The organism is Ruegeria sp. AM9, from assembly GCF_056540565.1.
Genome location: NZ_JBQFWY010000009.1, coordinates 53422 through 109743 on the forward strand (window position 1 = coordinate 53422; position 56322 = coordinate 109743).

The following is a 56322-nucleotide window of genomic DNA, read 5'->3' on the forward strand; positions in this document are numbered from 1 at the left end:
CTGCTGATGACCATCGCCGACACCATCCTGCGCCTGAACAAGGAACGCGGCTATACTTTCGTGGTCATCGAGCACGACATGGATTTCATCGGCAAAATCTGCGACCCGGTCATCTGCATGGCCGAGGGCAAGGTTCTGGCCGAGGGTACTCTGGACGAGATCAAGGCCAACGAGCACGTGATCGAGGCGTATCTGGGCACCGGCCTGAAGAACAAAGACAAGCTGGAGGCCGGAGCGTGAGCGACAATCCTTATCAGGACGACAAGGGCAACAAGGACGCCTCGATTACCAATCCGCATGGTGCGGGCACCATGGTTCCGGCCCACCAGACCAGCGGTGAAACGCACTATGTCGGCGGCGGCCCGTTCCTGATCGGCGACACCATGACCGGTGGTTATGGCAAGGGGCCGGATATCCTGCACGACTGCACCATCGCCGTCGACAAGGGTGAAATTGCGGTGATCGTCGGCCCCAACGGTGCCGGTAAATCCACGGCGATGAAGGCCGTGTTTGGAATGCTGGACGTCCGTGCCGGGGCGGTGCGGCTGGATGGCGAGGATATCACCAAACTCTCGCCGCAGGACCGGGTGATCAGGGGGATGGGCTTTGTGCCGCAGACCTCGAACATCTTCACCTCGATGACGGTGGAGGAGAACCTAGAAATGGGCGCCTTCATCCGCCGCGACGACATCAGCCAGACGATGGAGCAGGTCTATGACCTCTTCCCCATCCTGCGCGACAAGCGCAACCAACCGGCCGGAGAGCTGTCGGGCGGTCAACGCCAACAGGTCGCCGTAGGCCGCGCGCTGATGACCCAGCCCAAGGTGCTGATGCTGGACGAACCCACCGCTGGTGTCTCGCCCATCGTGATGGATGAACTGTTCGACCGGATCATCGAAGTCTCGCGCACCGGCCTACCGATCCTGATGGTTGAACAGAACGCCCGTCAGGCGCTGGAGATTGCGGACAAGGGATATGTGCTGGTTCAGGGGCGCAACGCCTATACCGGCACGGGCAAGGAACTGCTGGCCGATCCGGAAGTGCGCAAGAGTTTCTTGGGGGGGTAGCGTGAGAATACCTGAAGTATTGATCTTGGCCTCAATTTGCAGCGCTGCTGAAGCCGAAACATGCTTTCTCAGAGAAGCCTGTGAAAACGAAGGGGAATGCGTGGGCTCCATGCTCAATATCGAGTTTATCGGCAAACCGCCCGACCAGATTCGAAGTAACTTCGGGGAGTTCATCATTGACGGCACCGCTGCGGCTGGTGAAGCGACTTCCGAAGTACGTCTTTCGAACGGAACAGAGTACGTGGTCACTTCTGGAAACTCCTTGATGATTGCATCGCAAGAAGATGAAAATAGCCGCTCGATCATGTTCTTGGCACGAACACCACCATCAAAGCTGACGGCTACGCTCACCGTTGTTCCGCAGCGATATGTCGAATATTCAAAGACTTTCAATGCACGTCGTGTATTTGAAGGCGATTGCGAGCAGGAGTTTTAATGGACTTCCTCAACGCCATTGTGGCGCTCTCCAACTTCGTCCTTGTTCCCGCAATCGCCTATGGCAGCCAGTTGGCGCTGGGCGCTCTGGGGGTGACGCTGATCTATGGCATCCTGCGGTTCTCGAACTTTGCCCACGGCGACACGATGGCCTTTGGCGCGATGATCGCTGTGCTGGTCACGTGGGGCCTGCAGGCCGCCGGGGTCAGTTTTGGTCCGTTGCCAACCGCTCTGCTGGCCCTGCCCTTTGCCATTCTGGGCTGCATCGTTCTGGTGCTGGTCACCGACCGGCTGGTCTATAGGTTCTACCGGGAACAAAAGGCCAAACCCGTCATTCTTGTGATCGTCTCGATGGGTGTGATGTTCATCATGAATGGTCTGGTGCGGTTCATCATCGGACCGGATGACCAAAGGTTCTCGGACGGTGCAAGGTTCATCGTTTCGGCGCGGGATTTCCGCGAGATGACCGGGCTGCGTGAGGGGCTGGCGATCAAGACCTCACAGGGCATTACCGTCATCGTGGCCGTTGTCGCCGTGGCGCTGCTGTTCTGGTTCCTGAACAGGACCCGCACCGGCAAGTCGATGCGCGCCTATTCGGATAACGAGGATCTGGCGCTGTTGTCGGGGATCAACCCCGAACGCGTGGTGATGATCACATGGATCATCGTCGCCGCGCTGGCGACCACGGCGGGCGTGCTGTACGGGCTGGACAAAAGCTTCAAGCCTTTCGTCTATTTCCAGTTGCTGCTGCCGATCTTCGCCTCGGCCATCGTGGGTGGCCTCGGCAGCCCTCTGGGTGCCATCGCCGGCGGCTTCATCATCGCCTTTTCCGAGGTGACGATCACCTATGCCTGGAAAAAGGTGCTGACCTATCTGGCGCCGGAAAGCCTGGAGCCGTCGGGGTTGGTGCAGTTCCTGTCCACCGACTACAAGTTCGCGGTCAGCTTTGTGATCCTGCTGATCGTGCTGCTGTTCAAACCTACGGGTCTGTTTAAGGGGAAAGCGGTATGACCGAGCCTGTCAAAAACACGCTGCTTTTCGCCGTGGTCGGCGGCCTGATTCTGCTGACCGGGTTCACGCAAAGCTGGAACGCCGCGATCCTGATCATGAATATGGGGCTGATCTCGGCCGTCATGGCGTTGGGGGTGAACCTGCAATGGGGCTTTGCCGGGCTGTTCAACGTCGGCGTCATGGGCTTTGTCGCGCTGGGCGGGCTTGCGGTCGTTTTGGTTTCCACCCCGACGACACCTGGAGCGTGGTCTGCGGGCGGATACGGCATCGTTCTGGCCCTGCTGCTGGGTGCCGCGACCGTTGTGGCCACCGTACTGGTGGCGCAAAAGATGCCGAAAGGCCGGGTACGAACTCTGTCGATCATCGCCATTCTGATAGCGGGGTTCTTTATCTACCGCGCCGTGCTTGATCCCAACACCGCGGCGGTCGAGGCAATTGAACCTGCGGTCGCAGGCAACCTCGGCGGCCTGAACCTGCCGGTGCTGCTGGCCTGGCCCGCCGGAGGTCTGCTGGCTGCCGGTGCCGCCTGGTTGATCGGTAAGACCGCTTTGGGTTTGCGCTCGGACTATCTGGCGATTGCAACGCTGGGTATTGCCGAGATCATCATCGCGATCTTGAAGAACGAGGATTGGTTGGCCCGTGGCGTCAAGAACGTCTACGGAATCCCGCGTCCTGCCCCGGTGGTGGGCTATGAGGTCGATCTGCAAAACGATCCCGGCTTTGTTGCACGGGCTGATTGGCTGGGGCTGGATCCGGTAACGGCGTCGACCCTGTCGGTCAAGCTGGGCTATTCGTTGCTATTTCTGATCGTGTTGCTGGTGTTGCTTTGGATGGCGCAGAAAGCTCTGAACAGCCCGTGGGGCCGCATGATGCGTGCCATTCGCGACAACGAGGTCGCAGCCGAGGCGATGGGCAAAGACGTCACCCGCCGCCATTTGCAGATCTTCGTTCTGGGCTCGGCCATCTGCGGCATCGCGGGTGCCATGATGACCACTCTGGACGGTCAGCTGACCCCCAGCGCCTATCAGCCGCTGCGGTTTACCTTCCTTGTCTGGGTGATGGTGATCGTCGGTGGTTCGGGCAACAATTTCGGAGCGGTTCTGGGCGCCTTCGTCATCTGGTTCCTCTGGGTTCAGGTCGAACCTATCGGCCTGTGGCTTATGAACCTGATCACTTCGGGTATGCCTGATGGCAGTGCGCTCAAGGCACACCTGATTGAAAGCGCCGCGCATATGCGCCTGCTGACCATGGGGCTGATCCTGCTGATTGTTCTCAGATTCAGCCCAAGGGGCCTGATTCCCGAGAAATAGATCGCACCTGTGGGAAAAATCGAAACCGTGCCGCATAATCGGCGCGGTTTCTTGATTCATGAACCGAACATGAATAGACGAAATCATCGCTGAGCACGTTCCGGGCCTGCGCCGGATCGCCTTCACGTTTAATTAGTCAATCGAGGCTGAAACTACAGGCCACCTCTCGAGAGTAAGAAGACGACACATGAAAACTTCGTTTATCCCCAAGATCCTCATGCTGCCGGTAGTCGCCAGTCTGGCCGCATGTATCCCATCACCCGAAGATCTGGAGACTGAGCCGGTCAAGGTTCAAACTCCGAAGGGCGTGGTCACCTGTCAGCTGTACCGTCATGACCGGGTCACCTGGGACCGCGCCATCGATTTCCCGGCCACCAAGATGTCGGTGCCCGAGGCGGACGCTTATTGCCGACAAGAAGGCCAGCGTCGTCTGAAGTAACGGGATCGGCGCCGCGCGGCAGACATACCGCACGGCGCCGCGCGCTTATCGGCCCCGAAACAGCCCGCCCAGAATACCCCGCACGATGCGGCGCCCGGTGGTGCCTTTGAGTTCCTTGATGACGGCCTCACCCATGGCGGTGGCAAAGGTATCCTTCTTCCGCGTCACCCGGGAAGAAGACCGCCCGACGCGGCCACCGGAATACCGGCGGGCCGTAGCGAATTCGCGCTCGGCAGTTGTTTGGGTTTCTTCCTTCTCTTCCGCCTTGGCAGCGGCCTCGGCCGCCACCTCCGCACGAGCCTGAAGGATTTCGAACGCCGACCTGCGATCTTTCAGCGTGCCGTATTTCGTCTGCATCGGAGAAGCTGCCAGAACCGCCTGACGCTCGGCCTCGGTGATTGGCCCGAGCTGCGATCCGGGCGGGCGGATCAAGGTCCGTTCAACAATCCCCGGCACCCCCTTTTTCTGCAGCATCGAGGTCACCGCCTCGCCCACGCCGACCTCGCGGATTGCCGTCTCGGTGTCGAAGGCCGGGTTCTCACGATATGTTTCGGCAGCCAGGCGCAGGTTCTTGCGATCCCGGGCCGTGAACGCGCGCAACGCGTGCTGAACACGGTTTCCAAGCTGCCCCAGAATATCCTCGGGTATGTCTGCCGGGTTTTGTGAAATGAAATAGACACCAACCCCCTTGGACCGGATCAGCCGCGCGACTTGTTCAACTTTGTCGACCAGAACCTTAGGCGCGTCTTCGAACAGCAGATGCGCCTCGTCAAAGAAGAAGACCAGCTTGGGCTTGTCCGGATCTCCGACCTCGGGCAGTTCTTCAAACAGCTCGCTCAGTAGCCACAACAGGAAGGTCGCATATAGGCGCGGAGATCCCATCAGCTTGTCCGAGGCCAGAATGTTCACCATCCCCTGCCCGTTCTCGTCCGTGCGCGTCAGATCCGCAAGCTCTAGCGCGGGTTCGCCAAACAGGTTGGTGCCGCCCTGATTTTCCAATACCAGCAAACGCCGTTGAATGGCCCCGATCGACGCTGTCGAGACGTTGCCGTAACGCAGGGACAATTGCGTCCGGTTTTCGCCGATCCAGACAAGCAGGGCTTGCAGGTCCTTGAGATCCAGCAACGGCATTCCCTCTTCATCCGCTACGCGGAACGCGATGTTCAGGATGCCTTCCTGCGCCTCGCTCAGGTCCATGAGGCGCGACAGCAGCAGCGGGCCCATCTCGGTCACGGTCGTGCGCACCGGATGGCCTTGCTGACCGAACAAGTCCCAGAACGTCACCGGGCACGCGGCATAGGCGTAATCCTGAAACCCGATGCGCGTGGCGCGATCCCGAAACGCCTGATGCAACTTGTGGGTTTCGCTCCCCGCCATGGCCAGACCGGACAAATCCCCTTTGACGTCGGAAAGGAACACCGGAACGCCCGCTGCGGAAAACCCCTCGGCCAGAATTTGCAATGTTACGGTTTTGCCCGTGCCCGTCGCACCGGCGATCAACCCGTGCCGGTTGGCATATTTCAGCGTCAGGGATTGAGGCTGGCTGTAATCGTCACCCGCGCCGCCCAGAAAGATGTTTTTTTCCATGTATGTAAGGCCTTAATTTCCACCGATCTGCCCCCAGCATACAAAGTTAACCTTTGACTGCGATAGTCAATTCGCCGCCCTCGTCGCGATTGGTGCAAGGCGGCAAACTTCCTCCCTGTCGACTGACCGCGCCTTCGGGCGCGGTTTTTTTAAAGGAAAGCTGTCTCTGCCATTAAAATTTCAGGTTTGCAGTTGACCGCTGCGCCCGCCTTTCGTAACGTCTGCGCATAACTAAGTCGGCCAGTCCGACGGGGAGAACATTTTATGAAAGGGAGCCGCTCCACCGGCTCCCTTTTTCGTAGACCGGAAATGCCGCGGAATGGCGAAAAACCGATCATATCCGACCGTTTACACAGCTTAGAGCCTGACACCATGATCCAAGGGTGGTAAGACGCACAAAAAGCTCAATCACTCTGCCGAGGCATTCATGATCAAGAAACTTCTCTCTTTCAACGTAATGGCCGCCGTGCTGTGCTGCGGGGCTGTTTACGCACAGGAAACGACGCAGGAAAACCAACCCGCAGCCGAAACGCCGCAGACAAGTACGGGGACCGAACTGGACCTCGGTGAAAGCGGCCCTCGTGTTGGCGAACAATACGTCAGGGAGAAGGCCGGAGACTGGTCTGTCACCTGCATCAACACAGACACAGACAATGACCCCTGCGCCCTGCGGCAGACTCTGCTGGGTCCGCAGCGGCAGCCCATCGCGGAAATCACCATTGAAAAGCTTGCCGAGGGCACCACGGTCGTTGCAGGCGCAACTGTCATCGTGCCTCTGGAAATTCTTCTGCAGGCACAGCTGGCCTTCTCGATCGATGGAGCACCAGGCAAACGCTATGACTATCAAACCTGCACCCCGGTCGGCTGTATCGCCCAACTGGGTTTCACCCAAGGCGACGTGGATGCGATGAAAGCTGGCAGCAAGGCAAAGCTGTCCATGGTCTCGGTCCATGCGCCCAATCAACTGGTGGAACTGGAAATGTCCCTGTCGGGCTTCACGGCCGGGTTTGACGGGCTGAACGCGAACCAGAACTAAGCCAAGACAAAAAACGCCGCCGTTCTGTTACGGCGGCGTTTCTATTGCTTTGCTCCGGCCTTATGCCTTCTTCAATGCAAGTACCGCGTTGAGCCCCCCAAAGGCAAACGCATTACTCAGCGCCACCTCGACCTTTGCCTCGCGGGCGGTATTGGGCACCACGTCCAGCGCGCATTCCGGGTCGTGCTCTTCGTAGCCGATGGTCGGAGCGATCACGCCATCGCGCAATGCCATGATACAGGCCAGCAGCTCGACCGCGCCGGTTCCACCGATCAGGTGACCGTGCATGGATTTCGTGGATGAAATCATCAGATCATCCGCGTGCGGGCCGAACACATCCGCAACCGCCGCGCATTCGGTTTTGTCATTCGCGGCCGTGCCGGTGCCATGCGCGTTAATATAGCTCACCTGATCCGCATTCAGACGCGCATCCGCCAAAGCACCCGCCATCGCCCGTGCCGCGCCCTGTTTGCTGGGCATCACGATATCTGACGCGTCCGAGGACATGGCAAATCCTACGATCTCGCACAGGATATCGGCCCCCCGAGCACGGGCGTGTTCATATTCCTCAAAGACAAAGATACCGGCACCTTCGCCCTGAACCATGCCGTTACGGTTTGCGCTGAACGGGCGGCAGGCGTCCCGGGACATGACCCGAAGCCCCTCCCAGGCCTTCACGCCGCCAAAACACAGCATCGATTCAGACCCGCCGGTGATCATTGCAGGGGCTGCCCCGCTGCGCACCATCTGGAACGCCAGCGCCATCGCGTGGTTTGACGACGCACAGGCAGTCGAGACGGTAAAGCTCGGGCCTTTGAGGTTGTGCTCCATCGACACGTGGCTGGCCGCGGCATTGTTCATCAACTTGGGTACAACGAACGGGTGAACCCGATTCTTGCCGTCTTCGTAGACCGACCGGTAATTGTCATCCCAGGTCGAAACGCCACCTCCGGCGGTGCCCAGAACAACACCGGACCGGGCGGCAAGCTCACCGTTGAATTTGATCCCGGATTGATCGATCGCCTCTTTCGCGGCCGTAAGGGTGAATTGAGTGAACCGATCATACAGGCTCATCTGTTGGCGGTTGAACCGCCCTTCGGCCTCGAACCCTCGGACCTGACCGCCGATCTTGATGGAAAGACGCTCGACGTCGCGGAATTCAAGCTCTGAGATGCCACAACGTCCTTCGCGCATGGCTTCCAGCGTATCGGATACGGAATGGCCCAGCGAGTTGATCGTCCCGGCGCCGGTAATGACAACGCGTTTCATGAGGCTTTGTCAGACCTTTTCCGACACGAGCTTTTCGATACCGGCAATGATGGCCGCCACATTCGAGATATCAAAGTCGCTGGCCTCGGGTTCGTTGGCGTTGAACGGGACTGAGATGTCGAACTCTTCCTCGATGGCAAAGATGCTCTCGACCAGACCCAGACTGTCGATTCCCAGATCCTCAAGCGTGCTTTCGGGTGTGACGTCCGAAGGCTCCAGCACGGCCTGCTCAGCAATGATTGCGATGACGCGGTCGGTGATGCTCATGTCGGTCCTCTGATTATCCCGTTGCGGATGATTTAATCACTCGGAGGCTGTTTGAAAACAGCCTTTTTCAACGCCTCGACGTCACGCGCCATTCGGGGCAGACGACGTTGTGCTTTGTAGATATCGGTATGGGTTTCCATCTTGATGCCCGGATAGCCCATGATCACGCGACCTGCAGGCACGTTGGACAGAATCTTGGTGCCGCCCCCCGCAATCACGCCGTTGCCGATAAAGATGTTGTCGACCACACCGGTCTGGCCGCCCAGAACCACGTTGTTACCAATCTCGACCGAACCGGACACCCCGGTTTGACCGCACAGCAGACAATCCTGCCCAACGCGGGTGTTGTGGCCGACATGCACGAGGTTATCCAATTTTGAGCCATTGCCGATGCGGGTATTGCGGATTGTACCATTGTCGACGGTGCAATTGGCGCCAACCTCAACGTCATCACCGATCTCTACTGCGCCCAAAGAATGAATACGCAGCCAGCTTTGCGCCCGTGCGTCGCCCTGATCACCCATCGTCTTGCGCGCGTTTTCGGCGCCGGACACTTCGGGAGTGACGAAACTGAACCCGTCACCGCCGATCCGCGCGCCGGGTTGGGCAATGAAACGGTCCCCGATTTGCGCCCGCGCCCCGATGCTGACCATCTCGCGCAGCATTGCTTGGTCACCCAGAACCGCATCCATCCCGATTACACAATGGGGGCCAATAACGGCAGCTTTGCCAATTTTCACCCGCGCGCCGACAACGGCCAGCGGTCCGATCGAGGCACCCTCACCGATTTCAGCCGTCGGATCGATCACAGCCGAGGGGTGAATCCCCGGCTCAACCCCCTGCCCGCGATCCAGCATCGCGGTCACCCCCGCCATCGCCATACGTGGACGAGGCACAAAAATCACTGCTTTCAGACCCAACGCCTGCCAGTCGGCCCCTTCCCACAAGACAGCAGCCTGTGCGGCCCCACCGCTCAGCGCCTCGGCATATTTCGGAGACATCGCCATCGCCAGATCGGACGCCCCGGCATCCGCCGGTTCGGCGGCGCGTTCGATAATCAGGCTGGTGTCACCCTGGCTTTCCGCCCCAAGGGCGTCAGCGATTTGCTGGATGGTGTAGTGCATGTCGGGCTTCCCGGTTTAAGGACCTGCCCCGCTGATTACCCCTGAACGTCCGGCAGGGCCACCCCTGCTTTCTGCAGAGCCTCCCAGATTTTACGGTCACGCTCGTAAACATCCCGACGATACTGAACCTTGCCCTTCGGTCCGATAAAGGCCGTACGATAGATGATATGGACCGGAACGTGTTCCTCAAGCCGCACTGTGGTTTCCTTACCGGTGTTCAGCACCCGGTGGAAAAACGCCTTTGGATTTTCTTCCTGTTTGGCCAGCAGCGCATAGGCGAACTCAAATGGTTGCGCCAGGCGGATACAGCCATGCGAGAACGCCCGCACCTCACGCGCGAACAGACTTTTCTGAGGCGTATCATGCAGATAGATATTGTACTTGTTGGGGAACATGAACTTCACCAACCCCAGAGCATTGCTTGTTCCGGGCGCCTGACGCATCGCAAACGGAAAGTTGCGCGCATTGAACTGGGTGAAATCCACCGCACCGCGATTGACCTGACGGCCGCTGCGGTCGGTAATCTGGATGTGCCCGACCGCGTGCGGGTTGGACTTGAGCTTGGGCAGGTATTCCTTGGTGATGATCGAGCGCGGAACATACCAACTGGGGTTGATGACCATATGCTCCATCTCGTCCGAGAATTCGGGGCTGCGGCGGTCATGAGTGTTCTTGCCGATCACGGCGCGGGTCTCAAAAGTGATCGAACCGTCATCCACGATCTTGGCCGAGAAATCGGTCTGGTTGACCAGAATATGACGCTCGCCCCGTTCGCGCGGCAACCAGCGTTCGCGCTCAAGTGCGACATAGACGGCCTTGAGCCGATCCGAGGCGCTGCGGTTAAGCTCGGTGATCGTGCCCTGCCCGGCAACGCCGTCGGCCGCAAGGCCATGATCGGTCTGAAACGCCTGCACCGCTCCCAACAGGGCGTCATCGAATTCCGGGCTGGCCGTTGGTCGCATATAACCCATTGAAACCAAACGGTTGCGCAGCTTGATCACATCAGGCCCCGTGTCACCGTATTCCAGCTTGGACACCGGAACCGTTGGTCCCCAGCCCCCTTGATGGACGAGGCTTTCCAGCGCCAGTTTCTGTTTCATCAACGCCCGGTATTGCGCCGATTGCGGGGCAAGCTGATCGAAATAGCTGCCGTTCTCCGCCGCAATAAGGCCCTGAAGGTGTTCCTTGGCCGGGGTCCGTTCGACCTTGCGCACTAGGCCATCGTCGATCGCAGAAGGCCGCAACGCGCCGGATTGGAGGTTTCGGGCGTATTCTACAAAAGCGCGGGTCAACTGGATCTCGACCGCGCCAAGATCGCGTGTCGTGCGGGCGTTCTGCATCTGATCCAAGAGCGCCTGAGCGCTGAAAGAGCCCTGCGGCAGCCCATGCATGTCGGTGCCCGACAAAGCTCGGATCAACCGCGCCCGCCGCGCCATGTATTCAGGTGATTCCCCCACCCAAACCGGTGCAAATCCGTTTTCGCGATAGAATTCCGCAATCCCTGACCCCGAGGGGGCAAATTCTGCGACAGCCATCTGATAAGCCGTTGCCGGCCGGGTTTCTGCGCCTGCGATCGATGCTGAAGCCAGAAAACATGCCGTTAAAATAAAACCAGTACGCGTCCGAAAACCTGAGAACATGGGATGGCCTTGATTATTCTTTATTTTGCGCCGCTGGGATGCGTGCCGATCAACTATGATTGCGCCCCGGGCAGCTTGTCTATTCACAAATGTATCATCGCGGCGCATCTGTCAGAGCGTGATGCGTGTTTGCATCGCCCGGCGGAATTGCGCCGCCAAATGCCTCTGGATTATACATAATTGTGCCACCTGCGCAAAAAACTGCCGAAAATTCCCCCTTGAAAAGGTGATTTTGAAAGACTTCTTGGCTGTTTTTCGCGGCTGTGTCATAAATCCTGCATCTGGGATGGGAAAAAATTAAGAACGCGCGCGTAACATCGTGTGCAGGCAGGAACAGTACGGGACGAAACTGAAATGACGATGAGCAGTACATCGGGCTTGACCCGGCGTGCCCTTCTGGGCGCATTCGCGGCTACGGCAGTTGTGGCAGCACCGACTTATTCCAATGCAGCAGGGTTTCTTCGCGGTGGTGGCGACATCCGACGCATCCGCATGTATTCCGGTCGCACCGGTGAACGCATCGACATGATCTATTGGGTCGATGGCAAGTACATCAAAGATGCCGTGAAAGAGATCAACCATTTCATGCGCGACTGGCGGACCGACCAGGTCAAGGACATGGACCTGCGCACCATCGACATCATGGCGGCCTCACACAACCTTCTGGATGTGAACGAACCGTACATGCTGCTTTCGGGTTACCGCTCACCGCAGACCAACGCGATGCTGCGGTCGCGCTCGCGCCGGGTTGCCAAGAACTCGCTGCATATGAAAGGCCAGGCCGCCGACTTGCGCCTGTCGTCGCGTTCGGTCTCGCAGATGGCCAGGGCCGCGATGTCCTGCCGCGCAGGTGGCGTGGGCAAATACTCCCGCTCGAATTTCGTGCATATGGATTGCGGTGAAGTCCGCAGCTGGGGCGGCTAAACACCCCACACAGTTTCGAAACGACGAGCGCCCTTGGGCGCTCTTTGTTTTTTGGACACCGGAAAAGGCGGGAATTTCTGAAAACAGCCTTCACGGCAGGCGCTGCACAGAACTTAATGAAATTGGGAAGATGGCGCACCTGAGAGGATTTTCTACCAATTCTCGTTTCAAATTTCTATTTTATTACAATTACTTACATCAACAGTAAAAAACATGTGTCACTCTTTGTGTCACCTTTCTCTAGACTTGTGGACCTAAAGCCAAGTCTTCAGACATCTTCGAAGTGAACGAAGTGTTTTTGGCTCTGCGCTTGCTTTAAATTACAAAATAATATTCATTATCTTGAATTTGATAGCGTTAACCGTCCACAACTGTTCCGGATATACCACGGCTTCATTGTGGATACTTTGCATACTAATCGCATCCCTAAACTACTCTGAGTTGATGGGAAAATCTTGGGATATGAAAGCCGCTTGTCGGCAGGAGGGGCTAGTCCTAAACTTTGCGTACAGATTGAATGCAGAAGATTGATACTCGCACATGGCCAAAGGATTCTGGCGCGATAAGCATAGCGCAAAATTGATTATCGAATTGGCTTGCAAAGCCCGCACTTTAAATGACGATGGCTCAATGACGATGCCAATGAGCGGATCATTTGAACAATGGGTATCGGCTTTGGGAACCGCCATTTTAGATAAACGATCAACAGGCTTCAAAAGGAAACAGGCCATCCGTACAGCGCTGCGGACTAAGCAAGAAATTGACGTTGAGCAGTTTGAAAAGCTCTATCGAAAAGCCTGTAGTGAGGCGAAACAGCAAGAGCAGCCGTTCACCGTTTTCTTTCCCGTTTGGGGGCGTACAGAGCTTCTGAGGGGGCGTCGGAAAATTGAGGATGTCTGGCTAAACTTCACCCCGTCGAAAGCGTCTCGCACCTATCAAATAGCGGCCAATGAAAGGAGCGAACAGCGAACCCATAAACAATTTGCAGACGCCTTCCGAACCGTGTTCAGCGATGTATCTGACAATAACCTCGTAACAGCATCCGTCAAAGCATCAGCCGCCGTAGAGGCGTATGAGTTGGGCCACGATGCGCTTACAACCTATCTAGGGGTCGTTTGTTTTGTTGATACTTTTGGTGTGGATTGGGCGTCCTACAGCGGCCTGCGTAGGCCAATTGGTCGTGTGCTACTGCAACCTCAATCCACAATTCACTTCCCAAATGGCAAGCTTGCTTACCAAGGTTATTTTTATGACCACTGGATTCCCAAAAGCTTCCGAGAACATTCTCCACTTGGGGACTACGCCGGTAAAGTGGCAAACGAAGCAGATCGTTTGCTTCGAGCCGCGAAGAAATCGAATTGGGTTGATGAAGTCATGCTTGCCTACCGGAAGTTCTTCGCCGCATTCAGCCAACATGATGCGCAGCAAGCGCTAATGCTTGGATGGCAACTCTTCGAACAGATTTCTGGTGGCAGGCATGCGAATTCAGATACCAAAATCAGAAGGGCGGCAAACATGTTTGAGGCCCGTGACGAAATGATTCTTGTTGGAAATCATCTTCGTGAGCGCCGAAACCTCTTGGCGCACGGAGAGGATGCCTCCATACACGATGATCAGGATGTTGCCTTCCAGCTTGAGAGTTTCATCTCCCCCCTTTTTAGGATGTATGTCACAAACCCCTACAAATTTGAGCGTCCCGAGACCCTTTGGAAGTTCTGTGACGTTCCTCATGACAAGAAAAAACGTGAGGATCAGCGGTATCTATTAGACATTGCAGACAAGTTTCACGGAGACCAGTAACGCATGGGTAGAAAAATTTCGCAGAAAATACTCTCGGTTCGGAATTAGTATGTTGGTAGCGTCTGTTTCTCCGTGGGGCTACGCTAGCAATAACTGTGTCCTAGTGCGGAATCTTCTTATTCTGGGTTCTTTTCGGCATCCAAAATACCTTCCTTTTGATCACTAATGATCCGGTATACTGACGCTCTACCAATTCCAAGGCGCTGGGCAATTTCTGAAGGCCCAACCCCTTCGGAACGAAGTCGCATCACTTGACCCGACTTAGCTCGTGCAGTGGGCTTTCGACCTTTGTATTTCCCATCGGCTTTGGCTTTTGCGATGCCTTCCCGCTGACGCTCCAGCATTATCCCACGCTCGAACTCAGCAATGCCGCCAAGAACGGTCAACATCAGCCTGCCTGTTGGCGTAGAGGTATCAATACCAAGGTTTACGATCTTCAACGCCGCACCTTTGCTTTCAAGTTCATTTAGGATGGACAGCAGATGGGTAAATGCCGCATCAAGTCCATCCAAGAAAAGAAGCCAACTAGAGTTGTTTGATACCGCCTTCCTGCTTTCGGAAAAGCTGTACTCTCTTCCGGTCGGAGAAAGGCTCGGATTCGTAAAGGGCTTGATCGACTCTGCTAGAGACGGAAATCAAATACTCCGCAATATCTTGACCAACAAATACCTTTTGTGTGCAGGCAACTCCGACATGATCAAAAAGTTGTCCCGCCCAAATCTAGTTTTTCACTGCCATATGAAGATGAGAAACATAGAAACCGGAAAGATCGTGCCAGCGCTGGGCGACTATGACCTACCACTGTATTGGAGAAACACCCCTCACTACCCCAACATCACTCAGGCGGCAGAACTATACTGTCAGAGGTTTTGGAACGCCTCAGCCAAGCCAGATCTTTATGGTTTAGTCCTTGAACCAGACACTGGTGAAATCTCAGAAGCAATATGCCTTGCAAACCAACATGAAGCAGCCTGAAACATCCTCACCATATGTAATACATACCAAGCGGTATGCCGAACGGGCTTCCAACCTGAGCTTACAATTCGGTTGACAAACAGATACATCGCGTCAACTTCAGGGTGAAAGCTAAGGACTACAATATGATATCTACTTTGGTAACACTGCTAACAATACTAGTTGGAATTTTACTGTTTGCGTCTTTTGGTTTTGGCCTAGGAACTTTTGTTGTTTGGGTTCTAATCGTGTTTTCTGTGTTGATCATAATGGGCTTGAGCTTAGAGGCGGAAGACCGAAATAACACAGACTAAATTCCGTTTTCTTCAGAGCGCAAACACCGTTCAGGCCAATTGGGAACTCACACTGAGTTGCTCATCAGGTGACACAAACCAAGTTCCTAGGCCGTTACTAAGTCACTTCAAATCGCCCTATCTGGAACTAGAACGCATCCGCTGCTCCTCGCTGGAAATCCGGATGATGATGCCAATATCTCCGTTCAAGTGTGTCTTCGGTCATCCCTAAGAACTGGCAGGCTTCGCGCTTATCCGTGCCCTTTTGCATTAGCCACGTCGCACAGGAATGCCGCATCATGTGGGGGTAAGCAACTTGGAGAAGTTCCGCTTTATCGCAGCCGGAAACCTTTGATTTCTTCTCGCGCAGCAACTCCACGGCATGAGCGAAAGACGCTTTTATATCTTTTATCGGACCGCCTTGATAAGAAATGACAAACTCATCATTCGGGTGTGCTTGCCGGTATCGCTGCAATATGGCCTTCAGCCGTCTTGGCAACCTCCCAACCGGCCTTCGTTTTTTGGTTTCAGCTTTCCCTTCGGGCATCCAGACAATCACTTCGGCATCGAAGTCAACGTCAGACCATCTCAAATCCAATATGGCCTCTTTACGACGCCCCGTAAGAAAGCCAATCCACAAAAACAAGGGCAGATGATAGCGCGCGCGTCGCACACGGGGAGACATGCGAAGCAATCCGATTGCATCCCCGCAAGAAAAATATTCCACACCTTTCTTAACCTCAGCAGGAAGCTCAACGAACACTTCGCGATCTATGAGTCTGTCTTTCTTTGCCCTATTGAGCGCTGATCGAAGGTCAACCAGCTCCCGCCTAATAGTATTAATAGAAATGGTCTCGGCGTTTGGGTAAAGTTCATCATGCAGCGCAAAGCGGTATTTCTCGTAGTCCTTTATAGTCGCTGTATTCACCACACTCGCTGGCCGATCCCCCCAATAAGGAGACAGGCGTTTCATCGAGCTTTCGAGGCGCTCAACTGACTTATCGCGAGCTACCTGAGCATCACGATAGTACTCCAACACCTCGTCCAGAAAGACTTCGGAAATTGCACGAGACGATACGACACCGATATTTCTAAGCCGCCATTTGTCGAAAACGCGTAACGCTTGGCTATAGATGTTCGTGCCAGTCGACTTCTCCTTGCTACCTTCGATGCTATCCGTCCAATAAATGTAGAATCTGGCCTTTTGGTCTTTTGGCCGTTTGCGATCCCGCCTTAGTGTCGGCTCTCCGACGACTGCGCCCATCAGTGCTGAACCTGATTTTCGAGATAGCGCTCCCATGCCCCCGGCGGCACCTTCGGATTTCGTTTGCCAGGGGTAGTATAAATCACATCCAACTGGCCGGACTTGATGAGAAAGCGAATGTTGCTGACCGGCAAGCTCACGCGCCTGGCGAGCTGGGCCGGGGTTTCGAGAATGCTAGCGTATGCCGTGACTTGTGCACTCATTTGACACTCCTTTTTACGAATGTCATCAAATCCAGGCGAATTGCTCAGTATTTAAAGCAATGATACATAGAGTGAGACGGATTCTACTCAAAAGACACATATTGTGTCTTTTGAGTGAATAGAACCCCTAACCGCGGCATGTCAACACGGAATGAAGCATATGAGAGAAGTTTTGGCGTTGGGAGCTCGTCTAACGGCGCTTCGTAAAGCACGAGGCATGTCACAAGAACAACTCGCAGAGGCTATTGGCGTAAGTCGAAGTACCTACCAGTTTTATGAACGTGACGAACGGGATATGCCAAGCTCCATATTACTCAAGCTGTGTGAGTTCTTTGACGAAGACGCGCATAGAATTCTCACAGGCGAGCCCTCGTCATTGGCGGTCGAACGAATAAAGCAAATTTCTATTTTGGTGGATGAACGCCTCGAAGACCTCGATATTGATATCTCTCCACAGGCAAAGTGGCGCGTGATAACAAAAGCACTTCAAGATGAATACCGCGCCACCTCCCCGGTTACCCACAAAGGTGATGTTGCACAGACAGAAATCGACAGCTTGTTGAGGATGATGGCATGACGAATACTCCACTTACTGAAACCGAGAAACAGGTTGGACGGGCATTTCTGACTGAAACAGAGCCCTCCGATATCACTATCCATCGTGGTGAGCCCAAACCACTTCGGGATCAGGCGAAGCGATTGCTAGCTGCGATCAAGTCTGATCGCTTGTCGGCGCGTTACGCGACTACCCAACGCCTTTTTTGCATTACATTGCTTATTTGGCTGGTGATCCCATGGTTGCCTAAAACCTCCAATGTTCTCGACATGGACGCACTCAAAATATGTCTATGTTCAATCGCACTGTCTTTGTTTCTTGCCGGGCTCATTACCGGTCTAACGATGGGGAAACAAATCAAAAACTACCCCACAATCTAGAAATCGGCCTAGCTTAAAGGTCAGACCGGCCCCGAATTTTCAACAAGGTAAATCCGCGCACGTACGAGCAGAAGATGAATGAGCAAGAAATCGAAAACGAGTTGATCGAACAACTCCAAGAGCTGAAATATGTGTATCGCCCTGACATCAAGGACCGCGATAGCCTCCATGATAATTTTCGGAAAAAGTTCGAAGAGCTTAACCAAGTAAATTTGAACGACAGCGAATTTGATCGTCTGTTGGAGATAATTGTCAGCCCAGATGTGTTCAAATCGGCGAAAATCTTGCGAGAAATCAACCATTTCACGCGGGATGACGGCACGCCCCTGGACTTCACATTAGTCAACACAAAAGATTGGTGCAAAAACACTTACGAAGTCATCAACCAGCTTCGGCTCAACACTGAAAACAGCCACCACAAATATGATGTGGTCTTGTTGATCAACGGTATTCCCGTCGCTCAAATCGAGCTCAAGACGCTCAACATCAATCCTCGCCGCGCAATGCAGCAAATCGTCGGGTACAAGAACGACCCCGGCAATGGATATGGCCGCACGATGATGTGCTTTCTCCAGCTCTTCATTGTCAGCAATCGCAGCGAAACTTGGTATTTTTCCAACAACGACAACCGCCACTTCAATTTTGATGCCGATGAGCGCTTCTTGCCCATTTATCAGGATGCCAAGAGGGATAATCAGAAGATCACTGACCTGCGTGACTTCGCCAAGTCATTCCTTGCGAAATGCACTCTTGGTCAAATGATTAGCCGCTATATGGTTTTGGTCGCCAGTGAGCAAAAGCTGATGATCATGCGCCCTTATCAAATCTTCGCGGTCAAAGACATTGTGAACAGCATCCACAAAAATCGCGGCAACGGCTACATTTGGCACACCACGGGCAGTGGCAAGACGCTTACCTCTTTTAAAACGTCGACGCTTCTCAAGCACAATCCTGATATCGAGAAGTGTCTGTTTGTCGTGGACCGCAAGGACCTCGACCGTCAGACGCGCGAAGAATTCAACCGGTTCCAAGATGGATGTGTTGAAGAAAATACCAATACCGAAACTCTCGTCCGCCGCCTGCTGTCTAACAATTACAAAGACAAGGTCATCGTCACTACCATCCAGAAGCTGGGCATTGCCCTCGATGGCAAGCATAAGAAAAACTACAAGGAACGATTGGAGCCTTTGCGGGACAAACGCATGGCGATTATTTTCGACGAATGCCACCGCTCGCAATTTGGCGAAAACCACGAAGCAATCAAAGAATTCTTCCCCGAGGCTCAACTTTTCGGCTTCACAGGCACGCCCATTTTTGACGAAAACGCCACCTATCGCAAAATCACCGGCGAAGAAGCGACCCTTATGACCACCGAGGACGTTTTCGAGCATGAGCTTCACGCCTACACGATCACGAACGCTATCGACGACGGCAATGTCCTGCGGTTCCATATTGACTATTACGAACCAAAGGGCACTCCGAAACCTAAGCCCGGCGACCCAATTGCTAAGCGGGCGATCGTCGACTCGATCCTCAGCAAACACGATGCTGCAACGCGTGGGCGCAAATTCAACGCGATTTTAGCAACAGCCAGCATCAATGACGCCATCGAATATGTCGACCTCTTCAAGAAGGTACAGGCTGAACACTCCAACGATGATCCAGACTTTGTTCCCCTCAACGTCGTCGCTGTTTTCTCTCCTCCGGCCAAGACAATTGAAGACCCGGACAAACGAAAGGATGTGAAGCAACTTCAAGACGAGCTCACGCAAGAGAAAGCCGACAACGAAAAAGATCCAGAGCGCAAGAAAAAGGCGCTTGAGACCATCATCGCCGACTACAATGCACAGTTTTGCACTAATCACACCATCGGCGAATTCGATCTGTATTATCAGGACGTGCAAAAACGCATCAAAGACCACCAGTTTCCGGATGAAGACTACGCACACACCAACAAGATCGACATCACGATTGTCGTGGACATGCTGTTGACGGGTTTTGATTCAAAATATCTCAACGCGCTCTATGTTGATAAAAACCTGAAACACCACGGGCTCATTCAGGCATTTTCGCGTACCAATCGCGTTCTGAATGACACAAAACCCTATGGCAATATCCTCGACTTTCGCCAGCAACAAGACGCGGTCAATGAGGCCATCCGGCTCTTTTCCGGCAAGAAGGATAAAGACAGGGCAAGAGAAATCTGGATTGTCGACCCCGCGCCGGTGGTGGTTCAGAAATATGACGATGCCGTGCAACAACTCGCCAGCTTCCTGAATTCACAGAACCTCGACGGCAAACCTGCTGATGTACATAACCTCAAGGGCGACATAGCTCGGGCGCAGTTCATCAATCTGTTCAAAAATGTGCAGCGCCAGAAAACCCAGCTCGATCAGTATACCGACCTGACTGACACGCAAAAGGAGACTATCGAAAACATCCTGCCCACGGATACGCTACGAGCCTTCAAAGGGGCCTATCTCAGCACTGCCGAACGCTTGCGACAGAAACGCGACAAAGAGGGTGACAAGGCGGAGCCAGTGGTGCAGCAGCTTGATTTCGAGTTTGTGCTCTTTGCGTCTGATATCATCGATTACGACTATATCATGAAGCTGATCGCGGCCTATTCGCAAGGCCTGCCCAGCAAACAGAAGATGACCCGTACCGAGTTGATTGGCCTGATTGCGTCGGATTCGAAGTTCATCGGCGAGCGAGAAGATATCGAGGCTTATATCAACACGCTGACCGAAGGCGAAGGGCTGAGCGAGGACCAAATCCGCGAAGGCTACCAGGCGTTCAAGGCAGAAAAACAGGCGCGTGAACTGTCCGGTATTGCCGAAGCGCAAGGGCTGGACGTCGTCGCGCTACAAGGCTTTGTTGATCATATCCTTAAGCGTATGGTCTTCGACGATGATGACCTCAGCACGCTGTTGGAGCCGTTGGGGCTCGGGTGGAAAGAGCGCACGCTGAAAAAGGTCGCCGTGATGGATCAACTGATCCCCATTCTCAATAAACGAGCGGGCGGACGCGATATTTCAGGGCTCGAAGTTTATGAGTAAGGATAAAACACCGCTTTTGCCCGACCTACGCTTTCCTGAGTTTCAGAAACAGCCGCTTCACACGGTAAAATTGCGAGATGTAACCTCTGAATCAAAAACTCGGAATGGAGAGAAGTCACCCAAACTTAATGTAATGGGTGTCAGCAAGTTTGACGGAATAGTACCTATGGAGGAGCGTCTCATTGCATCAGACGCTTCTCGATATAAACTGGTCCGAAAACACTGGTTCGCATACAATCCAATGCGCCTGAATATTGGTTCTATAGCTCGCTGGAACGGCGATCAAGACGTTCTCGTTAGCCCGGACTATATAGTTTTTAAATGCGATCAAGACGGCGAAGTGTTTGGATTATCGCCAGACTTTTTTGATCAATTTAGACAGTCCGACGTTTGGGCTGCATTCGTCAACGAAGCTGGAGATGGCGGGGTTCGCGTCCGCATCTACTACGACAACATCGGTGAAATCAGATTTGGCTTGCCCAGCCTCCCTGAACAACAAAAAATCGCTGAATGTCTATCTTCATTGGATGAACTGACCAAGATCGAGGTGGAGCGGCTTGAAGCTTTGCGTACGCAAAAAAAGGGGTTGATGCAAAACCTCTTTCCACGCGCGGGCGAAACCACCCCCGAGATGCGTTTCCCTGAGTTTGAGTCGTCCGAGCAATGGGAAGAAGCTGAGCTTGGGCCACTAACCAATAAAGTGGGAAGTGGAACCACACCAAAAGGTGGCTCCCAAGTCTACAAAAAGAAAGGCCGCCCATTTGTCCGGAGTCAAAACGTCGGTTGGGGAAACTTACTTCTTGATGACATTGCATTTATTGATGAGCAAACTCATCAGACATTCTCGTCGACCGAACTAGTGTTGGATGACGTTCTGTTGAATATTTCGGGAGCTTCGATTGGGCGCTGTGCCATTGTTGAAGAAAAGATCGTTGGGGGCAACGTTAACCAGCACGTTTGCATCATCCGAACACAACAACAGCAACTTTCTCCTGTATTTTTGAACCAATATATCATTTCCCCACTCGGACAAAAACAGATCGACAACTTTCAGGCAGGCGGCAATAGGCAAGGCTTGAATTTTTCTCAAATTCGATCATTCCAGATCCCATTACCCTCTCTTCCAGAGCAACAACGCGTCGCCGATTGCCTATCATCGCTTGACGATTTGATCACGGCGCAACGCGACAAAGTCGAAGCGCTCAAGCTGCACAAAAAGGGACTGATGCAAGGGCTGTTTCCCCAAATGGGTGACCGTTCATGAACCCCGATGCCAAGCCCAAAGAGTACAAGACGCTCGGGGATGTTGTCACCCGCATCCGCGATGACCTTAATGACAAGAAAACTGTTCTGCTCTTTGGCCATAACGGCACCGGCAAAACCCGCCTGTCGATGGAATACAAGGAATTCGCCAAGCAAAAGGGTGGTCGCGACACGCTCTATTTCAACGCTTTTACCGAAGATCTGTTCTGGTGGGACAATGATCTGGACGGCGATGCTGAACGCTATCTCAATATCAATTCGAAATCGGCCTTTTTTGTGGGCTTCAAAGAGCTTGAGATGGAAACCCGGATTTTCGAGTTCCTGCGGCGCTATGTGGATTATAATTTCCGCATTGATTACGAAACGTGGCGGGTCGTGTTTTACCGAGATGATGCGGAGAATATCAAAATCTCACGGGGCGAGCAGAACCAATTTATCTGGTGCGTCTATCTGGCGATTTGTCAATTGGTGATCGATGGCCAGGAGGCCTATGACTGGGTCAAAACGCTCTATATTGATGATCCCGTGTCGTCGCTTGATGATAGCAATGTGATTGCCATCGCCTGTGATCTGGCGGGCTTGTTGCGGGACAACGAGTTGAAAGCCGTTATCTCAACCCATCATAGCCTATTTTTCAACGTTATGTACAACGAGTTGAAGGGCAAGAAATGCTATTACTACCACCGCTCAAAAGACGGTGATATCTACACACTGACAAACACTGATGATCTGCCGTTTTTTCATCACGTTGCGTTGTTGGCCGAGGTCAAGAAAGCCGTCGATGAAAAACGGCTCTTTACTTATCATTTCAACGTGATGCGCAATATCATGGAAAAGACGGCAGCGTTTTTTGGCCTTCCCAATTTTCAGGCTTGCATCCACGATGTCGAGAATGAGGCCAGATTCAACCGTGCTGTTCAGCTCTACAGTCACGGCGGGCATTCACTTTATGAGCCCCGACAAATGGGAACGGACAACGTGGCGCTGTTTACTGATATCTATAACAGTTTCATGAAACACTATGCATTCAGGATTCCTGAACTGGACAAGAAACCCGAGACGACAAATGACAACTGACCAACACAAAGAACTGGGCAAGACGCTCTGGAAGATTGCCGATAAGCTACGTGGCGCGATGAACGCGGATGATTTCCGCGATTACATGCTGTCGTTCCTGTTTCTGCGCTATCTCTCCGACAATTATGAAGAGCGGGCGCGAAAAGAGCTGGGGCCGGATTACCCCGCCCAGAACGGTCATGTGACACCACTTCAACACTGGTATGAAGAAAATCCCGATGATATCGGCGCGTTCGAAGACATGATGCGCAAGAGTATTCACTATGTAGTCAAGCCAGACTACCTCTGGGGCAATATCGCGGCCATGGCCAAACGACAAAGCGAGGATTTGCTTTCGACTTTGCGCAACGGTTTCAAGTTTATCGAGGAAGAATCCTTTGACAGTGCTTTCAAAGGCCTTTTCTCGGAAATCAATCTAGACTCGGAAAAGCTGGGGAAAACGCCTGCGGACCGCAACGATAAGCTCGCAGATATTATTTCCGAGATTGCTGATAGCCTTGCTGAATTCACCCTGGATCGTGACTTGTTGGGGGACGCCTATGAGTATCTCATCGGCGAATTTGCCGCCGGAAGCGGTAAAAAGGCAGGCGAGTTTTATACGCCGCAGCCAATATCAACCGTGTTGTCCGAGATTGTAACTCTCGACAGCCAAGACCCGTCGACTGGCAAAAAGAAGTATCTCGAAAGCGTGTTCGACTTTGCCTGCGGCTCTGGCTCGCTCGAACTCAATGTGCGCAAGCAGATGGGGTCGAACGGGATCGGCAAAATCTACGGTCAGGAAAAGAACATTACGACTTACAATCTCGCACGCATGAACATGTTGCTGCATGGCGTCAAGGACTCGGAGTTCGAGATTTTTCACGGCGACACGTTAAAAAACGATTGGGACATACTGCGCGAAGAGAACCCAGCCAAGCAGAAGTATTTCGAAGCCGTTGTCGCCAATCCGCCGTTCAGTCTGCGTTGGGACCCCGGCGATGCAATGGCTGAAGACCCGCGTTTCAAGAATTATGGGGTTGCCCCTAAATCAGCGGCGGATTTTGCATTTTTACTGCACGGGTTTCATTACCTTAAAGACGATGGGACCATGGCGATCATTCTGCCGCACGGGGTTTTGTTTCGTGGTGGCGCAGAAGAGCGTATCCGCAAAAAGCTGCTTGAAGATGGCAATATTGATGCGGTTATCGGTCTGCCCGCGAATTTATTCTATTCAACGGGCATCCCTGTTTGCATCCTTGTTCTAAAGAAATGTAAGAGGTCCGATGATGTTTTGTTTATCAACGCCAGCGAACATTATGAGAAAGATAAACGTCAGAATTTTCTACGAGATAAGGATATCAAGAAAATTATGTCCAACTACCGGGCGCGCAACGACGAGGAACGATATTCCCGCTGCGTGCCAATGGATGAAATCCGCGAGAACGGCTATAACCTGAATATTTCTCGTTATGTCAGTACAGCTGAACCAGAACCTGATATTGATCTTGAAGAGGTTCACCGAAAGCTATCCTCAATAGATGCGCGCGCAACAGAAGCGCGGAGTAAGCATAACAAGTTTTTGGAGGAACTTGGGGTCGCATCGATTCCTGACTAATCACCTTCAACAACCCGAAACATACGTCCACTATACTGTGCGAAAAACGGTTGGTGCCCGCCCGCCGTGTTACAAAAAGCGGAAAACCTATTCTGGAGCGGCAAATGGCTGGGTATCAGAACACAAAGCAGAGTTCCACCGGCTTCACTATTCAGTTAGCGTTTGGATCATATGGTTCGACAAGGTCGATGTGACTAACACCCAGAGCCTGGGCCAGTTCGTAAAGAGTAATCACTGTAGGGTTGCGCTTTCCGCGCTCCAAACCGCTCAAGTATTGCTGACTAAAACCTGAGCGTTCTTCGATTTGTTCTTGAGTCAGTCCCTTTTCCCTTCGAAGACGGGCAAAGTTCTGTCCAACTAATTTGCGCATATCCATGCGCAGGACGATTGTGGATTACATACTTTAATGTTATCAACTATAATATGTAATTGGTAAACAAGGACATGCGTTATGCACACCATCACCATTCATGCAGCTAAGGGCGGGTCCGGGCGGACGACGGCAGTTATGGCGTTGGCGTCAGGATTTCTGGCTTTGGGCCAGCGTGTGATGGTGATGGATTGCACCAGCCAGACCTGCCGGGGTCCCAAATGTCAGGAGCCTTCCACACTACAGACATGGATAGCGGCAATGGAGGCCTGCCGGTTTCGCCCGCATCAACTGGAACTGGCTGAATGCGCGACCGACGAGCGCGTGGAAGATGCTCTGGCTGCTGCCGCAACGCGCGGCTTTGATATCGCCTTGATCGATACGCAAGCCTATCCTGAAGACGCCCTGTCGATGGCACTTGCGAAGGCTGATCTGATTGTCGTGCCCGCTACAGGTTCGATAGAGGCGCGCTTTTCATCACAAAGCATCAGTGAACAGTTTGATTGCCCCGAACACATCATTGGCCTGATCACCGGCCATCGTCACGGTGCGGCAAAAGCTGCTGAGATACGCGCGGCGTTTGGCACGCTTCCCGTGTTCCATTCAGATCTCCCTGTCTCCGAAGCACTGGCGGAACAGATCCTACATGGCGATGTCGCGCATTTCACCTCCATGCTGGCCTGCAAGTCCGGCCAACCGGGATACGCTCGCTATCGCGAGGCGCAAGTCGCTTTGTCCGAAGTGCTTGCTCTGACCATTGAGGTTCAGTGGGCCCTGAAAGGCCTGCGCCTTGAAGCCTTTGAGGGCGATACCTCCCCCTTTTCCTACATAAGAAAGTCTGTTGCATGATCCGCTTTTCAATCGCGCTTGGTCTTGGCATTTCGTTTGCCTCTGCTGGTTTGGCTGAAGATACCCTGACCACTATGTCGGCACCCGCTGAGCGCCCATACCCCTATGAAATCCTCGGCCTGCAACCCGGCGACGCACTGGATGACGTTCTCGCCGTGTACGCAGAACGCAGCGACGCTGCCCCAACAAGCGAGAGCGAAGTTCTGCGGATACAATCCCCGGATGGCGCAGTGTTTGAGTTCACCTATCAATTGTTCTCCCGGATCGGCGATGTCGGCATCAATGGGCGCCTCGCCAAAGCGCCCCAAGATCAGATGACCGCGCGCCTGTCCTCAGATGTGATGGAACAGCGTCCTATGGCGATCTATCGCAGCATTCGCCAGCCGAGTGACGCATTGCCCGAACCGCTGGAACTGAAAGCCCAGATCGAGGAGACCTACGGGCCACCCTCCCGCGTCGAGATCAACGGGCGCGACATGGTGCTGACCTATGCCTGGAGCACGGAGGGCTTCATTCCCGACCTCGATGCGCTTGGGCCAATAAAACGTGAGGAAACGACAAGCTCGGGCGGTAAGCTCATTTCTGAGTATGAACTGTGCGGCTCGGCCCAGCATTATCGCAACACCGTCGAGTACCGGTTTGAGCACCCGCGCGACAAGCTGATCAAACCGGGCTGCATCGCCACTTTCAAAGTCAGCTACCGTGGTGAACCCGGCATGACCTCCATCACCTTCTCCTTGGAGGATTTCGAGCTTGGCCGGATGCACACGGAAGAGCTGGATCGACAGATTGTAGACGCGCTGACCGGCGAGGAGGTTGAAGCCTCGGACATGGATCTGTGATTTCCCGGATAGCCAGGCGGGCACAAAGCCGCTATGAACACCACATGATCACAGTACGCGCACATATCACCCTTATTTAGCGCCCGCAAAATGGCGGGCGGCTTCGAGCTGTTCGCCACGCGATGATCCCCCATCCCCGCACTGTCTCTGACGCCGCCGCTATCGGGCATGACGGAGTTAAAGACATGACTAATTTGTATACGGCTGACACCCATTTCGGGCATGAGAACATCATCAAGTTCTGTGACCGCCCATTTCGTTCAGCGAACCACATGGACGCAGTTCTGATGCAGAACCTTTGGGCCATGGTTGGCCCCAAAGATGCCCTGTGGATCGTTGGTGACTTTGCTTTCGGCCAGAAGGCAAAAGATCGCGAATGGCTGACCAAACTGTTTGCTAAGCTGCCGGGCGCGGAGAAGCACCTGATTGTCGGCAACCACGATTTGGAGTCAACCTTAGCACTGCCGTGGGACAGCATCTCTCACATGGCAGAGGTCAAAGATGGCCCCGACAACCAGATGCACACCCTGTGTCACTATCCCATGATCACCTGGAATCGCGCCCGGCGCGGAGCGCTACAGATCTTTGGCCATGTGCACAAGAACTGGAAAGGCTCAAGCAACAGCGTCAACGCAGGCGTTGATGTTTGGGATTACATGCCCGTGCGGTTTGAGGATCTCGCACGTCGCGCCAAATCGCTGCCCCAGAACAAGCACTGGGCCGATGTTGAGCATAATGCGAGGGAATTCTGAGATGTCCCGATCCTATCGCAAGACGCCCATCTGTGGGATGACCACTGCCGCGAGTGACAAAGCCTTCAAGAAGGCCGAGCACAAGCGGGCCAGGCGAGCGCTCAGTGCATGTGACCTGGAATTTGATGATGCCCCAGCCGATAAGCAATTTGGCAACCCATGGGGCGCACCCAAAGATGGCAAGCAGTGGATCGACCCAAGGCGCTTTCCAGAATTCATGCGAAAGTAAGAACGATGGCACGGTTTCTGATCTGGAGCGATCTGCACGATGAATTCTGGGAATGCTTTGATCTTCCCGACCTGCCCGCGCCGGTGGACGGGGTTCTCATTGCGGGCGACACCCATACGATGGGGCGGCATCTGGATATTCCTGCGCGGGCTGCCCGGAAATACAGCTGCCCTGTCATCGTGATTTGGGGCAATCATGAGCCCTATGGATCGATCTGGTCTGAGCTAATGGCAGATGAGGTGCGCCAGCTTGAAGAGTTGCGCGCGGAAGGGCTCGATATTCGCGTGCTACATGGCGCAGCGACCGAAGTTGCAGGCGTCCGGATCGTCGGCGCAACGCTCTGGACCGACCTGAAGCTCTATCCGCCTTTCGAGTATCTCGCCCGGATGACCCTCTCTGCCTACATGCAGGATTATCGCGCGATCCGCACTTCACAGAACACACGGTTTACTGTTGATGACATGGTGGAACGCCACTGCCAGGATAAGGCTGCGATATTCGAGGCTTTGAGCGCACCACATGATGGCACCACAATCGTCATGACCCATCACTTACCAGTGCGACAGCTCATCGTCCTCTGGCGCACCATCGGTGGCAATCAAAAGAGAGCTATGAACAATGGCTTCGCCTGCGATCTTTGGGACGACATCAAGGGCCACAACATCCACACCTGGATCTGCGGTCATTCGCATGAAGGTGAGAATTGGACCGGCGCAGGCGATCATGGCCCGATCCGGTTTGTCATGAACCAGCGTGGGTATCCGGGGGAAGTAACCGGATTTGATCCAAGCTACGTAGTTAATGTTGGTACGGATAGTTGACGTTCTTAACCATCGGATTGCCCGTTGTGCCTAGCGACGCCTGCCGGTGTTGACATCTGGGTTCAAAACAGCTGCCGTTAACGTTAGGTGCGCGATCTGCACGACGTTCGGCTGATCGAACAATTCACTACGAGAAAGACGCTACAGATATGCTGGTCAACCATCCGGACAGTGGGGACTGGCTGGCAATCCTTTTCGATCAGAAGCCGTCTCGTGACTGAAGAAGTCGTGAGAACAGAAGTTTCTGTGGTGAGCGCCACGTCGGCGATCGCGGCCAAACGTTTTCGTTCAAAACTTGACGCCCCCGAAAGGCGTTTCAATCGTAACCCCAAGGCCACCGTGGTCACCGTGAGTTTCGACAGACCCACCCGGAGTCTCGACTTTGACTCCTCCGTTGTCTTTGATCGTAATGTCTGGAACAGGATTCGGATCAGGCATTAGTCCAGCAGTAACCGCATCTGGAATATGGAAAGTCTCACCAAGATCATTCAAGAATTTGACGATCTCATTGTTCGGCCCCGGCCCGTTCACGATGTCGTTCCAACCGTTGGTCAGGAATTTTACAACTTCGTTGTTTGGTCCAATTTCGACATCGCCGATCAAGACGCTCACCTCAGTGCTGTCTGCCGTGCACCTACTTGCCCGTTGATGTTCCTCAAGAAGGGCCTGAGTGGCTTCAGCCGCTCCTTCTCGCTTATCAACGAAATTTTTTTTAAGCGTTTCGAGAGCAGTATCCCTTTCCTCATTGGTGGATGTGCTGTCTTCATAATGGTTAACCGTAAACACTGCCGCAACTTGCAGAATGTTGCTTTTGATTTCAAAGGTGCTCGGTTCAATCGCAACAATACTTGCAAGGTTTGGATGCGACATCGTCCACTTTGAGGCCGATCCCGTTTCCCCAAGTGGCGTAGGAGCAGGATAAGAGAATAAATTTGGCATTGTCTCTAACACAACAACCGGTTCTATCATTGACGGACCAGCCACTAACTTCATGCGTGCCCCTACGCGTGGGGCAGTAGCCCAGCCAAAATCAAATTTAATGCGACCGTCGGTGGTTGCTGTGATGTCAAGGCGCTCACACCCTGGTTGCCATCCAATAACCGCAACTTTATGACCACCATTGCTTTCGATTATCTCTGGATGAAGCACTGCGGAGATGGTTTGCGGGCCACGCGATCCGCCCTCGATCTTTACATTTGTTCCAGCTCCACCGCCGATTAATGGATCGATATGCGCTGCAACGTTAACCCAAGCCGTTGCTTCGACATTCGCAGAAAAATCAATTTTAGTCCCATCAGCGTCAAATTCCACGGCGTGAAGATGAGCGAATAATTCTGCGCAGTCGGGGCAGCCGATTTCGGCATACACGCCTCCTTCACCCAAGATATTGTCATGCCACTTGTCTTCGGCGAGGCGACCAGTTCGGCTCTGAAGTCTTACGTGTAGACGGCGGTTCGCATCGTCCAAAGAGTTGATGTTCTGTTCCAGAGTCTGGAGAATGGCAGTGTCCAGCACCAAGGCTGTACTCGCGCTACGTTCTTCTCCTAGGCCGATAACGAAGGAACTAAGCCTTTCCTTCAGAGCGGCGTCGAGATTTCGAGCTTCCTTCTCGAGATGCGCGGAATCGCCTTCTGGGGGTTGACTTGCAACCACGTCAGGAATGATATCTTTCACTTCGCGAGCGACGAACCAAACAGCATCTCCAGCGTAAATCGGAGCGCCATAGTTAAGTGATATTCTGATTTCGCTTTGTGGTAAGCGCTTTTGATATGTCGCGCTCGCGTTCCGTTCTTGGTCTATTACTAGTGTTTCGATCTCATCTACACCCATACCTAGCGTTACTTGCCGTGGTAGATCGGAACGCACGGTGAAAAGGTCGTCGGAAAGTATAGTGCTTACGAGACCAGGAAAGGTATCAGACCAAAACCGGCGCGCGGCGCGTTCTAGGTTTGCTGCGCCTACAGCGGGCGCAATTCGAGTCGGCTCTATTCGGAAGCTGATTTCACTGACGGGATCAAATCGGACGCCTTCACTTGTATTGACTTCGCGTTCAGTATTCACAATGCCGGTAACAAGGATTGAGCCCTCCAGTGTTAATCCGAGCGCCAAATTTCCCTTGCGGGCAGTCAACGCCACCGATGCATCTAGTGCTCCAAGAGACGGGCTGACACTTACAGAGTCCAGCGAGATCGTAACGCCTTTGAGCAGGCCATCTGCTGTGTAAGTTAGCTCTGAGCCTTCTATGCCCTTGAAAAGAGCTTCCATAGCGGACCCGTTAATACCGATCATTGCTGACCACTGGTCGTCGGCGAGGTCTTGCGACCGGGTTGCAACATCGAGGGCCTGCCAGCGTAATGCCCAATGGTCTTTGAGCACGATTTCTTCGGCGGCTCTTCCAAAGCCCAAGAAGCCCATCGAATAGCCACCCCCTGCGGCGGCAGCCAATAGGCCAGTGGCAACTAAACCGCTAAAGAACAGACGCTTAATCATAAGATTTCCCTTCTTCGGTTAGTTTGCGCCGATAAGCCGAAACTGACATAGCGAAATGCGTCAAAGATGGTTAGCATTCTATGATGCGTCCGCAGAGTTCCGCTTGATACGCCACTGCAGCGTTGTCGCTGACTGACACAGCGGTTTGTCGACTAAAGTGACCCGCCCGCAATTCTCCGTAGATTAGCGGAAGGCTGACTTCTATCTCTGCTTGATTACAAACCTCCCATGAGTCGGAATTAATGCCCATGTTAATCCACCATAGCTTGATGCAATCGTCCCCAGTACCGCCGTCCAGTTTTAAGAAGATCGTGGCGTCGACATTCCATCCATCCCACAGAGTGATGTTTTGGCCCGGTTGTGCTATTTTGATCTGTGCTTCTTCGGAAATTGCCGAGGAGGCACACCAGACTCCAGCTATGGCTGCGCAGAAAGAAAAGCGGAGCTTACAAAAGTAAAGGTCTAATAAAGTACGCATAAAATGTCGCCCCACGAAATGGGTTCGCTGAGAGCATAGCACAAAATTGATGAGCACGCGAGACGGCTAAAATTGTCGTCCGTGCCACATTTGGTCCACCTTACCTACAGCGGACGTTAGTGCGCGGCGCAGTATCGGTAACTTTGGGCTTATTCCCGTCGTTCTCTGCCAGGGCACAAATGCCAGCTGTTTTCACTTCAGATGCGATGCTCAACAAATTCAGTCACAATCCAGGGCCTGATGAAACACGGGCAGATGCGACCGTGTTCTTTGGCCTTTTTTCCAGTTTCTGAGTTTGCTGGCCAAGACGATTGCTCATCCACTCCCCAAAATCTGCCGCAATTCGTCTTGTTGCTTCTGTAATTCGTTCAAGCGCGCCTCCAACTCGTCTGCGAACTGACCGAATTCGCGCCTCAAATTCGCGAAGTCGGTCGGTGAGGCGCTGGCGTTCTTCAAACCAGTTTCGAAGGTGGTGTTCAGTTCTTCGACAGCGCGCAACAATGCGGTCTCGAAGGGCGTCAGTTTGGGATGGCTCATGGTTTACCTCGTCACCCGTGTTTCGATGCAGATCGTGCCGCCGCCTCGATTTGGAACCGGACAATCGGTGAGTTCGACGCCCTGCGGAAGGCTCAGAACTCGTCCCAAGCCGCCAAGTCCACGGGATACTCTCGTTCCCTCCAGTCCGAATGTCGCCAGGTTGATTTGCGGGGATGTCGCTTCCGGCTTTGGAAACGTCAATTGCACGGCCATTAAGAGAATCCAGGAGGTCAGCAAGACCCCCGCCAGATAGGTTGGCAGCATCGTCTTCCATGTGACTGTCCGCCATTCGATCCGGTTCGCGTCCAGATCGCTCATAGCCTCCCGTATCTTCTCGGCCTGATCCTCGATTTGCGCCGCTGTCCGCTTGTGGATTTGGGCGCTCAGCTTTTCGAGGCTTTCCAAATCTTGCGCGATTTTTCGCTGCGCGGCGTTCAACGCTTGCGTCAAATGCCGTTCGAAGTCGTGTAACGTCTGCTTCGTCTGCTCTTCGGTCGCCTGGGATTGGCTCTCGACCTTCGCTTGCAGGTTTTGCAGCAAAGTATTCATCTGCGGTCCAGTCTTCATGGAATATGCGATCCTCCAGTCGGAATGTGTGCTGGCTGCCTGACGTGCCCGCGATCCGCATGATGATCCGGGTGTCGCGTCGTCTGGGCTTGCCGCCCTTGGCTTCAATGGCGTCAGCCTTATGGCGTTTTTCGAGCTGTTTTGCTGTCAGGGGTTTTAATTCGAAGTCATCCAATTCGGCCAGGGCAGCGCGAACATCAGTGTGGTTGCGGATATCACCCGCTTCGATTTTCTGTGCGATCAAGGTCTGGATGGCTTCTTTGATCTGTTTCCGGTCATCGAGGTCAAACACCGGTTTGACCATCCGTTTGCGTCCAGGCTCTTCTGGGCTGATCCAGCCTTCGCGCGCATTCCAGTAGTCTCGGAAGGCGTTGAAGTAGGTTTCTGATCCGGGTGGAGCGGGATTGAACGAGCGGTTGCCATGCAGCTCGATGCGCGGGATCAGGAAGTGCAGCTCGACATTGCCCATATGCTGATGGCGGACCCAAAGGATATTTGCTTGATCTCCTTCCAATCCTGCGAATGCGGCCTTTTCAAAATCCTGCATGACGGCCGTCTGCTGACCGTCGGAGGGATCATCATCCACATGGAACGCCACCACGCCGGACGTGTACCTCCATTTGCGGGTGTTGCTGTCGATCAGATGGCGTGTCAGGTCGGAATCACCGGCGATCACCTCGGGCAACACCTGGCGCTTGACGGTTTGATCGAGCAAACGCCTACGATCTTCGGTATAGGCCGCGACCTCTTCAGCTAGAAGGTACTCCACCGCTGCTGCACCTGATCCGTCGCCATGATCAAAGAAACGCACCATCATCGGGAATGCTCCGCGATGATGTCAGCAAGCTGACGATCAAGTGTCACCAACAACGTCCGAATTGCGATCAGATCTAAGGTACGACCAGCCATACGGTCAGTGTTCAGCGCACGGGAAATCTGGTTGAGATTGCTGCCCACCCGCCCGACCGCTGCCAAGAGAACCGGGTCGACTTCGGGGGGACGCGCCCGACGTCGCAAGGGTTCGCTGGACAGCAGATGGCGGGCGTAGTCAGAAAGTGAGCGTTCCTCGGCGCGCGCCTTGTGAAGCCAGCTATCGCGCTCCTCCTCGCTACATCTGACACGCAAGACAAGCTGACGTTTAGTGCGTTTCGAGTGTCCACATTTAGCCATGACAGCCACCTTCAGCGCGCTTGCGCGCCGGGCTTGGGGTGAAGGGGAAAGGGTCTGCCCATTCCCTTCCAAGGTGCATGTCGCGTAGCCACATGCGTAACCTTGCTCTGCAGCAAGAGCCCCACATTACACCACCGCCCCTGCTCCGGCTTGAAACTCGACAGCGCGCTTCACAAAGCTTTTCCAACGTCTGATTATGCTTGGATCATCAAGAGGAACTTGATGTTTTCTCAGGTTAAGTCTGAACCGTTCGGAAAGCTTAGACAAACACGGTGGACTATTGGCGACCTCCAATGCAAGCAATCGCCAAAACCGCGCTGCAGGGGCCCAAGTGGTCAACTTTTCGTTCGGAAAACAGATTCTAGATTTGGGCTTAAGCCCATATAGTGATTTATAATCACTATCTCCTTTAGGGTGTCCAGTTTTACAATCTGGCTGTTGAAAACTCTGGATGAACCACACTTTGAAGTCCGCGAAGAGGTAGCTGTTCCACTCATTCATAAAGCCATTAGCCTTCTTTCGCTTCACAATAAGAACACCTTGTTCTTCGAGCCATTGGCGAAGTTTTTGCACTTGCCGACAAGTCTTGTATCCCATCAGCTTTGCAAGATAGGAGTTTGAGACTTTCTTGCTGACGAATGCGGCGTCTATGCTCTTGGAGAAGCAAAGCCTCAGGCGTTCAAGTTCACGTAGAAAGGCCAAAGCCCCGTTAATGCGTTGTGGGCGCACCCCTGCTTCGATCCATTTAGATCTGAGAACGTCGATGTAAGTTGCGAAACGGTAGCTATCTGGCTTGATTGAGCCATAAGGATTGAGATTGCTCATCCGACAGCTCCAATACGCATTGAAGCTGCAACCGGATCATGGTAAGAATTTCGTGCACAAGAACTTTGAATGCCGTCGTTGTGGGTGCCAGCCCAAACGGCGGTTTTTCTTTTGTCTGGCCAATAGAACCTATGCCACCAAATTACTCTGACTTAGCAAATAGCTCCATGAAAATGGGCCGAATCCGGAGAAAATCCGGAACTTTTCAGAAATAGAATCCGATGCGCTATTAGTAACTGTTTGAAAATATTGGCGCACCTGAGAGGATTCGAACCTCTGGCCTCTGCCTTCGGAGGGCAGCGCTCTATCCAGCTGAGCTACAGGTGCCTTGGGCGTTAGCTAACCTTGTTCCGATCCGGGTGCAACTGCAAATCTGCGCGGATCGGTCAGGTTTCAGGCGAACAGATCATGCGCCAGTTCCAGCGCATCGATCAGCGTGTCGACCTCGTCCTGGGTGTTATACAGACCAAAGCTGGCGCGGCAGGTTGCGGTCACACCGTAGAAATCCATCAACGGTCCGGCACAATGGTGGCCTGCACGCACGGCGACGCCTTTCTTGTCCAGAATCGTCGACACGTCATGCGCATGCCCTGCCCCGTCCAGCGTAAAGCTGAAGATGGCCGCCTTGTCGGCACGGGTGCCCTGCACCTGCACCCAGTTCAGGCCGGTCAGGCGCTGCATGGCATAGTCGCGAATCCCGGCCTCATGCGCGGCGATGTTCTGCATCCCCAGATCCATCATGTAGTCCAGCGCCACGCCCAGACCGATGGTCTGAACAATACCGGGGGTTCCGGCCTCGAACTTCATCGGCGGGTCGTTATAGATCACCTGATCCTTGCTGACCTCTTTGATCATGTCGCCGCCGCCGATAAAGGGGCGCATCTCGGCCATGCGTTCCGATTTGATATAGATCGCGCCCGAGCCGGAGGGGCCGTACAGCTTGTGCCCAGTGATGGCGTAGAAATCGCAGCCAATATCCTGCACGTTGACCGGCATATGCACAGCGCCCTGGCTGCCGTCGACCAGCACCGGAACACCCTTGGCGTGGGCGCCTTGAGTGATGGCCTTTACATCAACCACGGTGCCCAGAACATTCGAACACTGTGTCACGGCGACCAACTTGGTCTTGGGCCCAATCGCGTCGATCACGGCCTGCGGGTCCAGACCGCCTTCGGCATCCACATCGACCCATTTCAGGACAACCCCCTGACGTTCGCGCAGGAAATGCCAGGGGACGATATTGGCGTGATGCTCCATGACGCTAAGGACGATCTCATCCCCCGCCTGCAGGCGGGGCATCGCCCAACCGTAAGCAACCAGATTGATCCCCTCGGTTGTGCCCGAGTTCAGGACGATCTCATCCTCATCCGCCGCGCCCAGAAAGCGGGCGATGGTACCGCGGACAGCCTCGTATTTCTCAGTCGCCAGGTTCGACAGGAAATGCAGACCACGGTGAACGTTCGAGTATTCCTCGGCATAAGCCCGCGTCACCGCATCGATGACGACCTGAGGCTTTTGCGCCGAAGCCCCGTTATCCAGATAGGTCAGCGGCTTGCCGTTCACCTCGCGCGACAGGATCGGAAAGTCTGCGCGGATTTTTTGTACGTCATACATGGTCTTCTTTCCCTATACCGGAGCGTTGGGCATCAATGCGAGGACAAAGGGCACTGCAACCACACCAGCCAGCAAAATGACCCCGAAGGATTTCCAGAGCGATCCGAATTTATGGGCTTCATTCAGGAAATGGAGCGTGACGTAAAGGCTCAGAACAAATGTTGCGAGCGAAAACATCAGCATCAAGAAAGGAAGGACCATCGCCAGAACGAGAGTGATGAGCATCGCAACGATCTGAAGGTATTGCAGCCAGACAATCAGTGTCATGATGCCATTAAACGTCGCCACGCCGCCAAGTAAGCGCCCCGCAAACAAAAACGCCAGAATGCTGAGAAGTAAAAAGGCAGCCGAACGTATCAGGTAAAGAGCAACTGACTCTGATACTGGCGCCAGCTCCCCCTCTTGGAGTGGCAGAAACTGAAGCATCCCGACCTGCACCAGGCAACTCAGAACAACAGCCAGGAAAAACGCCAACCAAAGAACTTCGCGTCCGAGGCGGATATCCAGCAACTGCCGGGCGACCACGGCCGGATTGATCACGGTTTGAACAGCAAGATTCACAACATTCATTCTGCCTGCCTTTGCGCTTGTCTGAGACCGGCTAGCCAGAACCAGAAAAACACCCCGAGCCAGATCAAGCCGACCAGAGTCAATGCCGGACCCGGTCCGATGAACCCAGCGACCAGACCATTCAACAGAACCAGAGGGGTCGATGACAGCAGCGCCCAGAACAACGCAAGACGGGCTCCGTAAGCTGTTCCGCGACCTCCGACCAAACGGGCAGCGCCATAAGACACAAAAGCCAGCGCGTAGAAGAACAGCGGCAGGATGATGACGGTGCCCAGCAAGGCGCCGCCCATCAGCATGTTCAGCTCAAGCCCTTCGAGATGCGCGCGGCGGGCGAGGCTGGGAAGCTGCGCGATAAAGGCCACCACGCAGAACCCCATGACAAAGATCAGCGCCCTGTCCTCACGCTCACCCAAATCCAGAAGCCGGCGCACCACACGCCCCGGCCCCCGGTACGTGGCCACGATATCCGATGTGACAGGCATCAGCTGCGCCGCGCCAGCCAGCCTTCCAAACGGGTCACGATCGCATCGGCCAGCTCGCTGTCTTCAATCTCGTCCACCGCCTCGGCCAGAAAGGCCAGCGTCAGCATGTTGGTGGCATCCTTGACCGGAACCCCGCGCGAGCGCAGGTAGAACAGGGCAGTCTCGTCAATCGCGCCCGAGGTCGACCCGTGCGAACACGCAACGTCATCGGCATAAATCTCAAGTTCGGGCTTGGCGAGGAATTGGCTGTCGTCGTCCAACAACAGTGATTGGCTGATCTGATACCCGTCGGTTTTCTGTGCGCCTTCCTTCACAAGAATCTTGCCCTGGAATACGCCGGTCGCACCGTTGCGCAGAACCTTCTTGAACACTTGGCGGCTTTCACAATTCACCGCGTCGTGGGTGATGAAGACGGTATCGTCATGGTGAAAATCACCGTCGCCAACACAGGCGCCCGCCACATGGGCCACCGCATCGTCACCGGTCAGTTCGACAACCTGTTCATTGCGGGTCAGAACGCCATTTGCGGTCAGGGTGAACGACTTGTAGGTCGATTCACTGCCCAGACGGGTGAACATATGGGTCATCGCCCGGCGTTCGTGATCGCGACCCTGCGCACGCACGTGATGCAGCGTGCCATTGTCGGCGATGTCGATCTCCATGCACTTGTTGAAACGTGACGCCGCCGGACCGTTTTCCAGAATCGTAACCTCGGCCCCGCTTTCGACACGGACAATGTGATGCAGCATAGCATCCGACGATTCCGACGCATGGCGATAGATCAGGCTGATCGGCTTGGACGGTTTGCCGGTGACGTGAATCGCAACGCCATCTTCTGCAAAGGCCGTGTTCAGCGCTGCCAGAGGCCGTTGAACCGGCGATTGCCCGCGCGCCTCAAGAACGCCGTACAGTTCCTTGGCCCAGTGAATATCCTTGCAGCAGATATCCTCGATCCGCTCGATATTGACGCCTTCCAGCTCCAGATCATCTGACTCTTCGACACTGAACACACCGTCGATGAAGACGATTTTCAACCGGTCGATCTCGCCGAACAATATCGCCTCATCCGAGTGGAACAGCGCGGCATGTGGTGCTTCCGGCGAAATCAGAGTGTCGGGGCGCGTGTATTTCCAATACTCGTCGCGCCGTCCGGGCAGGCCCATCTCCAACACACGCGCCAGAGCATCTTCACGCGCGGCACGCGTGCATCCGGCATCGGGCATGGTCAGCGCGGCCAACCGTTCCTCGGTAGCGGTCTGTTTTGCTTGCGGCAAAGCCATCAGTTCACCTCGGCCAGAATGTCGGCGTAACCGTTATGTTCAACCTCCAGCGCCAGTTCGGGGCCGCCGGATTTCACGATACGACCATCCGCCATGATGTGGACGACGTCGGGTTTGATGTGGTCCAGCAGGCGCTGATAGTGGGTAATCACCAGGAAGCCCCGGCCCTCGTCGCGCAGCGCATTGACGCCTTCGGACACCAGTTTCATCGCATCCACGTCGAGGCCCGAGTCGGTCTCGTCCAGGATGCACATCTTCGGCTCAAGCATGGCCATCTGCAGGATTTCGTTGCGCTTTTTCTCACCGCCCGAGAAACCGACATTGACCGGACGCTTGAGCATGTCCGCGTCGATTTTCAGCGATTTAGCTTTTTCGCGCACCACTTTCAGGAATTCAGCGGCGGACAGTTCCTCTTGCCCGCGCGCTTTGCGCTGCGCATTCACGGCGGTCCGCAGGAAGGTCATGTTGCCGACGCCCGGAATTTCGACCGGGTATTGGAACGCCAGAAAGACGCCTGCGGCGGCGCGCTCTTCCGGCTCCATTTCCAGCAGGTCTTGACCGTCCAGAGTGGCCGAACCTTCGGTGACCTCATAACCATCCCGACCCGACAGCACATAGCTGAGCGTCGACTTGCCCGAGCCGTTCGGCCCCATGATCGCGTGCACCTTGCCAGCCTCAACCGTCAGGTCCACACCTTTCAGGATCTGCTTGTCTTCTTCTTCAAGTTGTACGTGCAGGTTCTTGATTTCCAGCATGTTTTGTCCTTTTGCATATCGCAAGGGGCGCCCCGGCCCCGATAAATTCCTATCCCAGCACTTTGCGGATCAGACGTGCGGCAACCCACCCAAGGATTGCCCCGATGCCGACCGCCCAGACCGGGTTGATGAAGTCCATGTAGAAGATGTTGACGTAGGCCACCCCAAGCAGGCCGCCCAAAACCGGCAGTGCATATCCAAGCCAGGTCAGCACATCATCCCTTTGGATGCCTTTCCGGGGTGTCCGCGCCATCAACCGACAGAGCCTTCCAGCGAGATTGCCACCAGTTGCTGCGCTTCCATGGCGAACTCCATCGGCAGCGCCTGCAGCACATCCTTGCAGAACCCGTTGACGACCAGCGCCACGGCCTCTTCCTCGTCCATGCCGCGCTGACGGCAGTAGAACAGCTGATCGTCATCCACCTTGGATGTCGTCGCCTCATGTTCCACGCGCGATGAGTTGTTCTTGACCTCGATATACGGAACCGTGTGCGCCCCGCATTTGTCACCGATCAGCAAGCTGTCACACTGGGTATAGTTGCGGCTGTCCTTGGCTTTCGGATGCATCGAGACCAGACCGCGATAGGTGTTCTGTGCCTTGCCCGCGCTGATCCCCTTGGACACGATGCGCGACTTGGTGTTCTTGCCCAGATGAACCATCTTGGTGCCGGTGTCGGCTTGCTGCATGTTGTTTGTGATCGCGATCGAGTAGAACTCACCCTGGCTTTCGTTGCCGCGCAGGATACAGGACGGGTATTTCCAGGTCACGGCCGAGCCGGTCTCCACCTGCGTCCACATCACCTTGGAACGATCCCCCCGGCAATCGGCGCGCTTGGTCACAAAGTTGTAGATGCCGCCCTTGCCGTTCTCATCGCCTGGGAACCAGTTCTGAACGGTCGAGTATTTCACCTCGGCGTCTTCCTCGACGATGATCTCAACCACGGCCGCGTGCAGCTGCGCCGTGTCACGCTGGGGTGCTGTGCAGCCTTCCAAATAGGACACGTACGAGCCCTTGTCGGCGATGATCAGGGTACGCTCGAACTGACCCGTGTTTTCCGCGTTGATGCGGAAATAGGTGCTCAGCTCCATCGGGCAGCGGACACCCGGCGGGATGTAGACGAAGGACCCGTCCGAGAACACGGCCGAGTTCAGCGTGGCGTAGAAGTTATCCGACACCGGAACCACCGTACCCAGGTACTTTTTCACCAGCTCGGGGTGATCCTTGATCGCCTCGGAGATCGAGCAGAAGATCACACCGTGCTTTGCCAGTTCGTCCTTGAAGGTCGTACCCACGGAAACCGAGTCGAACACCGCGTCCACAGCAACCTTGCGGCCTTCTGCGGGCATGTCTTCGGCGCCTTCGACGCCTGCCAGAATCATCTGTTCTTTCAGTGGGATACCCAGCTTTTCGTAAGTGGCCAGAAGCTTGGGGTCGACTTCGTCCAGCGACTTCGGCTTCTCCTCCATCGATTTCGGGCGGGCATAGTAATACTGGTCCTGAAAGTCGATCGGCGGGTAATGCACCATCGCCCATGTCGGCTCTTCCATCTTGGTCCAGCGCTCAAAGGCCGACAGGCGCCATTCGGTCATCCACTCGGGCTCTTCGTTTTTCTCAGAGATCAGGCGGACGATATCCGGGTTCACGCCCTTGGGCGCATATTCCATCTCGATATCGGTATCCCAGCCGTATTTATAGGTGCCAACCTCGCGCACCGCATCCACGGTTTCCTGATCGACACCTTCTTTTACCTGGGTCTGGTCCAAAGCGGCCATATCCTTCACTCCGTCAGATCACGCGGCACGCGCGCGATGCTTTTTCTCTTTTTCAAGCCACGCTTCGGCGAAGCGCAGCACATCTTCTTGCGTGGTCAAAGGGCCAAGCGACACGCGTATCGCGCTGGCTGCTGTGACCTCGTCATAACCCATTGCCGTAAGAACCGCGCTGGCGCGGACTTTGCCGCTGGAACAGGCTGATCCCGCACTCACCGCAAAACCCGCCAGGTCCATCTGCATTACCTGCGTTTCGCCCTTCCAGCCGGGAGTAGCGAAACACAAGGTATTGGGCAGGCGATCCTGATCTTTCCCGACAAAAATAGTAGATTTAGAACCAGCCTCAAGGGCCTTTTCTAGAATATTTCTAAATTCTTGGACCTGCTCCCAAACGCCATTGGCCAGATCCCGAGCCGCTGCCTCAGCTGCAGCCCCGAACCCCGCGATTCCAATGACGTTTTCCGTGCCCGAACGACGGCCCATTTCCTGACCGCCGCCCTTGATTAGGGCCGGCAAGTCCGTGCCGCGTTTCATCACAACAGCGCCAATACCCTTTGGCCCGCCAAGTTTATGGGCCGAAATCAACGCCATCTGCGTATCCAGCCAGTTGAACGCGACCGGCAGCTTGCCAAAGGCCTGCGTCGCATCGGTCACAGCCAATCCCTTGGGTAGCTTCTGAACGATCCCGGTTTCCGAGTTGGCCAGTTGCAGGGTCGAAACTTCGGGCGCGGACACCTGAACCTGACCAGTTTTCGCAACAGATAAATCCTCGGAAATCCAAGCTCTTACAGCATCATGCTCAATTGCCGAGCCGTGCAGCTTCCGGCCACCCAGCGCCAGCGCCGCCCCTTCGGTCGAGCCTGAGGTGAACACGATATCCGCCCCATCGGCCCCAAAAGCGGCTGCAATTTGCGCCCGCGCGCGTTCGACAACTGCCTTGGCCGCGCGCCCCTCGGCATGGACCGAAGACGGGTTACCGCACAGCTCCATCGCCGCAATCATCGCGTCGCGCGCCTCAGGTCGCAGAGGCGTTGTTGCGTTGCAATCAAGATAAACGCGAGTCATGGATTCACCTTTTCCCAAACGCGAAACCCCTGGCTGCCGGGTACTTGGTGCATTACGTCACTCATCGACAACGGCAAACAGGCTGGGCACCGCAGGGCACGGTGCCAGATCATTTTTGATCACGTCCGACAACCGAGTCTGGTGCAGGAAGACATAAACATGCGCGCTGAGGCTTTCCCACAGCCGGTTGGTCAGCGATTGCGCCCGACTTCCCGATGACGCGCCGGACGCCCCTGCGCCTTTTTGCAGCGCATCAACCGTTTCATCTACGGCCGCCAGAACCTCGACCACACGAATTTCCGATGCGGGGCGCGCCAGACGATAGCCGCCACCAGGCCCACGAACCGAGGCCACAAGATCAGCGCGGCGTAGTTTAACAAAAAGCTGTTCCAGATAGGGCAGCGAGATATCCTGCCGTTCCGAGATTTCCCCCAATGTCACAAGGGTATCTTGGGGCTGAGTAGCAATATCGGCCAATGCAACCATTGCGTAACGACCCTTGGTCGAAAGCTTCATTGTCTACTCCTCTTGGCAGGCACCGCGCGAAAACATTGACGCCGCCGCCGCCAGTGCGTATCTCCGACAGGCAGCAACTTGCGCAAAGCAACACAATTAGAACCGTTCTAAGGTGCCTGACGATAACCGTCAAGTATATCCCGGCACCAAGAAGAAAAAGACAGGACCAAAGCACACATGCCCGAGGTGATTTTTCCCGGACCCGAAGGCCGCCTGGAAGGCCGTTACCACCCGCAAAAGGAAAAAGACGCACCGATCGCCATCGTGCTGCACCCGCACCCACAATTCGGCGGGACCATGAACAACAAGGTCGTCTACAACCTGCATTATGCGTTCTACAACATGGGCTTCACCGTGTTGCGCTTTAACTTCCGCGGCGTGGGCCGCAGCCAGGGCGAATATGACCAAGGCGTGGGCGAGTTGAGCGATGCAGCCTCGGCGCTGGATTACCTGCAGTCGATGAACAACAACTCGAAACACTGCTGGGTTGCCGGTTTCTCGTTCGGCGCGTGGATCGGAATGCAACTGCTGATGCGCCGCCCGGAAATCACCGGCTTTATCAGCGTCTCTCCGCCTGCGAACATGTATGACTTTTCTTTCCTGGCGCCCTGCCCCTCGTCCGGCCTGATCATCAACGGCTCGGCCGACCGCGTGGCGCCTCCGACCGACACCACCTCGTTGGTGAACAAGTTGCACGAACAAAAGGGCATCACCATTACTCATAACGAGGTGGAAGGCGCCGACCACTTTTTCCAGGATCGTCACATGGACACGCTGATCACCGATGTCAGCGACTATGTGAAACGCCGCCTGACAGAGAACACGCGCTGATGTCCGACACCATCACCACCCTCGCCTCGAAACTGGCCGAGGACACGATGAAAGTGATGGACGAAACCGGGGACGACCGCTTTTTTGTCGAAGTGGGCGACCTTTTGGGGGCGTCCTCGCAGACCTTGGAAGAGGCGTTCCTGACTGAAGTCCGCGTGCGGTTGGCCGAACGCAAGGCCCGCCAATTTGTGATCAAGAAACTGACGGATCACCGCGCCAAGACTAAAGCGATCGAGAAACAATGACCGAAAGACTGTCCGCGCAAATCGAATTCCTGAAACGCGCGGACGGCCTGAAATCGGTTGATCGCGCCAACTTCCTTCTGGATCAGTCCCGCCCAGAGAACGCCGCCGAGCATAGCTGGCAATTGGCCCTGTGGGCGCTGGTGATGCAGCCGCTGGCCAGTGCGGACGTCAATATCGATCGGGTCATCCGAATGCTGTTGCTGCATGATCTGGTCGAGATCATCGTCGGCGACCACCCGATTCACCTGCAAACCGACTGGCAGGCCGTTGAGCGGCTTGAAAACGCTGCAGCAGCCGAGTTATTCGGCCTGTTGCCTGCCGATCAGGCTGCGGACTGTCTTGCCCTTTGGCAAGAGTTCGAGGCCGACCAGAGCCCGGATGCGAAGTTCGCCAAGTATTTGGATCGGTGCCAACCGATGTTTCAGGTTCTTTGCGCACCCGCTCCACAGCCCGAACACCGGGCTATCGTGCAAGACAATCTGAACGGGGGGCGTGCCGCTTATTTAAAGACCGAATTCCCCGAGGCCCATGCCGCCGCCCAAAGCCTGCTGGAAGGCGGCCAGCCCACTGAGACCAGCTTCTCGACCCGCCTTGCCTTTCTGGCCGAGACCGACCAGTTGAAATCGGTCTACCGCGCCTCGCGCCTGCTCAGCGATGAACGGTTCGAAAACTCGGCTGAACATTCCTGGCATATCATGCTGTATGCGTGGATTCTGGCCGAACACGCGGCCCCCGGCGTTTCGATCGACCGCGCGCTGAAAATGCTGTTGCTGCATGATATCGTCGAGATCGACGCCGGAGACCACCCCATCCACGGTCAGGTCGACCACGCCGCGCAAGAGGCCGAGGAGCAGGCCGCCGCCGAACGCCTGTTCGGGTTGCTGCCGGATGATCAGAAATCGGATTTTACGTCCTTGTGGTACGAATTCGAAGCCGCCGAAAGCGCGGACGCCCGCTTTGCCAAGGCCATAGATCGCTTTCAGGCCCCGGTCGGCAACCTGGCTACGGGTGGCGGATCATGGACAGATTACAATGTCACCTATGCCCAGATTGAAAAGCGGGTCGGCACTCCGATTCAGCGCGGTGCGCCGGGTCTGTGGACATGGCTTCAGCCGCAGCTTACCGCCTTTTTCGCCGCAACGGCCAATACATAGGCAAAAGAAAAAGAGGCCCAAAAGGCCTCTTTTTCCCGTGTTTCGGCAGGCGCTTAAACCTGATCACTATCTAACCGTTCAACAAACTTGGCCGCGTTTTTGTCGACGGACCCCCCGCCAGCAAGCCACCCAAGCGCCACAATCAACGCCGAAACAAAGACGATATAACGTGCGAATTTCGTCATAAAAATACACTCACAAAACAAAAACCTTTAAAAACAGAGACTTTATATCACAGAGCTTCACGCAAAGACAGTCTGGTTATCCTGACCTTACGACAGGCAGATCGGGTTGATGCGGCGTCTTTGGTTGGGTGATCGGGCCCAGATTTCTCTTGCCCGCCCGGCTGATTTCGTGCTCAACCTCGCAAAACTTCTGTCGAGAACCCCACCGTGCCCCATGCTTATCTGATCCTGTTTCTGGCGGTCATCGCCGAGACCATCGGTACGACGGCCCTGCAGGCCAGCCATCAGTTCAGCCGCCTCTGGCCGTCCGTTCTGGTCGTGGTCAGCTATGGTATTGCCTTCTATCTTCTGGGGCTGACGCTGAAATTCATGCCCGTCGGGATCGTCTATGCGATCTGGTCCGGCCTTGGCATCGTTTTCATCGCGATCATCGGCTTTATCGTCTTTGGACAGCGGCTGGACTGGCCGGCGGTCCTTGGCCTTACGATGATTCTGGCCGGAATTCTGATCATTCACCTGTTTTCCAAGACCGCTGGCCACTGATCACCGGTTAGGGCTGGCCTATTTGGTCAAACCGCGCTATGCGCGCGGCAACTTCCCGTTCAAAGGCTGACCTCTCATGGACCTGCGCAATATCGCAATCATCGCTCACGTGGACCACGGCAAGACGACCCTGGTGGATGAGCTGCTCAAACAATCCGGCGCGTTCCGGGAAAATCAGGCCGTCGCTGAGCGTGCGATGGACAGCAACGATCTAGAACGCGAGCGCGGGATCACCATCCTTGCCAAGGCCACCTCGGTCGAGTGGAAAGGCACGCGCATCAACATCGTCGATACGCCCGGCCACGCCGATTTCGGCGGTGAGGTCGAACGGATTCTCAGCATGGTCGACGGCGTTGTGCTACTGGTCGATGCCGCCGAAGGCCCGATGCCGCAGACCAAGTTCGTGACCTCCAAGGCGCTGGCACTGGGCCTGCGTCCGATCGTAGTGCTGAACAAGGTCGACAAGCCCGACGCCGAACCCGACCGCGCGCTGGACGAGTGTTTCGACCTGTTCGCCAACCTGGGCGCTGACGACGACCAGCTGGACTTTCCAGCCATGTATGCCTCGGGCCGCTCAGGCTGGGCCGACATGGAGCTGGATGGCCCCCGCAAGGACCTGAGCGCCCTGTTCGACCTGGTCGTTGACCACGTTCCCGCGCCGAAACAGGCGGACAAAAAAGACGAACCCTTCCGCATGCTGGCTACCACGCTGGGCAGCGACCCGTTCATCGGCCGCATCCTGACCGGTCGGGTGGAAAGCGGAACACTGAAAGCTGGCGATGGCCTCAAGGCCCTGTCGCGCGACGGTACGCTGATCGAGAACTTCCGCGCCTCCAAGATTCTGGCCTTCCGCGGCTTGGGCCAACAGCCCATCGACGTGGCCGAGGCCGGTGACATCGTCACCATCGCAGGCATGAGCAAAGCCACCGTGGCTGACTCGCTGGTGGCGCCGCAGGTCGAAGAGGCCCTGCCCGCCCAACCCATCGACCCGCCCACCATCACCGTTACCTTTGGCATCAACGACTCGCCCCTGGCCGGTCGTGACGGCAAGAAGGTGCAGTCCCGCGTGATCCGCGATCGCCTGATGAAAGAGGCCGAATCGAACGTCGCGATCCGCATTACCGACACCCCCGGCGGCGAAGCCTTTGAGGTTGCCGGACGTGGTGAACTGCAGATGGGCGTTCTGATCGAGAACATGCGACGTGAAGGGTTTGAGCTCAGCATCTCGCGCCCGCAGGTTCTGTTCCGGGACGAGGACGGGCAGCGTATGGAGCCCATCGAAGAGGTTACCATCGATGTGGACGACGAATTCTCGGGCGCGGTGATCGAAAAGGTCACCGGTGCGCGCAAAGGCGAACTGGTCGAGATGCGCCCCGCCGGTGCTGGCAAGACTCGGATCATTGCGCATGTGCCTTCACGCGGACTGATCGGCTATCACGGCGAATTTCTGACCGACACCCGCGGCACCGGCGTTCTGAACCGCGTGTTCCACGGCTGGGCGGCCCACAAAGGTCCGATTCCGGGCCGTCGCGCGGGCGTTCTGATCTCGATGGAGAATGGTCAGGCCGTCGCCTACGCCCTTTGGAACCTCGAAGAGCGCGGCCGCATGTTCGTTGGCCCCCAGACGGACGTCTATCAGGGCATGGTGATCGGCGAGCATTCGCGCGACAACGATCTGGAAGTGAACCCGCTCAAGGGCAAAAAGCTGACCAACGTACGCGCCAGCGGTTCGGACGACGCGGTCCGGCTGACACCGCATATTCAGTTTTCGCTGGAGGAAGCCATCGCGTATATTGACGATGACGAGCTGGTCGAAGTCACTCCGAACGCCGTGCGCCTACGCAAACGCTTTCTGGATCCGCATGAGCGCAAACGCATGGCAAAGTCTGCCTAAGGTTGACAACACCATCGTTCACAATTGTGAAACAATGCTTCAACAGTGGCAGTTTTGCATCCGTGATGGGCCTATAAAGCTCCCGATAGCCCGCCAACTTGGCGGGCTTACTTTTTGTTTTTTGGTTAATTTCTACTTTAACGGGTATCGCCGAATCCAGCTCCACTCATGCTCCTCTTGAAATTGTGTCCAAAAACGGATGTAATCAAGGAATAAGTGTGGCACGATAGTATTACCAAATTATGTGTCTCCGCAGTTAGTGCGGCAAAGTGTGTAACGAGTTTTGAAGGAGTGGCGCCATGTGCGTGAAGTCTCGACTATTGTCTATTGTATTTGTTTCAGCGACATTCCCACTGATCACAGCCAGTGCGGCGCTAGCAGAAAGATGTAACATCAAAACGGCTCGACAATCGGTGTCGACCGATACCTTGTGTGCGTGCACGGTCGTTGATACCCGGATGTTACGCTACATTCAGCGGCGGGCTGATTTCGAAGATATCCTGGCGCGGACATTGGAAAGCTGCCCGGCATTTGCAGCCGTTCTGACCGACCTGCCAACAGCCACTACAGCCGCATCTGCGCGCGATGGCGAGAGTGAAGACTCTGGCTTCAGCAACGACGGTGGTGACAACGGCAACGACGGTGGTGACAACGGCAACGACGGTGGTGACAACGGCAGCGACGGTGGTGACAACGGCGACGACGGTAGTGACAACGGCGACGACGGTGGTGACAACGGCAACGACGGCGGCGACGATGGCGGCGGCAACAACGGCGATGGCAACGGCGGTAACAACGGCGGCGGTGGCAACGACGGCAACGGCAACGGCGGAAGTAACGGCGATGGCGGTAACACCGGCGATGGCAACGGCGGCAATAACGGCAGCGGTGGCAACGACGGCAACGGCAACGGCGGCAATAACGGCGATGGCGGCAACACCGGCGATGGCAACGGCGGCAATAACGGCAGCGGTGGCAACGACGGCAACGGCAACGGCGGCAATAACGGCGATGGCGGCAACACCGGCGATGGCAACGGCGGAAATAATGGCAGCGGTGGCAACGACGGCAACGGCAATGGCGGCAATAACGGCAGCGGTGGCAATGACGGTAACGGCAACGGCGGCAATAACGGCGATAGCGGCAACACCGGCGACGGCAACGGTGGCAGCAATGACAGTGGCAGCGGCGGCAATTCCGGCGGTGCTGGCACCGGTGGCGGTGACGGCGGCGGTAATTCCGGTGGTGCCGGCAGTGGCGGTGTTTTCTAAATGAAAAACTGTAGGCTTGCGTCGCAAAACGATGTGCGGCGCAGCCGGGTCAAACAGAAAACACCTTGAATACGGAAAGGGCGAAGCTTGCGTCGCCCTTGCTCATGCTTAAATAACCCGATTGTTCATCAGGGGTACTATCAGCTGCGGCTGTAAACCCCAACCCAACCACTGGGTTTCCGCGGGTTTTGCATCCGAAGGAAAAGATATTGCGTGGCCGACCATGGCTTAATTTGGTTTGTCAGGTTGTCCAAAACCAGATCACCAGCTGCCGAGCGGTAGACCAGCACAGCATGTGCATTCCGCTGCTTGTCCAGAACCGTTGCGATCAGCAATTTGCTGGGATCGACTCCGGCGCGAATGAGATCTCGTTTCTTCAGCAGAGCGAAATCTTCACAATCCCCGCCTCGGGACGTCGGCAGCGCCCATCTTTCCGCGATGCGGTATTGCGACTGATCCGTCACCGAGCGCGTCGTTGCATTGACCTGCAGATTGACCCGCCGGATTATCTGCATTTCCTGCTGGCTGGACATGGAAACCGAAGCCTTGGTTGAGCAGGCCCAGTTGTATTGACGGCACAATTGACGGGCGCCCGAAGGCGGCGGCGATGCCGATACGACTTGGAGATAGCTTCCTTCGCTTGCCTCTGCAGCGGTACCCGCACCCCAAGCGCCCACCGCCAGCGCGGCAGCTGCGAAAAGTCGACCCATAGTTGAGGTCAACCGCGAAAAAACGGCTCTGAATTCAGTACTCAACGGTTTCATGCCTGTTCCTCGATCCAAATTCATCCACGCGATTGCAGAGAACGGGACCGTAGATTATTTTGCTAACTATCAGTGGACGGGGCCGTTTGCGCAATCTGCGGTGAGGTTGCAAGCAAAAAGAGGCGGAAATTCGTTCCGCAATTTGACCATTTCAGGCAAGAATTGAGAGAATCTGGCCACAATTTATAGGTGACCTAACGTAATCTTTTCACCCGGCATCCGTGATAAGCGTTTGAAAAAATTAGCTGCAATCCGAAAAGAAAAAGGTCAGGCAACCGCTCGGGCCACCTGACACGTTCATGCGCTGAAATCCGCTCAGCTTGTCAGAATCTGGCGTAAGTTTGCCAGAGTGATTCTAGTCGGTGATCTCAACAACGACCAATTCACGCTCGCTGGCGCCGCGCGCGTGGTCCAGCGCCTGCTGGTATTCAGGGGATTCGTAGCACTCCACCGCGACCTCAACCGAGGGGAACCGGGCAACCACATTGCGGGGCCGCTCTTTGCCTTCAAGCTGCACATAGCGCGCGGCGCGGGCGATGAACTCACCCCCGTGCTTGGCAATCGCAGGGCCCGCCAGCTCGGCATATTTTCCATAGGCCTCGGCGTCGGTCACAGTAACATGGGCGATCCAGAGTGCAGGCATGTTATCCTCCCAATACTTGCTCTGCGGCTTTGATCGCCGCGTCCGAATTCGAGGCATCACGGCCGCCGCCCTGCGCCATGTCGGGGCGTCCACCGCCGCCTTTGCCACCCAGTTCGACCACTGCGGCCCGAACCAGATCAACAGCCGAAACCTTGTCCGTCAGGTCCGAGGTCACCCCGGCCGCTACGGCGGCCTTGCCACCGGCATCCGCAATCAACAGCACTGCGCCCGAGCCCAGCCGGCTTTTGTGTTCGTCGATCAAAGCGGGCAAGTCCTTGCCAGAAACACCGTTCAGCGCCTGGGCTAGGAAAGGTACACCATTCACCTCGCGCGCCTCGGCGCCGCCCTGCCCCGAGCCGCCCGCCATCGCCAGGTCGCGACGCAGCTGGGCAACTTCGTTTTGCAAGGCCTTGCGTTCATCCAACAGTGACTTGACCCGGCTGACCACATCATCCGGCTGCGCCTTCAACTCTGATGCGATCTGCCCAAGCCGTTGATCTTGCTCCGAAAGATGGCGGAACGCCTCATCCCCGGTCAGCGCTTCGATCCGGCGTACACCGGCACTGCTGGCACTGTCACCCAGCACGACAAACGTACCGATATCCCCGGTCTGACGCACATGCGTTCCGCCGCACAGCTCGATCGACCACGTGTCGCCGTCATGACCTTTGCCCGTCGGGGCCTTGCCCATCGAAACTACGCGAACTTCGTCGCCATACTTCTCACCGAACAACGCCTGAGCGCCCAAGTCCCGCGCATCGTCCGGCGTCATGATCCGGGTTTCAACGGTCGAGTTCTGGCGGATGAACTCGTTCACCTCGCGCTCGACCTTCTGGATTTCCTCGGGGCTCAGCGCCTTGGAATGGCTGAAGTCGAACCGCAGCCGGTCCGACGCGTTCAGCGACCCGCGCTGTGCCACGTGATCGCCCAGCGTTTCACGCAGCGCCTCGTGCAGCAGGTGCGTGGCCGAGTGGTTGGCACGGATCGCGGTGCGGCGCGCGTGATCGACCGCAAGCTCAACCGAGTCGCCCGTCGACAACGTGCCCTGGCTGACCGTCACCCGATGCGCATAGACCTTGCCTTCGGCAAACTTGCGGGTGTCTTCGACCCGCGACACATCCTGCATGTTTTCGAGACGCCGGATTTCACCGGTATCGCCAACCTGGCCACCGGCTTCGCCATAAAAAGGTGTCTGATTGACGATAGCCCATCCAGTGCCCCCCTGTTCGATCTTATCGACCAGAGCACCGTCAACAACCAGCGCAGCCACCTGCCCTTCGGCTTTCTCGGTATCGTAGCCAAGGAAATCCGTGGCCCCAGCCTGATCCAGAACGTCGAACCAAATGGCCTGATCTGCGGCCTCGCCTGATCCGGCCCATGCGGCGCGGGCCTTGGCTTTTTGTTCGGCCATAGCAGCATCGAAACCATCCGTATCCACCGTCAGGCCCTTTTCGCGCAGTGCATCCTGCGTCAGGTCCAGCGGAAAACCGTATGTGTCGTACAGCTTGAACGCCGCATCACCAGACAGAGCCGCACCTTCGGACAGGCCCGCGACCTCGTCATCCAGCAGCTTCAGACCGCGATCCAGGGTCTGCTTGAAGCGTGTTTCTTCCAGCAAAAGCGTCTCTTCGATCAAGGGCTGTGCCTGACCAAGTTCGGAATATTGCGCGCCCATCAGTTGCACCAGAGTCGGCACTAAACGGTGCATGACCGGATCTTTCGCCCCCAACAAATGCGCGTGCCGCATCGCCCGGCGCATGATCCGGCGCAGTACGTAACCGCGCCCGTCATTGCTGGGCATAACGCCATCCGCAATCAGGAACGACGTCGAACGCAGGTGATCCGCGATGACGCGGTGATGAACGTTTTGGTCCCCGTAGGGATCAACCCCGGTCGCATCTGCCGACGCCTCGATCAGCGTTTTGAACAGATCGGTGTCATAGTTGTCATGGCTGCCCTGCAGAAGCGCGCCAATCCGCTCCAGCCCCATGCCGGTGTCGATCGATTGCATGTCGAGTTCGACCATCGAGCCGTCTTCGAACTGCTCGTTCTGCATGAAAACGATGTTCCAGATTTCGATGAACCGGTCACCATCTTCCTCGGCCGAGCCCGGAGGGCCGCCCCAGATATGATCGCCATGGTCATAGAAAATCTCGGTGCAAGGCCCGCAGGGGCCAGTCGGTCCCATCTGCCAGAAATTGTCATTGGTGGCGATGCGGATGATCCGGTCTTCGGGAACGCCGACCTTTTTCCAAATCTCGAAAGCCTCATCATCGGTGTGATAAACCGTTGTCAACAGGCGGTTTTTGTCGATGCCGAATTCCTTGGTGATCAGCTCCCACGCAAAGGGGATCGCCTCGGGCTTGAAGTAGTCACCGAACGAGAAATTGCCCAACATTTCAAAAAATGTATGATGCCGCGCGGTGTAACCCACGTTGTCCAGATCGTTATGCTTGCCGCCCGCGCGCACACATTTCTGCGCCGTGGTCGCACGCTGGTAATCGCGCGTTTCCACTCCGGTGAACAGGTTCTTGAACTGCACCATCCCCGAGTTCACGAACATCAGCGTCGGGTCATTGCGTGGAACCAGAGGGCTGGATGCCACCACCTCATGCCCCTGCTTGGCAAAGTAGTTCAGAAAGGTCGATCGGATATCGTTCAGCGTGGGCATTTGGGCTCTCTCAGCGCTCAATCATCTTGTTCGCTCATGGGTTTATCCCTGTCCCAGAGGATAGTCCACAGGATAGACAGATAGCCTTAAGGATAAGCAGGTATCTCACAGCATCGTGCGTGCCCAAAACGAAACAAGGCGGCCACGGTGGACCGCCCTGTTCCGGGTATTCTCAGCACCATTGGGGTGCCGGGGGATTTCTGCTGTTCCCGTCAGCGACTGTTTAAGCTTCGAGGATATCGTCATCCTCGGCAGCACCCGGCGGCATGTCGAACTCCAGCCCGTGCGCGGCACGAATCTTGTCTTCGATCTCAAGCGCGGCACGACTGTTGTCACGCAGGTACTGTTTGGCATTCTCACGCCCCTGCCCGATCCGCTCATCACCGTAGCTGAACCATGAGCCCGATTTCTCGACCACACCGGCCTTGACGCCCAGATCCAGCAATTCGCCCATCTTGCTGATGCCTTCGCCATACATGATGTCGAATTCCACCTGCTTGAACGGTGGCGCCACCTTGTTCTTGACGACTTTGACGCGGGTCTGGTTGCCGACCACCTCATCGCGGTCCTTGATCGCGCCGATCCGGCGAATGTCCAAACGGACCGAGCTGTAGAATTTCAGAGCATTGCCACCGGTCGTCGTTTCCGGGCTACCGAACATCACACCGATCTTCATCCGGATCTGGTTGATGAAGATCACCATGCAGTTCGAGCGGTTGATCGACCCGGTCAGTTTCCGCATCGCCTGACTCATCAGCCGGGCCTGTACGCCCACGCTGCTGTCGCCCATGTCGCCCTCCAACTCGGACTTCGGCGTCAGCGCCGCCACTGAGTCGACCACGACCATGTTCACCGCCCCGGATCGCACCAGTGTATCGGTGATCTCCAAAGCCTGTTCGCCGGTGTCGGGCTGAGAAATCAGCAGCTCATCCAGATCCACACCCAGCTTGCGGGCATATTGCGGATCCAGCGCGTGTTCCGCATCGACGAACGCACAAACACCGCCACGTTTCTGCTGTTCTGCAATGCAATGCAGCGTCAGCGTTGTCTTACCCGAGCTTTCAGGCCCGTAAATCTCAACAATCCGGCCCATCGGCAGACCGCCGATCCCCAACGCGATATCCAGCCCCAGTGACCCGGTCGAGCTGGCATCGATGTCCTGCTTGGAATCTTCGCCCAGCTTCATGATCGAGCCCTTGCCGAACTGCCGTTCGATCTGAGCCAGCGCGCTGTCGAGCGCCTTTTGCTTGTCTGCGTTTTTCTTGTCGCTCATCGTCAGAAGATCCGCCATTGTCCTGTCGCCTTCCCTTTTGTCACACCCTTGAACGGGCGGCAATCGCTGCTTTGTTCGCCTCTTGTTCCTTATGAGACCAAAAAGAGAACATTTCAACTAAAACTTACAATACTTACTGTTCAGCAATTGTGTTAAAGAGTCGTTTACGCCAATCTGCGACAGTAACAAAGATTGGCAAAGGGCGACTAAATGCTTGTTTTCTATAAGGAACGCCTTGCGTTTCTCGCCGTTCCTAAAACAGGCAGCACGGCATATCACACCGCCCTGCGCGACCGCGCCGACTTTGTCGTGACCGGCCCGCCAGAATTGAAACACGCCCCCGTGCGGCGCTATGACCGATTTTTTCAGAACATCTTTCGGAAAATGTACGACACCGAGATGGAAATCATGGCGGTCGTGCGCGAACCCGTCGATTGGCTGGGCAGTTGGTACAAATTCCGCAGCCGGGACGACCGGATCGGGCATCCGCATTTCACCCGTGATCTGAGCTTTGATGACTTCGTGCAAGCCTACATGCAAAGCCCCCGCCCTGAATTTGCTGATGTCGGCAGCCAGAGCCAGTTCTTCCGCACCCGGAGCAACGGTTTTGGCGCCAGCCATATCTTCAAATATGAAAATCAGGACAAGATCCTGGATTTCCTGCAAGACCGGCTGAACATGCAGATCGACCTGAAACAGGAAAACGTCTCACCCCACCGCGAGCTGTTCCTGACGCCCGGTACGGAACGCAAGTTCCGCAAACGGCACGCGGCCGAGTTCGCCTGCCATGACGCAGCGCTCTAGTTGATCTGCTGAAACACAGCCTCGGTCAGTTGGTTCAGCGAGAACGGCTTGGGCAGGAAGGTGGAATTCGCGATCTCGGGCCCGGAATCGCCGAAGGCACCCTCGGTATAGCCAGACATGAAGATCACCCTTGTATCCGGGCGGGTTTCCATCGCCTTGCGCACCCAGGTCGGCCCATCCATGCCGGGCATGACCACATCGGTGACAAAGACATCGACATTCAAAGCGCCGTCCTCAAGCAGGCGCAGCGCCTCTTCCGCCGACTCGGCCTCGAGCACGGTATACCCCTTCAACCGCAGCGCACGTGTTGCGAAAGCGCGTACTGGCGCTTCGTCTTCGACCAACAGAACAACCCCTTCGCCTTGACGGGCGGTTTGCGTGTCGGCGGCGGGTATCGCGTCGGGTTGCGCTTCCGGAGAGGCGACGGACACCGGCAGATAGACAATGAATTCCGTCCCGTGCCCCTGAACGCTGTCGACAAAAATGAAACCACCCGTCTGCTTGACGATGCCATACACCGTCGACAATCCCAGACCGGTGCCCTCCCCGGTGCGTTTTGTGGTGTAAAAGGGTTCGAACACCTTCTGCAACTTGTCCGCCGGGATGCCAACACCACTATCAATCACCTTGACGGTGACATATTCGCCGGGCTGAACCGTGGCCCGATCGCGCGTGAAGGGGTCGCTAAGCACCACAACCTCGGTCTCAATCCGCACCTCACCGCCATCGGGCATGGCATCACGGGCATTCACGACGAGGTTCATAAGCACCTGTTCCAATTGCCGTTTATCAGCCCGCACAGGTTTCAACACCGGATCGTGGCTGAGGATCAGGCGGACTTTCTCGCCCACCAGCCGGTTCAGCAAGTGGATCAGGTCCGAGATCGTATCCCGAAGGTCCAGCACCTCGGGCTGCAGCGTCTGTTTGCGCGAAAACGCCAGCAATTGGCTGACCAGCGCTGCTGCCCGGTTGGCGTTTTGGTTGATCTGTACGAGATCCCCATAGTTCGGGTCATTCTGGTCATGCCGCAGCAACAGCAGGTCGCAATGCCCCGATATGGCCGTCAGCAGGTTGTTGAAATCATGGGCAACGCCACCGGCCAGTTGCCCGACCGCCTGCATCTTTTGCCCTTGCACGAACTGTGCCTCAAGCGTCTTGAGCTCGGTGGCATCGTTCAGCACTGCAATCAGCTGAACCTGCCCGTCATTCACAACGCGGTTCAACGTGACCTGAACAAACACCTCTTTGTCCTGCCGGGACAGGCGCAGGAATTCGGACCGCATTGCTGGTTCCTGAGCCGCCGTGCGCGCCAGCCAGTCCAAAATCGGATAGCCGAGCCCGTGCATGATTTGATCAGCATTGGTTTCGCCGGGCTCGATTTCGCCGATCAGCTTCACCGCCAGCCGATTGGCCTCGAGAATCCTTCCATCCGGCGCAAGGCGCACGATGGGCACCGGCAATTCCGCAAAGGACGCCCCGCTGCTGGCATGGCCCGCAACCTCTGTCGGCA

The 56322-nt window shown here is 55.6% G+C and carries 56 protein-coding genes and 1 tRNA gene (2 of these 57 cut by a window edge); 28 read left to right on the top strand and 29 right to left on the bottom strand.

Going from position 1 to position 56322, the window contains the following annotated elements:
* The 6 genes from ACR0DO_RS14975 to ACR0DO_RS15000 form a co-directional block, all read left to right on the top strand.
* Window positions 1–240: the final stretch of an ABC transporter ATP-binding protein gene (locus tag ACR0DO_RS14975; protein ID WP_480559879.1), read on the top strand. The gene continues 549 nt to the left of window position 1, outside the view; only the last 240 of its 789 coding nucleotides appear in the window; its start codon lies beyond the left edge, outside the window; the stop codon is at window positions 238–240.
* Window positions 237–1067: an ABC transporter ATP-binding protein gene (locus ACR0DO_RS14980; RefSeq protein WP_480559881.1), complete on the top strand. Its 831-nt coding sequence runs from the start codon at window positions 237–239 to the stop codon at window positions 1065–1067. The genes ACR0DO_RS14975 and ACR0DO_RS14980 overlap by 4 nt, the downstream gene beginning before the upstream one ends.
* 1 nt (window position 1068) lies before the next feature.
* The gene (locus ACR0DO_RS14985) at window positions 1069–1503 is read left to right on the top strand and encodes a hypothetical protein (protein WP_480559883.1); all 435 of its coding nucleotides are present in this window, start codon (window positions 1069–1071) and stop codon (window positions 1501–1503) included.
* A complete protein-coding gene (locus ACR0DO_RS14990; RefSeq protein ID WP_480559885.1) occupies window positions 1503–2513 on the top strand; it encodes a branched-chain amino acid ABC transporter permease in 1011 nt (336 codons plus the stop codon). Before ACR0DO_RS14985 ends, ACR0DO_RS14990 begins: the two co-directional genes overlap by 1 nt.
* Window positions 2510–3823, top strand: a complete 1314-nt coding sequence (locus ACR0DO_RS14995; protein WP_170671498.1) for a branched-chain amino acid ABC transporter permease — start codon at window positions 2510–2512, stop codon at window positions 3821–3823. The genes ACR0DO_RS14990 and ACR0DO_RS14995 overlap by 4 nt, the downstream gene beginning before the upstream one ends.
* A 187-nt stretch (window positions 3824–4010) precedes the next feature.
* On the top strand, window positions 4011–4262 hold the full coding sequence (locus ACR0DO_RS15000; protein ID WP_480559887.1) for a hypothetical protein: 252 nt from the start codon (window positions 4011–4013) through the stop codon (window positions 4260–4262).
* 45 nt (window positions 4263–4307) lie between these two features.
* Here ACR0DO_RS15000 and ACR0DO_RS15005 read toward each other — a convergent pair whose 3' ends face one another.
* Window positions 4308–5849 (bottom strand): helicase HerA-like domain-containing protein, encoded by a 1542-nt coding sequence (locus tag ACR0DO_RS15005; protein ID WP_480559889.1) that lies wholly within the window; start codon window positions 5847–5849, stop codon window positions 4308–4310.
* 427 nt (window positions 5850–6276) lie between these two features.
* Here ACR0DO_RS15005 and ACR0DO_RS15010 point away from each other — a divergent pair, with 427 nt between their 5' ends.
* Window positions 6277–6885, top strand: a complete 609-nt coding sequence (locus ACR0DO_RS15010) for an invasion associated locus B family protein (RefSeq protein WP_480559891.1) — start codon at window positions 6277–6279, stop codon at window positions 6883–6885.
* A gap of 60 nt (window positions 6886–6945) precedes the next feature.
* On the opposite strand, the gene ACR0DO_RS15015 is transcribed toward ACR0DO_RS15010, so the two are convergent.
* Genes ACR0DO_RS15015 through ACR0DO_RS15030 form a run of 4 tightly spaced genes read right to left on the bottom strand, consistent with a single transcriptional unit; the run spans window position 6946 to window position 11185 of the window.
* A complete protein-coding gene (locus ACR0DO_RS15015) occupies window positions 6946–8154 on the bottom strand; it encodes a beta-ketoacyl-[acyl-carrier-protein] synthase family protein (protein ID WP_480559893.1) in 1209 nt (402 codons plus the stop codon).
* Window positions 8155–8163: 9 nt separating this feature from the next.
* The gene (locus tag ACR0DO_RS15020; protein WP_170324939.1) at window positions 8164–8421 is read right to left on the bottom strand and encodes an acyl carrier protein; all 258 of its coding nucleotides are present in this window, start codon (window positions 8419–8421) and stop codon (window positions 8164–8166) included.
* A 32-nt stretch (window positions 8422–8453) separates the two neighbouring features.
* Window positions 8454–9545 carry a UDP-3-O-(3-hydroxymyristoyl)glucosamine N-acyltransferase gene (gene lpxD / locus ACR0DO_RS15025; RefSeq protein WP_480559895.1) on the bottom strand — a complete coding sequence of 364 codons (1092 nt, stop codon included), beginning with the start codon at window positions 9543–9545 and terminating at the stop codon, window positions 8454–8456.
* Between the two features lie 35 nt (window positions 9546–9580).
* Window positions 9581–11185: a L,D-transpeptidase family protein gene (locus ACR0DO_RS15030; RefSeq protein ID WP_480559897.1), complete on the bottom strand. Its 1605-nt coding sequence runs from the start codon at window positions 11183–11185 to the stop codon at window positions 9581–9583.
* Window positions 11186–11539: 354 nt separating this feature from the next.
* Between ACR0DO_RS15030 and mepK the strand changes: the two genes are divergently transcribed.
* Both mepK and ACR0DO_RS15040 read left to right on the top strand, forming a co-directional pair.
* Window positions 11540–12109 carry a peptidoglycan L,D-endopeptidase MepK gene (mepK, locus tag ACR0DO_RS15035; protein ID WP_170442809.1) on the top strand — a complete coding sequence of 190 codons (570 nt, stop codon included), beginning with the start codon at window positions 11540–11542 and terminating at the stop codon, window positions 12107–12109.
* A 540-nt stretch (window positions 12110–12649) separates the two neighbouring features.
* Window positions 12650–13909: a hypothetical protein gene (locus ACR0DO_RS15040; RefSeq protein WP_480559899.1), complete on the top strand. Its 1260-nt coding sequence runs from the start codon at window positions 12650–12652 to the stop codon at window positions 13907–13909.
* Between the two features lie 116 nt (window positions 13910–14025).
* Here the strand turns inward: ACR0DO_RS15040 and ACR0DO_RS15045 are convergent, their stop codons facing one another.
* Entirely contained in the window at window positions 14026–14421 is a 396-nt protein-coding gene (locus tag ACR0DO_RS15045; protein ID WP_480559901.1) for a recombinase family protein, read from the bottom strand.
* Between the two features lie 19 nt (window positions 14422–14440).
* Here ACR0DO_RS15045 and ACR0DO_RS15050 point away from each other — a divergent pair, with 19 nt between their 5' ends.
* Window positions 14441–14884 carry a hypothetical protein gene (locus ACR0DO_RS15050; RefSeq protein ID WP_480559903.1) on the top strand — a complete coding sequence of 148 codons (444 nt, stop codon included), beginning with the start codon at window positions 14441–14443 and terminating at the stop codon, window positions 14882–14884.
* A gap of 420 nt (window positions 14885–15304) precedes the next feature.
* On the opposite strand, the gene ACR0DO_RS15055 is transcribed toward ACR0DO_RS15050, so the two are convergent.
* Both ACR0DO_RS15055 and ACR0DO_RS15060 read right to left on the bottom strand, forming a co-directional pair.
* Entirely contained in the window at window positions 15305–16420 is a 1116-nt protein-coding gene (locus ACR0DO_RS15055) for a tyrosine-type recombinase/integrase (protein ID WP_480559905.1), read from the bottom strand.
* Complete coding sequence (locus tag ACR0DO_RS15060; RefSeq protein ID WP_480559907.1) at window positions 16420–16623, bottom strand: hypothetical protein; 204 nt, start codon at window positions 16621–16623, stop codon at window positions 16420–16422. Before ACR0DO_RS15060 ends, ACR0DO_RS15055 begins: the two co-directional genes overlap by 1 nt.
* 160 nt (window positions 16624–16783) lie before the next feature.
* On the opposite strand from ACR0DO_RS15060, the gene ACR0DO_RS15065 reads away from it, so the two are divergent.
* From ACR0DO_RS15065 to ACR0DO_RS15090, 6 genes are all read left to right on the top strand, one after another.
* Window positions 16784–17200 carry a helix-turn-helix domain-containing protein gene (locus ACR0DO_RS15065; RefSeq protein WP_480559909.1) on the top strand — a complete coding sequence of 139 codons (417 nt, stop codon included), beginning with the start codon at window positions 16784–16786 and terminating at the stop codon, window positions 17198–17200.
* Window positions 17197–17559: a hypothetical protein gene (locus tag ACR0DO_RS15070; protein WP_480559911.1), complete on the top strand. Its 363-nt coding sequence runs from the start codon at window positions 17197–17199 to the stop codon at window positions 17557–17559. The genes ACR0DO_RS15065 and ACR0DO_RS15070 overlap by 4 nt, the downstream gene beginning before the upstream one ends.
* A gap of 74 nt (window positions 17560–17633) precedes the next feature.
* Window positions 17634–20618: a type I restriction endonuclease subunit R gene (locus tag ACR0DO_RS15075; RefSeq protein WP_480559913.1), complete on the top strand. Its 2985-nt coding sequence runs from the start codon at window positions 17634–17636 to the stop codon at window positions 20616–20618.
* Window positions 20611–21882: a restriction endonuclease subunit S gene (locus ACR0DO_RS15080; protein WP_480559915.1), complete on the top strand. Its 1272-nt coding sequence runs from the start codon at window positions 20611–20613 to the stop codon at window positions 21880–21882. The genes ACR0DO_RS15075 and ACR0DO_RS15080 overlap by 8 nt, the downstream gene beginning before the upstream one ends.
* The gene (locus tag ACR0DO_RS15085; RefSeq protein ID WP_480559917.1) at window positions 21879–22958 is read left to right on the top strand and encodes an AAA family ATPase; all 1080 of its coding nucleotides are present in this window, start codon (window positions 21879–21881) and stop codon (window positions 22956–22958) included. Before ACR0DO_RS15080 ends, ACR0DO_RS15085 begins: the two co-directional genes overlap by 4 nt.
* Window positions 22948–24552, top strand: a complete 1605-nt coding sequence (locus ACR0DO_RS15090) for a type I restriction-modification system subunit M (protein ID WP_480559919.1) — start codon at window positions 22948–22950, stop codon at window positions 24550–24552. Before ACR0DO_RS15085 ends, ACR0DO_RS15090 begins: the two co-directional genes overlap by 11 nt.
* A gap of 151 nt (window positions 24553–24703) precedes the next feature.
* Here the strand turns inward: ACR0DO_RS15090 and ACR0DO_RS15095 are convergent, their stop codons facing one another.
* Window positions 24704–24928, bottom strand: a complete 225-nt coding sequence (locus ACR0DO_RS15095) for a helix-turn-helix domain-containing protein (protein WP_480559921.1) — start codon at window positions 24926–24928, stop codon at window positions 24704–24706.
* Between the two features lie 75 nt (window positions 24929–25003).
* On the opposite strand from ACR0DO_RS15095, the gene ACR0DO_RS15100 reads away from it, so the two are divergent.
* The 5 genes from ACR0DO_RS15100 (at window position 25004) to ACR0DO_RS15120 (ending at window position 28415) form a co-directional block, all read left to right on the top strand.
* On the top strand, window positions 25004–25771 hold the full coding sequence (locus ACR0DO_RS15100) for an AAA family ATPase (RefSeq protein ID WP_480559923.1): 768 nt from the start codon (window positions 25004–25006) through the stop codon (window positions 25769–25771).
* Window positions 25768–26613: a hypothetical protein gene (locus ACR0DO_RS15105; RefSeq protein WP_480559925.1), complete on the top strand. Its 846-nt coding sequence runs from the start codon at window positions 25768–25770 to the stop codon at window positions 26611–26613. The genes ACR0DO_RS15100 and ACR0DO_RS15105 overlap by 4 nt, the downstream gene beginning before the upstream one ends.
* Before the next feature lie 272 nt (window positions 26614–26885).
* Complete coding sequence (locus ACR0DO_RS15110) at window positions 26886–27365, top strand: metallophosphoesterase (RefSeq protein ID WP_480559927.1); 480 nt, start codon at window positions 26886–26888, stop codon at window positions 27363–27365.
* Window position 27366: 1 nt separating this feature from the next.
* On the top strand, window positions 27367–27594 hold the full coding sequence (locus ACR0DO_RS15115) for a hypothetical protein (RefSeq protein ID WP_480559929.1): 228 nt from the start codon (window positions 27367–27369) through the stop codon (window positions 27592–27594).
* Between the two features lie 5 nt (window positions 27595–27599).
* On the top strand, window positions 27600–28415 hold the full coding sequence (locus tag ACR0DO_RS15120; RefSeq protein WP_480559931.1) for a metallophosphoesterase: 816 nt from the start codon (window positions 27600–27602) through the stop codon (window positions 28413–28415).
* A gap of 288 nt (window positions 28416–28703) precedes the next feature.
* On the opposite strand, the gene ACR0DO_RS15125 is transcribed toward ACR0DO_RS15120, so the two are convergent.
* The 15 genes from ACR0DO_RS15125 to iscR all read right to left on the bottom strand — a co-directional run bounded on the left by ACR0DO_RS15125 (window position 28704) and on the right by iscR (window position 42534).
* Window positions 28704–30905 carry a hypothetical protein gene (locus tag ACR0DO_RS15125; protein ID WP_480559933.1) on the bottom strand — a complete coding sequence of 734 codons (2202 nt, stop codon included), beginning with the start codon at window positions 30903–30905 and terminating at the stop codon, window positions 28704–28706.
* Between the two features lie 70 nt (window positions 30906–30975).
* Window positions 30976–31383: a hypothetical protein gene (locus ACR0DO_RS15130; RefSeq protein ID WP_480559935.1), complete on the bottom strand. Its 408-nt coding sequence runs from the start codon at window positions 31381–31383 to the stop codon at window positions 30976–30978.
* 223 nt (window positions 31384–31606) lie between these two features.
* On the bottom strand, window positions 31607–33304 hold the full coding sequence (locus ACR0DO_RS15135; protein WP_480559937.1) for a relaxase family protein: 1698 nt from the start codon (window positions 33302–33304) through the stop codon (window positions 31607–31609).
* Window positions 33301–33657: a plasmid mobilization protein gene (locus ACR0DO_RS15140; protein WP_480559939.1), complete on the bottom strand. Its 357-nt coding sequence runs from the start codon at window positions 33655–33657 to the stop codon at window positions 33301–33303. The genes ACR0DO_RS15135 and ACR0DO_RS15140 overlap by 4 nt, the downstream gene beginning before the upstream one ends.
* A 126-nt stretch (window positions 33658–33783) precedes the next feature.
* On the bottom strand, window positions 33784–34482 hold the full coding sequence (locus ACR0DO_RS15145; protein ID WP_480559941.1) for a hypothetical protein: 699 nt from the start codon (window positions 34480–34482) through the stop codon (window positions 33784–33786).
* Window positions 34483–34732: 250 nt separating this feature from the next.
* A tRNA-Arg gene (locus tag ACR0DO_RS15150) sits at window positions 34733–34809 on the bottom strand.
* Between the two features lie 66 nt (window positions 34810–34875).
* Window positions 34876–36096: a cysteine desulfurase gene (locus tag ACR0DO_RS15155; RefSeq protein ID WP_480559943.1), complete on the bottom strand. Its 1221-nt coding sequence runs from the start codon at window positions 36094–36096 to the stop codon at window positions 34876–34878.
* A gap of 12 nt (window positions 36097–36108) precedes the next feature.
* The gene (locus ACR0DO_RS15160; RefSeq protein WP_170442816.1) at window positions 36109–36666 is read right to left on the bottom strand and encodes a Yip1 family protein; all 558 of its coding nucleotides are present in this window, start codon (window positions 36664–36666) and stop codon (window positions 36109–36111) included.
* The gene (locus ACR0DO_RS15165; protein WP_170442818.1) at window positions 36663–37148 is read right to left on the bottom strand and encodes a YIP1 family protein; all 486 of its coding nucleotides are present in this window, start codon (window positions 37146–37148) and stop codon (window positions 36663–36665) included. The genes ACR0DO_RS15160 and ACR0DO_RS15165 overlap by 4 nt, the downstream gene beginning before the upstream one ends.
* The gene (sufD, locus tag ACR0DO_RS15170) at window positions 37148–38428 is read right to left on the bottom strand and encodes a Fe-S cluster assembly protein SufD (RefSeq protein WP_480559945.1); all 1281 of its coding nucleotides are present in this window, start codon (window positions 38426–38428) and stop codon (window positions 37148–37150) included. Before sufD ends, ACR0DO_RS15165 begins: the two co-directional genes overlap by 1 nt.
* Window positions 38428–39183, bottom strand: a complete 756-nt coding sequence (gene sufC / locus ACR0DO_RS15175; RefSeq protein WP_480559947.1) for a Fe-S cluster assembly ATPase SufC — start codon at window positions 39181–39183, stop codon at window positions 38428–38430. The genes sufD and sufC overlap by 1 nt, the downstream gene beginning before the upstream one ends.
* Window positions 39184–39232: 49 nt before the next feature.
* Entirely contained in the window at window positions 39233–39436 is a 204-nt protein-coding gene (locus ACR0DO_RS15180; protein ID WP_170671514.1) for a hypothetical protein, read from the bottom strand.
* A complete protein-coding gene (sufB, locus tag ACR0DO_RS15185; protein WP_170671516.1) occupies window positions 39436–40956 on the bottom strand; it encodes a Fe-S cluster assembly protein SufB in 1521 nt (506 codons plus the stop codon). The genes ACR0DO_RS15180 and sufB overlap by 1 nt, the downstream gene beginning before the upstream one ends.
* Window positions 40957–40974: 18 nt before the next feature.
* Entirely contained in the window at window positions 40975–42018 is a 1044-nt protein-coding gene (locus ACR0DO_RS15190; protein ID WP_480559949.1) for a cysteine desulfurase family protein, read from the bottom strand.
* 57 nt (window positions 42019–42075) lie between these two features.
* Entirely contained in the window at window positions 42076–42534 is a 459-nt protein-coding gene (iscR, locus tag ACR0DO_RS15195; RefSeq protein ID WP_170442830.1) for a Fe-S cluster assembly transcriptional regulator IscR, read from the bottom strand.
* Between the two features lie 177 nt (window positions 42535–42711).
* Here iscR and ACR0DO_RS15200 point away from each other — a divergent pair, with 177 nt between their 5' ends.
* The 6 genes from ACR0DO_RS15200 to ACR0DO_RS15225 all read left to right on the top strand — a co-directional run bounded on the left by ACR0DO_RS15200 (window position 42712) and on the right by ACR0DO_RS15225 (window position 48657).
* Entirely contained in the window at window positions 42712–43365 is a 654-nt protein-coding gene (locus ACR0DO_RS15200) for an alpha/beta hydrolase (RefSeq protein WP_170442832.1), read from the top strand.
* Window positions 43365–43610 carry a hypothetical protein gene (locus tag ACR0DO_RS15205; RefSeq protein ID WP_170442834.1) on the top strand — a complete coding sequence of 82 codons (246 nt, stop codon included), beginning with the start codon at window positions 43365–43367 and terminating at the stop codon, window positions 43608–43610. Before ACR0DO_RS15200 ends, ACR0DO_RS15205 begins: the two co-directional genes overlap by 1 nt.
* Window positions 43607–44764 carry an HD domain-containing protein gene (locus ACR0DO_RS15210; RefSeq protein ID WP_480559951.1) on the top strand — a complete coding sequence of 386 codons (1158 nt, stop codon included), beginning with the start codon at window positions 43607–43609 and terminating at the stop codon, window positions 44762–44764. Before ACR0DO_RS15205 ends, ACR0DO_RS15210 begins: the two co-directional genes overlap by 4 nt.
* A 392-nt stretch (window positions 44765–45156) precedes the next feature.
* A complete protein-coding gene (locus ACR0DO_RS15215; protein ID WP_170442838.1) occupies window positions 45157–45492 on the top strand; it encodes an SMR family transporter in 336 nt (111 codons plus the stop codon).
* 76 nt (window positions 45493–45568) lie between these two features.
* A complete protein-coding gene (typA, locus tag ACR0DO_RS15220; RefSeq protein WP_480559953.1) occupies window positions 45569–47386 on the top strand; it encodes a translational GTPase TypA in 1818 nt (605 codons plus the stop codon).
* Window positions 47387–47844: 458 nt separating this feature from the next.
* Entirely contained in the window at window positions 47845–48657 is an 813-nt protein-coding gene (locus ACR0DO_RS15225) for a hypothetical protein (protein WP_480559955.1), read from the top strand.
* Between the two features lie 140 nt (window positions 48658–48797).
* On the opposite strand, the gene ACR0DO_RS15230 is transcribed toward ACR0DO_RS15225, so the two are convergent.
* The 4 genes from ACR0DO_RS15230 to recA form a co-directional block, all read right to left on the bottom strand.
* Entirely contained in the window at window positions 48798–49421 is a 624-nt protein-coding gene (locus ACR0DO_RS15230) for a transglutaminase-like cysteine peptidase (protein WP_480559957.1), read from the bottom strand.
* A gap of 355 nt (window positions 49422–49776) precedes the next feature.
* Complete coding sequence (locus ACR0DO_RS15235; protein WP_480559959.1) at window positions 49777–50064, bottom strand: DUF1330 domain-containing protein; 288 nt, start codon at window positions 50062–50064, stop codon at window positions 49777–49779.
* Window position 50065: 1 nt separating this feature from the next.
* Window positions 50066–52735: an alanine--tRNA ligase gene (gene alaS, locus ACR0DO_RS15240; RefSeq protein ID WP_480559961.1), complete on the bottom strand. Its 2670-nt coding sequence runs from the start codon at window positions 52733–52735 to the stop codon at window positions 50066–50068.
* Window positions 52736–52958: 223 nt separating this feature from the next.
* Window positions 52959–54026, bottom strand: coding sequence for a recombinase RecA (gene recA / locus ACR0DO_RS15245; protein WP_170442848.1), 1068 nt, complete (start codon window positions 54024–54026; stop codon window positions 52959–52961).
* 192 nt (window positions 54027–54218) lie between these two features.
* Here recA and ACR0DO_RS15250 point away from each other — a divergent pair, with 192 nt between their 5' ends.
* Window positions 54219–54812, top strand: a complete 594-nt coding sequence (locus tag ACR0DO_RS15250; RefSeq protein WP_480559963.1) for a gamma-glutamyl kinase — start codon at window positions 54219–54221, stop codon at window positions 54810–54812.
* Here ACR0DO_RS15250 and ACR0DO_RS15255 read toward each other — a convergent pair.
* On the bottom strand, window positions 54809–56322 hold the 3' portion of the coding sequence (locus ACR0DO_RS15255; protein WP_480559965.1) for a hybrid sensor histidine kinase/response regulator. The gene runs 778 nt beyond the window's last position; the window shows 1514 of its 2292 coding nt (coding positions 779–2292); its start codon lies off the right edge, out of view; the stop codon is at window positions 54809–54811. The two genes, ACR0DO_RS15250 and ACR0DO_RS15255, sit on opposite strands and share 4 nt — an antisense overlap.

Excerpts from the sequence above, each read along its gene's own strand:
- ACR0DO_RS15110 (WP_480559927.1), top strand. The coding sequence starts at position 26,886 with ATGGACGCAGTTCTGATGCAGAACCTTTGGGCCATGGTTGGCCCCAAA.
- ACR0DO_RS15000 (WP_480559887.1), top strand. The coding sequence starts at position 4,011 with ATGAAAACTTCGTTTATCCCCAAGATCCTCATGCTGCCGGTAGTCGCC.
- ACR0DO_RS14990 (WP_480559885.1), top strand. The coding sequence starts at position 1,503 with ATGGACTTCCTCAACGCCATTGTGGCGCTCTCCAACTTCGTCCTTGTT.
- ACR0DO_RS15020 (WP_170324939.1), bottom strand. The coding sequence starts at position 8,421 with ATGAGCATCACCGACCGCGTCATCGCAATCATTGCTGAGCAGGCCGTG.
- sufB (WP_170671516.1), bottom strand. The coding sequence starts at position 40,956 with ATGGCCGCTTTGGACCAGACCCAGGTAAAAGAAGGTGTCGATCAGGAA.
- ACR0DO_RS15070 (WP_480559911.1), top strand. The coding sequence starts at position 17,197 with ATGACGAATACTCCACTTACTGAAACCGAGAAACAGGTTGGACGGGCA.
- ACR0DO_RS15210 (WP_480559951.1), top strand. The coding sequence starts at position 43,607 with ATGACCGAAAGACTGTCCGCGCAAATCGAATTCCTGAAACGCGCGGAC.
- ACR0DO_RS15105 (WP_480559925.1), top strand. The coding sequence starts at position 25,768 with ATGATCCGCTTTTCAATCGCGCTTGGTCTTGGCATTTCGTTTGCCTCT.
- ACR0DO_RS15205 (WP_170442834.1), top strand. The coding sequence starts at position 43,365 with ATGTCCGACACCATCACCACCCTCGCCTCGAAACTGGCCGAGGACACG.
- ACR0DO_RS15080 (WP_480559915.1), top strand. The coding sequence starts at position 20,611 with ATGAGTAAGGATAAAACACCGCTTTTGCCCGACCTACGCTTTCCTGAG.
- ACR0DO_RS15235 (WP_480559959.1), bottom strand. The coding sequence starts at position 50,064 with ATGCCTGCACTCTGGATCGCCCATGTTACTGTGACCGACGCCGAGGCC.
- mepK (WP_170442809.1), top strand. The coding sequence starts at position 11,540 with ATGACGATGAGCAGTACATCGGGCTTGACCCGGCGTGCCCTTCTGGGC.
- ACR0DO_RS15120 (WP_480559931.1), top strand. The coding sequence starts at position 27,600 with ATGGCACGGTTTCTGATCTGGAGCGATCTGCACGATGAATTCTGGGAA.
- ACR0DO_RS15225 (WP_480559955.1), top strand. The coding sequence starts at position 47,845 with ATGTTACGCTACATTCAGCGGCGGGCTGATTTCGAAGATATCCTGGCG.
- sufD (WP_480559945.1), bottom strand. The coding sequence starts at position 38,428 with ATGGCTTTGCCGCAAGCAAAACAGACCGCTACCGAGGAACGGTTGGCC.
- ACR0DO_RS15055 (WP_480559905.1), bottom strand. The coding sequence starts at position 16,420 with ATGGGCGCAGTCGTCGGAGAGCCGACACTAAGGCGGGATCGCAAACGG.
- ACR0DO_RS15100 (WP_480559923.1), top strand. The coding sequence starts at position 25,004 with ATGCACACCATCACCATTCATGCAGCTAAGGGCGGGTCCGGGCGGACG.
- ACR0DO_RS15040 (WP_480559899.1), top strand. The coding sequence starts at position 12,650 with ATGGCCAAAGGATTCTGGCGCGATAAGCATAGCGCAAAATTGATTATC.
- ACR0DO_RS15090 (WP_480559919.1), top strand. The coding sequence starts at position 22,948 with ATGACAACTGACCAACACAAAGAACTGGGCAAGACGCTCTGGAAGATT.
- ACR0DO_RS15130 (WP_480559935.1), bottom strand. The coding sequence starts at position 31,383 with ATGCGTACTTTATTAGACCTTTACTTTTGTAAGCTCCGCTTTTCTTTC.
- ACR0DO_RS15085 (WP_480559917.1), top strand. The coding sequence starts at position 21,879 with ATGAACCCCGATGCCAAGCCCAAAGAGTACAAGACGCTCGGGGATGTT.
- ACR0DO_RS15115 (WP_480559929.1), top strand. The coding sequence starts at position 27,367 with ATGTCCCGATCCTATCGCAAGACGCCCATCTGTGGGATGACCACTGCC.
- ACR0DO_RS15180 (WP_170671514.1), bottom strand. The coding sequence starts at position 39,436 with ATGGCGCGGACACCCCGGAAAGGCATCCAAAGGGATGATGTGCTGACC.
- ACR0DO_RS15155 (WP_480559943.1), bottom strand. The coding sequence starts at position 36,096 with ATGTATGACGTACAAAAAATCCGCGCAGACTTTCCGATCCTGTCGCGC.
- ACR0DO_RS15010 (WP_480559891.1), top strand. The coding sequence starts at position 6,277 with ATGATCAAGAAACTTCTCTCTTTCAACGTAATGGCCGCCGTGCTGTGC.
- iscR (WP_170442830.1), bottom strand. The coding sequence starts at position 42,534 with ATGAAGCTTTCGACCAAGGGTCGTTACGCAATGGTTGCATTGGCCGAT.
- ACR0DO_RS15005 (WP_480559889.1), bottom strand. The coding sequence starts at position 5,849 with ATGGAAAAAAACATCTTTCTGGGCGGCGCGGGTGACGATTACAGCCAG.
- ACR0DO_RS15015 (WP_480559893.1), bottom strand. The coding sequence starts at position 8,154 with ATGAAACGCGTTGTCATTACCGGCGCCGGGACGATCAACTCGCTGGGC.
- ACR0DO_RS15030 (WP_480559897.1), bottom strand. The coding sequence starts at position 11,185 with ATGTTCTCAGGTTTTCGGACGCGTACTGGTTTTATTTTAACGGCATGT.
- ACR0DO_RS15140 (WP_480559939.1), bottom strand. The coding sequence starts at position 33,657 with ATGGCTAAATGTGGACACTCGAAACGCACTAAACGTCAGCTTGTCTTG.
- ACR0DO_RS15135 (WP_480559937.1), bottom strand. The coding sequence starts at position 33,304 with ATGATGGTGCGTTTCTTTGATCATGGCGACGGATCAGGTGCAGCAGCG.
- ACR0DO_RS15200 (WP_170442832.1), top strand. The coding sequence starts at position 42,712 with ATGCCCGAGGTGATTTTTCCCGGACCCGAAGGCCGCCTGGAAGGCCGT.
- ACR0DO_RS15160 (WP_170442816.1), bottom strand. The coding sequence starts at position 36,666 with ATGAATGTTGTGAATCTTGCTGTTCAAACCGTGATCAATCCGGCCGTG.
- alaS (WP_480559961.1), bottom strand. The coding sequence starts at position 52,735 with ATGCCCACGCTGAACGATATCCGATCGACCTTTCTGAACTACTTTGCC.
- lpxD (WP_480559895.1), bottom strand. The coding sequence starts at position 9,545 with ATGCACTACACCATCCAGCAAATCGCTGACGCCCTTGGGGCGGAAAGC.
- ACR0DO_RS15095 (WP_480559921.1), bottom strand. The coding sequence starts at position 24,928 with ATGGATATGCGCAAATTAGTTGGACAGAACTTTGCCCGTCTTCGAAGG.
- ACR0DO_RS14995 (WP_170671498.1), top strand. The coding sequence starts at position 2,510 with ATGACCGAGCCTGTCAAAAACACGCTGCTTTTCGCCGTGGTCGGCGGC.
- ACR0DO_RS15060 (WP_480559907.1), bottom strand. The coding sequence starts at position 16,623 with ATGAGTGCACAAGTCACGGCATACGCTAGCATTCTCGAAACCCCGGCC.
- ACR0DO_RS15190 (WP_480559949.1), bottom strand. The coding sequence starts at position 42,018 with ATGACTCGCGTTTATCTTGATTGCAACGCAACAACGCCTCTGCGACCT.
- ACR0DO_RS15250 (WP_480559963.1), top strand. The coding sequence starts at position 54,219 with ATGCTTGTTTTCTATAAGGAACGCCTTGCGTTTCTCGCCGTTCCTAAA.
- ACR0DO_RS15125 (WP_480559933.1), bottom strand. The coding sequence starts at position 30,905 with ATGATTAAGCGTCTGTTCTTTAGCGGTTTAGTTGCCACTGGCCTATTG.
- typA (WP_480559953.1), top strand. The coding sequence starts at position 45,569 with ATGGACCTGCGCAATATCGCAATCATCGCTCACGTGGACCACGGCAAG.
- ACR0DO_RS15230 (WP_480559957.1), bottom strand. The coding sequence starts at position 49,421 with ATGAAACCGTTGAGTACTGAATTCAGAGCCGTTTTTTCGCGGTTGACC.
- ACR0DO_RS15065 (WP_480559909.1), top strand. The coding sequence starts at position 16,784 with ATGAGAGAAGTTTTGGCGTTGGGAGCTCGTCTAACGGCGCTTCGTAAA.
- ACR0DO_RS15145 (WP_480559941.1), bottom strand. The coding sequence starts at position 34,482 with ATGAGCAATCTCAATCCTTATGGCTCAATCAAGCCAGATAGCTACCGT.
- ACR0DO_RS15165 (WP_170442818.1), bottom strand. The coding sequence starts at position 37,148 with ATGCCTGTCACATCGGATATCGTGGCCACGTACCGGGGGCCGGGGCGT.
- ACR0DO_RS15075 (WP_480559913.1), top strand. The coding sequence starts at position 17,634 with ATGAATGAGCAAGAAATCGAAAACGAGTTGATCGAACAACTCCAAGAG.
- sufC (WP_480559947.1), bottom strand. The coding sequence starts at position 39,183 with ATGCTGGAAATCAAGAACCTGCACGTACAACTTGAAGAAGAAGACAAG.
- recA (WP_170442848.1), bottom strand. The coding sequence starts at position 54,026 with ATGGCGGATCTTCTGACGATGAGCGACAAGAAAAACGCAGACAAGCAA.